Annotated in this window: 58 protein-coding genes (2 of these 58 cut by a window edge); 42 read left to right on the plus strand and 16 right to left on the minus strand. The window is 63.9% G+C overall.

The features are described from left to right. Positions 1–451, plus strand: partial view of a sensor histidine kinase gene (locus tag AWB80_RS00290; RefSeq protein WP_425266827.1) — the 3' end only. It extends 1,550 nt beyond the left edge of the window; the window shows 451 of its 2,001 coding nt (coding positions 1,551–2,001); its start codon lies off the left edge, out of view; it ends in the stop codon at positions 449–451. A 19-nt stretch (positions 452–470) separates the two neighbouring features. Beyond that, positions 471–1,805 (plus strand): sigma-54-dependent transcriptional regulator, encoded by a 1,335-nt coding sequence (locus tag AWB80_RS00295; protein WP_061172656.1) that lies wholly within the window; start codon positions 471–473, stop codon positions 1,803–1,805. 51 nt (positions 1,806–1,856) lie between these two features. On the opposite strand, the gene AWB80_RS00300 is transcribed toward AWB80_RS00295, so the two are convergent. Then, complete coding sequence (locus tag AWB80_RS00300) at positions 1,857–2,393, minus strand: peroxiredoxin family protein (protein ID WP_061172657.1); 537 nt, start codon at positions 2,391–2,393, stop codon at positions 1,857–1,859. A gap of 137 nt (positions 2,394–2,530) precedes the next feature. On the opposite strand from AWB80_RS00300, the gene AWB80_RS00305 reads away from it, so the two are divergent. Then, on the plus strand, positions 2,531–3,133 hold the full coding sequence (locus AWB80_RS00305) for a hypothetical protein (protein WP_244206348.1): 603 nt from the start codon (positions 2,531–2,533) through the stop codon (positions 3,131–3,133). 377 nt (positions 3,134–3,510) lie between these two features. On the opposite strand, the gene AWB80_RS00310 is transcribed toward AWB80_RS00305, so the two are convergent. Together AWB80_RS00310 and AWB80_RS00315 are read right to left on the minus strand one after the other, a co-directional pair. After that, positions 3,511–5,058, minus strand: a complete 1,548-nt coding sequence (locus AWB80_RS00310; protein ID WP_061172658.1) for a YifB family Mg chelatase-like AAA ATPase — start codon at positions 5,056–5,058, stop codon at positions 3,511–3,513. A 94-nt stretch (positions 5,059–5,152) separates the two neighbouring features. Further along, entirely contained in the window at positions 5,153–5,422 is a 270-nt protein-coding gene (locus tag AWB80_RS00315; protein ID WP_061172659.1) for an accessory factor UbiK family protein, read from the minus strand. Positions 5,423–5,868: 446 nt separating this feature from the next. On the opposite strand from AWB80_RS00315, the gene AWB80_RS00320 reads away from it, so the two are divergent. From AWB80_RS00320 to ptsP (AWB80_RS00350), 7 genes are all read left to right on the plus strand, one after another. Next, complete coding sequence (locus tag AWB80_RS00320) at positions 5,869–6,207, plus strand: P-II family nitrogen regulator (RefSeq protein WP_014190273.1); 339 nt, start codon at positions 5,869–5,871, stop codon at positions 6,205–6,207. 31 nt (positions 6,208–6,238) lie between these two features. Further along, positions 6,239–7,714 carry an ammonium transporter gene (locus tag AWB80_RS00325; protein ID WP_061172660.1) on the plus strand — a complete coding sequence of 492 codons (1,476 nt, stop codon included), beginning with the start codon at positions 6,239–6,241 and terminating at the stop codon, positions 7,712–7,714. Positions 7,715–8,005: 291 nt separating this feature from the next. Next, positions 8,006–9,295: a glutamate--cysteine ligase gene (gshA, locus tag AWB80_RS00330; protein ID WP_061172661.1), complete on the plus strand. Its 1,290-nt coding sequence runs from the start codon at positions 8,006–8,008 to the stop codon at positions 9,293–9,295. A gap of 62 nt (positions 9,296–9,357) precedes the next feature. Further along, positions 9,358–10,314 carry a glutathione synthase gene (gene gshB / locus AWB80_RS00335; protein ID WP_061172662.1) on the plus strand — a complete coding sequence of 319 codons (957 nt, stop codon included), beginning with the start codon at positions 9,358–9,360 and terminating at the stop codon, positions 10,312–10,314. A 282-nt stretch (positions 10,315–10,596) separates the two neighbouring features. Next, on the plus strand, positions 10,597–11,085 hold the full coding sequence (locus AWB80_RS00340) for a PTS sugar transporter subunit IIA (RefSeq protein ID WP_035497527.1): 489 nt from the start codon (positions 10,597–10,599) through the stop codon (positions 11,083–11,085). A 37-nt stretch (positions 11,086–11,122) separates the two neighbouring features. Next, positions 11,123–11,392, plus strand: coding sequence for an HPr family phosphocarrier protein (locus AWB80_RS00345; RefSeq protein ID WP_061172663.1), 270 nt, complete (start codon positions 11,123–11,125; stop codon positions 11,390–11,392). A gap of 220 nt (positions 11,393–11,612) precedes the next feature. Then, positions 11,613–13,373, plus strand: a complete 1,761-nt coding sequence (gene ptsP / locus AWB80_RS00350; protein ID WP_208635586.1) for a phosphoenolpyruvate--protein phosphotransferase — start codon at positions 11,613–11,615, stop codon at positions 13,371–13,373. Here ptsP (AWB80_RS00350) and AWB80_RS00355 read toward each other — a convergent pair. The 4 genes from AWB80_RS00355 to gpmA all read right to left on the minus strand — a co-directional run bounded on the left by AWB80_RS00355 (position 13,370) and on the right by gpmA (position 18,134). Then, positions 13,370–14,587, minus strand: coding sequence for an autotransporter strand-loop-strand O-heptosyltransferase (locus AWB80_RS00355; RefSeq protein ID WP_061172665.1), 1,218 nt, complete (start codon positions 14,585–14,587; stop codon positions 13,370–13,372). The two genes, ptsP (AWB80_RS00350) and AWB80_RS00355, sit on opposite strands and share 4 nt — an antisense overlap. 73 nt (positions 14,588–14,660) lie before the next feature. Next, the gene (locus AWB80_RS00360; RefSeq protein WP_061173062.1) at positions 14,661–15,431 is read right to left on the minus strand and encodes a HesA/MoeB/ThiF family protein; all 771 of its coding nucleotides are present in this window, start codon (positions 15,429–15,431) and stop codon (positions 14,661–14,663) included. Between the two features lie 103 nt (positions 15,432–15,534). Then, complete coding sequence (locus AWB80_RS00365) at positions 15,535–17,121, minus strand: S41 family peptidase (RefSeq protein ID WP_061172666.1); 1,587 nt, start codon at positions 17,119–17,121, stop codon at positions 15,535–15,537. A gap of 266 nt (positions 17,122–17,387) precedes the next feature. Further along, positions 17,388–18,134, minus strand: coding sequence for a 2,3-diphosphoglycerate-dependent phosphoglycerate mutase (gene gpmA / locus AWB80_RS00370; RefSeq protein ID WP_061172667.1), 747 nt, complete (start codon positions 18,132–18,134; stop codon positions 17,388–17,390). Between the two features lie 183 nt (positions 18,135–18,317). Between gpmA and AWB80_RS00375 the strand changes: the two genes are divergently transcribed. The 5 genes from AWB80_RS00375 to AWB80_RS00395 all read left to right on the plus strand — a co-directional run bounded on the left by AWB80_RS00375 (position 18,318) and on the right by AWB80_RS00395 (position 21,127). Beyond that, on the plus strand, positions 18,318–18,743 hold the full coding sequence (locus tag AWB80_RS00375; protein ID WP_061172668.1) for a rhodanese-like domain-containing protein: 426 nt from the start codon (positions 18,318–18,320) through the stop codon (positions 18,741–18,743). After that, positions 18,740–19,000, plus strand: a complete 261-nt coding sequence (gene grxC / locus AWB80_RS00380) for a glutaredoxin 3 (RefSeq protein WP_061172669.1) — start codon at positions 18,740–18,742, stop codon at positions 18,998–19,000. The genes AWB80_RS00375 and grxC overlap by 4 nt, the downstream gene beginning before the upstream one ends. Positions 19,001–19,070: 70 nt before the next feature. Continuing rightward, a complete protein-coding gene (secB, locus tag AWB80_RS00385; protein ID WP_061172670.1) occupies positions 19,071–19,541 on the plus strand; it encodes a protein-export chaperone SecB in 471 nt (156 codons plus the stop codon). Positions 19,542–19,571: 30 nt separating this feature from the next. Further along, a complete protein-coding gene (locus AWB80_RS00390; protein WP_061172671.1) occupies positions 19,572–20,570 on the plus strand; it encodes an NAD(P)H-dependent glycerol-3-phosphate dehydrogenase in 999 nt (332 codons plus the stop codon). Between the two features lie 26 nt (positions 20,571–20,596). Continuing rightward, positions 20,597–21,127 (plus strand): O-acetyl-ADP-ribose deacetylase, encoded by a 531-nt coding sequence (locus AWB80_RS00395; RefSeq protein WP_061172672.1) that lies wholly within the window; start codon positions 20,597–20,599, stop codon positions 21,125–21,127. Here the strand turns inward: AWB80_RS00395 and trmL are convergent. Together trmL and AWB80_RS00405 are read right to left on the minus strand one after the other, a co-directional pair. Next, positions 21,100–21,570: a tRNA (uridine(34)/cytosine(34)/5-carboxymethylaminomethyluridine(34)-2'-O)-methyltransferase TrmL gene (gene trmL, locus AWB80_RS00400; RefSeq protein WP_061172673.1), complete on the minus strand. Its 471-nt coding sequence runs from the start codon at positions 21,568–21,570 to the stop codon at positions 21,100–21,102. The genes AWB80_RS00395 and trmL overlap by 28 nt on opposite strands. A gap of 23 nt (positions 21,571–21,593) precedes the next feature. Next, positions 21,594–22,379, minus strand: a complete 786-nt coding sequence (locus AWB80_RS00405; RefSeq protein ID WP_061172674.1) for a ComF family protein — start codon at positions 22,377–22,379, stop codon at positions 21,594–21,596. A gap of 149 nt (positions 22,380–22,528) precedes the next feature. On the opposite strand from AWB80_RS00405, the gene AWB80_RS00410 reads away from it, so the two are divergent. From AWB80_RS00410 to AWB80_RS00445, 8 genes are all read left to right on the plus strand, one after another. Further along, positions 22,529–23,509 carry a methyltransferase domain-containing protein gene (locus AWB80_RS00410; RefSeq protein ID WP_061172675.1) on the plus strand — a complete coding sequence of 327 codons (981 nt, stop codon included), beginning with the start codon at positions 22,529–22,531 and terminating at the stop codon, positions 23,507–23,509. Positions 23,510–23,741: 232 nt separating this feature from the next. After that, positions 23,742–24,215: a DUF2244 domain-containing protein gene (locus AWB80_RS00415; RefSeq protein WP_061172676.1), complete on the plus strand. Its 474-nt coding sequence runs from the start codon at positions 23,742–23,744 to the stop codon at positions 24,213–24,215. A gap of 44 nt (positions 24,216–24,259) precedes the next feature. Beyond that, the gene (gene coxB, locus AWB80_RS00420) at positions 24,260–25,885 is read left to right on the plus strand and encodes a cytochrome c oxidase subunit II (protein WP_061172677.1); all 1,626 of its coding nucleotides are present in this window, start codon (positions 24,260–24,262) and stop codon (positions 25,883–25,885) included. 94 nt (positions 25,886–25,979) lie between these two features. Beyond that, a complete protein-coding gene (gene ctaD, locus AWB80_RS00425; RefSeq protein ID WP_061173063.1) occupies positions 25,980–27,590 on the plus strand; it encodes a cytochrome c oxidase subunit I in 1,611 nt (536 codons plus the stop codon). A 63-nt stretch (positions 27,591–27,653) separates the two neighbouring features. Next, complete coding sequence (locus AWB80_RS44295; protein ID WP_087130905.1) at positions 27,654–27,794, plus strand: cytochrome oxidase small assembly protein; 141 nt, start codon at positions 27,654–27,656, stop codon at positions 27,792–27,794. A gap of 9 nt (positions 27,795–27,803) precedes the next feature. Continuing rightward, the gene (locus AWB80_RS00435; protein ID WP_061172678.1) at positions 27,804–28,376 is read left to right on the plus strand and encodes a cytochrome c oxidase assembly protein; all 573 of its coding nucleotides are present in this window, start codon (positions 27,804–27,806) and stop codon (positions 28,374–28,376) included. 5 nt (positions 28,377–28,381) lie between these two features. Next, complete coding sequence (locus AWB80_RS00440; RefSeq protein WP_061173064.1) at positions 28,382–28,585, plus strand: DUF2970 domain-containing protein; 204 nt, start codon at positions 28,382–28,384, stop codon at positions 28,583–28,585. A gap of 85 nt (positions 28,586–28,670) precedes the next feature. Further along, positions 28,671–29,528 (plus strand): cytochrome c oxidase subunit 3, encoded by an 858-nt coding sequence (locus tag AWB80_RS00445; RefSeq protein ID WP_061172679.1) that lies wholly within the window; start codon positions 28,671–28,673, stop codon positions 29,526–29,528. A gap of 173 nt (positions 29,529–29,701) precedes the next feature. Here AWB80_RS00445 and AWB80_RS00450 read toward each other — a convergent pair whose 3' ends face one another. After that, a complete protein-coding gene (locus AWB80_RS00450; protein WP_061172680.1) occupies positions 29,702–29,911 on the minus strand; it encodes a twin transmembrane helix small protein in 210 nt (69 codons plus the stop codon). Between the two features lie 125 nt (positions 29,912–30,036). Here AWB80_RS00450 and AWB80_RS00455 point away from each other — a divergent pair, with 125 nt between their 5' ends. The 6 genes from AWB80_RS00455 to AWB80_RS00480 all read left to right on the plus strand — a co-directional run bounded on the left by AWB80_RS00455 (position 30,037) and on the right by AWB80_RS00480 (position 35,110). Then, positions 30,037–30,780 (plus strand): SURF1 family protein, encoded by a 744-nt coding sequence (locus tag AWB80_RS00455; RefSeq protein ID WP_061172681.1) that lies wholly within the window; start codon positions 30,037–30,039, stop codon positions 30,778–30,780. 57 nt (positions 30,781–30,837) lie between these two features. Then, the gene (locus tag AWB80_RS00460) at positions 30,838–31,488 is read left to right on the plus strand and encodes an SCO family protein (protein WP_061172682.1); all 651 of its coding nucleotides are present in this window, start codon (positions 30,838–30,840) and stop codon (positions 31,486–31,488) included. Between the two features lie 17 nt (positions 31,489–31,505). Next, positions 31,506–32,615, plus strand: coding sequence for a COX15/CtaA family protein (locus AWB80_RS00465; protein WP_061172683.1), 1,110 nt, complete (start codon positions 31,506–31,508; stop codon positions 32,613–32,615). A 9-nt stretch (positions 32,616–32,624) separates the two neighbouring features. Further along, positions 32,625–33,530, plus strand: a complete 906-nt coding sequence (cyoE, locus tag AWB80_RS00470; protein WP_061172684.1) for a heme o synthase — start codon at positions 32,625–32,627, stop codon at positions 33,528–33,530. After that, a complete protein-coding gene (locus AWB80_RS00475; RefSeq protein ID WP_061172685.1) occupies positions 33,527–34,117 on the plus strand; it encodes an SCO family protein in 591 nt (196 codons plus the stop codon). Before cyoE ends, AWB80_RS00475 begins: the two co-directional genes overlap by 4 nt. 180 nt (positions 34,118–34,297) lie before the next feature. Then, positions 34,298–35,110, plus strand: a complete 813-nt coding sequence (locus tag AWB80_RS00480) for a MetQ/NlpA family ABC transporter substrate-binding protein (RefSeq protein ID WP_061172686.1) — start codon at positions 34,298–34,300, stop codon at positions 35,108–35,110. Between the two features lie 60 nt (positions 35,111–35,170). Here the strand turns inward: AWB80_RS00480 and AWB80_RS00485 are convergent, their stop codons facing one another. Further along, positions 35,171–36,097: a bifunctional helix-turn-helix transcriptional regulator/GNAT family N-acetyltransferase gene (locus AWB80_RS00485; RefSeq protein WP_061172687.1), complete on the minus strand. Its 927-nt coding sequence runs from the start codon at positions 36,095–36,097 to the stop codon at positions 35,171–35,173. Between the two features lie 318 nt (positions 36,098–36,415). Between AWB80_RS00485 and AWB80_RS00490 the strand changes: the two genes are divergently transcribed. The 5 genes from AWB80_RS00490 (at position 36,416) to nagE (ending at position 43,889) form a co-directional block, all read left to right on the plus strand. Beyond that, positions 36,416–37,150, plus strand: a complete 735-nt coding sequence (locus AWB80_RS00490) for a GntR family transcriptional regulator (RefSeq protein WP_061172688.1) — start codon at positions 36,416–36,418, stop codon at positions 37,148–37,150. 164 nt (positions 37,151–37,314) lie between these two features. After that, positions 37,315–38,418, plus strand: a complete 1,104-nt coding sequence (gene nagA, locus AWB80_RS00495; RefSeq protein ID WP_061172689.1) for an N-acetylglucosamine-6-phosphate deacetylase — start codon at positions 37,315–37,317, stop codon at positions 38,416–38,418. Next, complete coding sequence (locus tag AWB80_RS00500) at positions 38,411–39,418, plus strand: SIS domain-containing protein (RefSeq protein WP_061172690.1); 1,008 nt, start codon at positions 38,411–38,413, stop codon at positions 39,416–39,418. The genes nagA and AWB80_RS00500 overlap by 8 nt, the downstream gene beginning before the upstream one ends. A gap of 12 nt (positions 39,419–39,430) precedes the next feature. Beyond that, complete coding sequence (gene ptsP / locus AWB80_RS00505) at positions 39,431–42,019, plus strand: phosphoenolpyruvate--protein phosphotransferase (protein WP_061172691.1); 2,589 nt, start codon at positions 39,431–39,433, stop codon at positions 42,017–42,019. An 85-nt stretch (positions 42,020–42,104) separates the two neighbouring features. After that, a complete protein-coding gene (gene nagE / locus AWB80_RS00510; RefSeq protein ID WP_061172692.1) occupies positions 42,105–43,889 on the plus strand; it encodes an N-acetylglucosamine-specific PTS transporter subunit IIBC in 1,785 nt (594 codons plus the stop codon). A gap of 136 nt (positions 43,890–44,025) precedes the next feature. On the opposite strand, the gene rpoH is transcribed toward nagE, so the two are convergent. Next, complete coding sequence (rpoH, locus tag AWB80_RS00515; RefSeq protein WP_061173065.1) at positions 44,026–44,961, minus strand: RNA polymerase sigma factor RpoH; 936 nt, start codon at positions 44,959–44,961, stop codon at positions 44,026–44,028. Between the two features lie 360 nt (positions 44,962–45,321). Between rpoH and AWB80_RS00520 the strand changes: the two genes are divergently transcribed. Then, a complete protein-coding gene (locus AWB80_RS00520; protein WP_061172693.1) occupies positions 45,322–45,888 on the plus strand; it encodes an acyloxyacyl hydrolase in 567 nt (188 codons plus the stop codon). A gap of 45 nt (positions 45,889–45,933) precedes the next feature. Continuing rightward, complete coding sequence (locus tag AWB80_RS00525; RefSeq protein ID WP_061172694.1) at positions 45,934–46,317, plus strand: nuclear transport factor 2 family protein; 384 nt, start codon at positions 45,934–45,936, stop codon at positions 46,315–46,317. 28 nt (positions 46,318–46,345) lie between these two features. Here AWB80_RS00525 and leuA read toward each other — a convergent pair whose 3' ends face one another. Next, positions 46,346–48,001 (minus strand): 2-isopropylmalate synthase, encoded by a 1,656-nt coding sequence (gene leuA / locus AWB80_RS00530; protein ID WP_061172695.1) that lies wholly within the window; start codon positions 47,999–48,001, stop codon positions 46,346–46,348. A 415-nt stretch (positions 48,002–48,416) separates the two neighbouring features. Next, positions 48,417–49,418: a DNA-binding protein YbiB gene (gene ybiB / locus AWB80_RS00535; protein ID WP_061172696.1), complete on the minus strand. Its 1,002-nt coding sequence runs from the start codon at positions 49,416–49,418 to the stop codon at positions 48,417–48,419. A 323-nt stretch (positions 49,419–49,741) separates the two neighbouring features. On the opposite strand from ybiB, the gene AWB80_RS00540 reads away from it, so the two are divergent. The 3 genes from AWB80_RS00540 to AWB80_RS00550 are packed head-to-tail and all read left to right on the plus strand — an operon-like array spanning position 49,742 to position 51,724. After that, on the plus strand, positions 49,742–50,440 hold the full coding sequence (locus AWB80_RS00540; protein ID WP_061173066.1) for a fumarylacetoacetate hydrolase family protein: 699 nt from the start codon (positions 49,742–49,744) through the stop codon (positions 50,438–50,440). Between the two features lie 10 nt (positions 50,441–50,450). Further along, entirely contained in the window at positions 50,451–51,095 is a 645-nt protein-coding gene (gene maiA, locus AWB80_RS00545) for a maleylacetoacetate isomerase (RefSeq protein WP_061173067.1), read from the plus strand. Next, entirely contained in the window at positions 51,092–51,724 is a 633-nt protein-coding gene (locus AWB80_RS00550; protein WP_061172697.1) for a LysE/ArgO family amino acid transporter, read from the plus strand. Before maiA ends, AWB80_RS00550 begins: the two co-directional genes overlap by 4 nt. 36 nt (positions 51,725–51,760) lie before the next feature. On the opposite strand, the gene ftsY is transcribed toward AWB80_RS00550, so the two are convergent. After that, a complete protein-coding gene (gene ftsY / locus AWB80_RS00555; RefSeq protein WP_061172698.1) occupies positions 51,761–53,074 on the minus strand; it encodes a signal recognition particle-docking protein FtsY in 1,314 nt (437 codons plus the stop codon). Positions 53,075–53,307: 233 nt separating this feature from the next. On the opposite strand from ftsY, the gene rsmD reads away from it, so the two are divergent. The 3 genes from rsmD (at position 53,308) to AWB80_RS00570 (ending at position 54,879) form a co-directional block, all read left to right on the plus strand. Then, a complete protein-coding gene (gene rsmD / locus AWB80_RS00560; RefSeq protein ID WP_061173068.1) occupies positions 53,308–53,934 on the plus strand; it encodes a 16S rRNA (guanine(966)-N(2))-methyltransferase RsmD in 627 nt (208 codons plus the stop codon). A gap of 100 nt (positions 53,935–54,034) precedes the next feature. Continuing rightward, the gene (gene coaD, locus AWB80_RS00565) at positions 54,035–54,541 is read left to right on the plus strand and encodes a pantetheine-phosphate adenylyltransferase (RefSeq protein ID WP_061172699.1); all 507 of its coding nucleotides are present in this window, start codon (positions 54,035–54,037) and stop codon (positions 54,539–54,541) included. A gap of 77 nt (positions 54,542–54,618) precedes the next feature. Next, positions 54,619–54,879, plus strand: coding sequence for a YfhL family 4Fe-4S dicluster ferredoxin (locus tag AWB80_RS00570; RefSeq protein WP_061172700.1), 261 nt, complete (start codon positions 54,619–54,621; stop codon positions 54,877–54,879). On the opposite strand, the gene hisC is transcribed toward AWB80_RS00570, so the two are convergent. Continuing rightward, positions 54,876–55,089 carry the 3' end of a histidinol-phosphate transaminase gene (hisC, locus tag AWB80_RS00575; RefSeq protein ID WP_061172701.1) on the minus strand. Its footprint extends 854 nt past the window's final position, so the window shows 214 of its 1,068 coding nt (coding positions 855–1,068); the start codon falls outside the window, past its right edge; its stop codon occupies positions 54,876–54,878. The genes AWB80_RS00570 and hisC overlap by 4 nt on opposite strands.

Consider the following 55,089-nt stretch of genomic DNA (forward strand, 5'->3'; position numbering starts at 1 on the left):
GAAGAACGTCGTGATCGATGTCGCGCCGGAACTCGCGGAAGGCAGCGCGCCGGTGTTCGTGCGCTGCGAGGATCTGCGGCTCGAACAGGTGTTCATCAATCTGATCGGCAATGCGCTCGATGCGGTCGCCTCTTGCGACAGGCCGCGCATCGTCGTGGAACTGGACGCGCGCGAGAACGCGATCGAGATCGTCGTGCGCGACAACGGCCCCGGCATTCCCGCCGACGCGCTGCCGCGCCTTTTCGAACCGTTCTTCACGACGAAGGAAATGGGGCAGGGCTTAGGGCTAGGGCTCGCGATTTCGTCGGCGATCGCGCGTGATTACGGCGGTGCGCTCAGCGCGCGCAATCGCGTCGCGCCGATTGTCGCGGACGGCCCCGAAGGCGGCACGCAAGCCGACGCGGACGGCTCGTACGGCGCAGAATTCGTATTGACGCTGCGCCGTGCGTAACACTTTGCAGAGGCAAGACATGACCACCGGTTTGCAGGTGATCTTCATCGAAGACGACGAACTCGTGCGCCGGGCGAGCGTGCAGAGCCTGCAGCTCGCGGGCTTCGACGTGACCGGTCACGGCAGCGTCGAATCGGCCGCGCGCGCGATCGACGCGAGTTTCCCCGGCGTGATCGTGAGCGATATCCGCCTGCCCGGCGCGAGCGGCCTCGATCTGCTCGCGCAATGCCGCGAGCGTGCGCCGGAAGTGCCGGTGATTCTCGTCACCGGCCACGGCGACATCTCCATGGCCGTGCAGGCGATGCGCGACGGCGCGTATGACTTCATCGAGAAGCCGTTCGCGTCCGAACGGCTGATCGAAGCGGTGCGCCGCGCGCTGGAGCGCAGAGCGCTGGTGCTTGAAAACCAGGCGCTGCGGCGCGAACTGGCGGGACAAAGCCGCATCATCGGGCGCAGTCCGTCAATCGAGCAGGTGCGGCGGCTGATCGCGAACATCGCGCCGACGGACGCCTCCGTGCTCATCAACGGCGATACCGGCGCGGGCAAGGAACTGATCGCGCGCAGCCTGCATGAAATGTCGCCGCGCCGCGACAAGCCGTTCATCGCGGTGAATTGCGGGGCGCTGCCGGAGCAGATGTTCGAATCGGAAATGTTCGGCTACGAGGCCGGCGCGTTTACCGGCGCGCAGAAAAGGCGCGTCGGCAAGCTGGAGCATGCGTCGGGCGGCACGCTCTTTCTCGATGAAATCGAAAGCATGCCGCTCTCGCTCCAGGTGAAGCTGCTGCGCGTGCTGCAGGACGGCGTGTTGGAGCGGCTCGGCTCGAACCAGCCGGTGCGCGCGAATCTGCGCGTCGTAGCGGCGGCCAAGGGCGACATGAACGAGCACGTCGCCGATGGCACGTTCCGTCGCGATCTGCTGTACCGGCTGAACGTGGTGACGATCACGCTGCCGCCGCTCAACGAGCGCCGCGAAGATGTCGTGCCGCTCTTCGAGCACTTTCTGCTCGATGCCGCCGTGCGCTACGAGCGGCCCGCGCCGCTCATCACGGATCGACAGCGCGCCGAACTGATGCAGCGCGACTGGCCCGGCAACGTGCGCGAACTGCGCAACGCGGCGGACCGCATGGTGCTCGGTATCGTCGATGACGGCGGCGCCGCGTCGCTCGATACCTCGACGCAATCGCTCAAGGAGCGCACGGAGGTGTTCGAGCGCGCGGTGATCTCAGAAGCGCTGGAGCAGTGCGGCGGCGCGGTCGCGGTGGCGGCGGATCGGCTGCAACTCGGCAAGGCGACGCTGTACGAGAAGATCAAGCGCTATGGAATCGTCGTGAAGGGCGATTCGTCGGAGCGATAAAAAAGCCCGCTGGTTTGCGCCAGCGGGCTTCGTGTCGGGTGTCGAAAGCGTTTAAGCCGAACCCAGCGCCTTGTCGAGCAACTGGTCCAGTTCCGCGAACGTCGGCTCGCCGACATAACGCTTCAAAATCTTCCCGTTCTTGTCGATGACGAAGGTCGTCGGCGTCAGTTGCACGTTCCCGAACTGCTTCGCGGCGCTGCCGTCGTCCATCGCGACCTTGAACGGCAGATTGCGCGTCTGCGCGTAATTGCTGACGTACATCGGCGCGTCGTAGTTCATCGCGACCGCGACGAATTCCAGGCCGCGGCCCTTGAACTTGTTGTACGTGTCGATCATCTGCGGCATTTCCTTCATGCAGGTCTCGCAGCTCGTCGCCCAGAAGTTGACGAGATAGACCTTGCCTTTCAGATCGCCGGACGTGGAAATTTTCTGCCCTGAAAGCAGTGTGAAGGTCGCGTCGGGCACCTTCTGCTGGCCGCCGAAGGCGAAATAGCCGGTACAGGCGATCACGCCCGCGACGAGCGCCATCACGATATAGCGCAGCGGGCTCTTGGCGCGCGTGGTTGTGTCTTGCGTGGCTTGGGACATGTGAAACCTCGAATTGCTCTCCCGCAAACGGCGGAGACTGCTGCGTATTCTAGCGCCAATTTCGGGATGGGTTCGTGACGCGCCGATAGGTTCGGCATCGCAGCGCGATAATGATGGTTTTCAAGCTGCGATCCGTCATGAAGCGAGTTTTCTCTGTGGTTCCTGTCTATTTTGGGCGCGCGGCCGCGCGCTTTCTTCCGATGATTACTTCGCCCGCGCGACTGCTGTGCGCATCTGTCGCATGCGGCGCGCTGCTCGCATGCACGCCGTCGTATGACTGGCGCACGGTGATGAACAACGACGATGGCTACGAAGTGACCTTGCCCGCGAAGCCGCGCGCCAACGAACGGAAGATCGAAATCGCCGGCCAGCCGATGACCATGCGCATGCAGACCGCCGAAGCCGGCGATGCGGTGTTCGCCGTAGGCGCCGTGGTGCTGCCGAACGCCGATCCGGCGTTGCAGCGCGCGACGCTCGACTTTCTTCAGCAAGGCCTCGCGCATAACGTGAACGCGACGCCCGACGCGCGCGCGACGCAAATCGATCTGGCGGCGGGCGGTCGAGTGCTCGGCAGTGAGATCGAAGTGAAGGGAGAAAGTGGAGACAAACGCGAAGCGCGAACGATCCATGCGCGATTCGTCGCGCGCGGTGTGCATGTCTATCAGCTTGTGATCGTGTCCGACAAGTCGCCGCCCCGGGAGCAGGCCGACCAGTTCTTCACGTCCTTCAAACTCTTTTAGAGGAAGCCTTCGAATTCTGCGAGTGCTGACTTAACAACGCCCTTAGGCCGCGTAACGAAACCGAAGTTCCTTCGTAAGTTTACGCGCTAATCCACGGATTCGTATGGACTTTTTCCACTATCCACAATGTCTGTGGATAACTGTGTGGAAAAGAGTGTGCGCTAGCGCCCAAAAGCCCAATTGATGCGGTTTACGTTACTTTGCCTGTCTTCGTGGCAAGTTAAATAATTCAATAAAATCAATGGTCTGCGAAATGAGCGCGAATCAGGGGTTTGATCGGACGAAAATGCGGCCCGGATCGCTTCAGTGTGAATAAGTCAAGTCTTGACAAGCAATTTTCCACTAGCAGGGCTCGGGCCAGTCCGCTCGGGACGGCCTCAGGCGGCTCCGAGCACGCGCCGATACTGAACTGCTTCGGCCACATGAGCGGCGTCAGGCATCTCGGCGCCGGAGAGATCGGCGATCGTCCGCACGACTTTCAGCACGCGGTAATACGCGCGCGCCGACCAGCCGAAGCGCTCGCCTGACGAGCGCAACAATGCTTCGCCAGCGGCGTCGGGACGGCAGACCTGATCGACTTCGCGGCCATCGAGCTCGCGATTGGTCTTGCCTTGACGCCGCATCTGAACGTCGCGCGCCGCCGCGACGCGCGCCGCGACCGCGGCGCTCGATTCGCCGCGCCGCGCGCCACGCGCCGACAGCTCCGCAGGCGACAGCGCCGGCAGCTCGATCTGAATATCGATGCGATCCATCAACGGCCCGGACAGCTTGCGCAGATATCGCGCGGCGACATCGGGCGAGCAGCGGCAGCGTCCGCTCGGATCGCCACGCCAGCCGCACGGACACGGATTCATCGCGGCGACGAGCTGGCACGCGGCCGGAAAGTCCGCCTGCTGCGCGGCGCGCGAGATGGTGATCTGCCCGACTTCGAGGGGCTCGCGCAGGGTTTCGAGCACTTTGCGGTCGAATTCGGGAAGTTCGTCGAGAAAGAGCACGCCGAGATGGGCGAGGGTGATTTCGCCGGGCTGCGGCGGATTGCGCCCGCCGACGAGCGCTGCCGCGCTCGACGAGTGATGCGGCGCGCGAAACGGCCTGCGCCGCCATTGCCCGGGCGTGAAGCCGATCGAACTCGCCGAAAGGATCGCGGCGGACGTGAGGGCTTCGTCATCGTTCATCGGCGGAAGCAGGCCCGGCAGGCGCGCGGCGAGCATGGACTTGCCCGCGCCGGGCGGCCCGACCATCAGCAGATGATGACCGCCCGCTGCCGCGACTTCCAGCGCGCGCCGCGCGGCGGGATGGCCGATGACATCGGCGAGATCGGCGAAAGGCGCGGTGGTGGCCGCGGGAAGGGGCGCTGCCTGCACGGGTCTGAGCCGCGCGTCGGGCACGCCGTTCAGATGCGCGCAGAGCGTCGGTAGGTCCGCTGCGCCGAATACGTCGATGCCCGGCACGAGCGCCGCCTCCGATGCACTCGCGAGCGGCACGTAGATTTCGGGGACGCGCGTGTCCGCCTCGCGCGTCGATGCGTAATGGCGGGCCGCGCCGCAGACCATCGCGAAGGCGCCGCGCATCGGGCGCAGCGCGCCGGTCAGCGAAAGCTCGCCCGCGAACTCTCGATGTTCCAGCGATTCGGCCGGGATCTGCCCGCTCGCGGCGAGTATGCCGAGCGCGATCGGCAGATCGAAGCGCCCGGACTCCTTCGGCAGATCGGCGGGCGCGAGATTGACGGTGATTCTGCGGACGGGAAAATCGAAGCCACAGTTCTGCAGCGCGGCACGCACGCGCTCGCGGCTTTCGCGGACTTCGAGATCGGGCAAGCCGACGATCGAGAACGACGGCAACCCGTTGGCGAGATGAACTTCGACGACGACTTCGGGCGCGCGCCCAGGAGCGGGCGCGCGGCTGCGTACCACGGCAAGCGACATGATTTCACCTGAAACGGCGCAATGACCGCGCCGGCAATGGAACTAGAAACTCACGGCTCGCTAGCCGAGGTATGCGGTAGGGCGGTTCTGCGCGTCAGTCCTGGACGGTGGAAGCGCCTACGCCACCCGCGAGACGCTGCTCCAGTTGCGCGACGCGCTTTTCGAGTTCCTCCAGACGGGCGCGCGTGCGCACGAGCACTTGCGTCTGCGTGTCGAATTCCTCGCGCGTCACGAGATCCAGCTTCGAGAAGCCCTGCGAAAGCATCGCCTTCATGTTTTTTTCGACGTCTTTCGCAGGCGAATTCTTGAAGAGATCGCTCATCTTCTGCTGCAGATCGTTGAAAACGTCGTTGGGCTGCTTCATCGTTTCTCCCTTCTTGCACTAAAAAAGTGCATTCATTGTTAGGTCAGTGCCCCGAATTATCGAATGTTCGAAATTGGTGCGCGCCGCCAACTGCGCCGGCACGCCTCGGAGCACCTTCGAGGCGCCGCGATTTTAGCGCTGCCGCGCCCTCGCGTTGTCCGCCCATGCCCCTTTTTGCGGGACCTTGCGACCACTCTAGCAACGAACACACCCCGGCGCCAGCGCGCGCGGCGCACGTTGGCCGTTCGGCCGACCCCTTCGGCGGAAGCTTTCCGTAAACCGCCGAATCCCGCATGAACACTCGCATGGCATACGAGTTGCATAAGTGGCGCGGACCTTTTCTGCACGCTTCTCTGAGCGGCCGGGCAGGGCGGACGTGGCGGTTAAACCCAGCGCAATCCGCTTTAGAACGCAACGAAGGATCAGCACACCACAGCGAGGCATACATGAAGCTCATTACCGCAATCATCAAGCCGTTCAAGCTGGACGAAGCGCGCGAAGCGCTGTCGGCCATCGGCGTCTCGGGCATCACGGTGACCGAGGTGAAAGGCTTCGGCCGACAGAAAGGGCATACGGAGCTCTATCGGGGCGCGGAGTACGTCGTCGACTTCCTGCCGAAAGTGAAGATCGAAGCAGCCGTTTCCGACGACATCGTCGATCAGGCGATCGAGGCCGTGGAACGCGCCGCCCGCACGGGGAAGATCGGCGACGGAAAAATCTTTGTCACGGCTATCGAGCAGGTCATCCGCATCCGCACCGGCGAGACCGGCGCCGACGCGCTCTAACAAGAAATTGGCGATAAGAGGAACCAGAAGAATGCGTAACTTTTTGATGTCACTGTTGGTGGCGGGCGCGCTGATCGGCGCGAATGTCGGCACCGCTCTCGCCCAGGATGCGTCCGCGCCGGCCGCTGCCTCGGCACCCGCGTCGTCCGAGACCGCCGCAAGTGCACCGGCTTCCGCCAACACGGCGTCGGCCTCGTCCGCCGATGCCGCATCGGCGGCAGCGGCAGCGTCTGGCGCGTCCGATGCGGCGCCGGCCGCGCCGACCGAGCCCGTCATGGTCGATTCGTCCAAGATCAGCTCGGGCGACACCGCCTGGATGCTGACCTCGGTCGCCCTCGTGCTCTTCATGACGATCCCGGGTCTCGCGCTCTTCTACGCCGGCATGGTGCGCAAGAAGAACGTGCTCGCCACGGTGATGCAGAGCTTCGCGATCTGCTGTCTTGTGACGATTCTCTGGACCGTCGTCGGCTACAGCATCGCGTTCACGCCGGGCGGTTCGTTCCTCGGCGGCTTCTCGCGCGTGTTCCTGCACGGCATGGCCTACATCAAGGGCGACAAGGCGACCACGCTCACCGTGAGCCACCTCGCCACGACCATTCCGGAGTCGGTCTACTTCGCGTTCCAGCTGACCTTCGCGATCATCACGCCCGCGCTCATCACCGGTGCGTTCGCCGATCGCATGAAGTTCTCGGCGATGCTCGTGTTCATGTCGCTGTGGTCGCTGATCGTCTACTCGCCGGTCGCGCACATGGTCTGGGAACCGACCGGCTGGCTCGCATCGGCTGGCGTGCTCGACTTCGCCGGCGGCACGGTGGTTCACATCAACGCAGGTATCGCGGGCCTGATGTGCTGTCTGGTGCTCGGCAAGCGCGTCGGCTACGGCCGCGAAGTGATGGCGCCGCACAATCTCGTGCTTTCGCTGATCGGCGCATCGATGCTGTGGGTGGGCTGGTTCGGCTTCAACGCGGGTTCGGCAGTCGCGGCTGACGGCCGCGCCGGCTTCGCGATGCTCACGACGCAGATCGCCACCGCCTTCGCCGCCTTCGGCTGGATGTTCGCGGAGTGGATCACGAAGGGCAAGCCGTCGGTGCTCGGCATCATTTCGGGCGCGGTCGCGGGTCTGGTGGCGGTGACGCCGGCATCGGGCTTCGTCGGCGTGACGGGCGCGATCGTGATCGGCATCGTCGCGGGCGTGGTCTGCTTCTGGTCGGCGACGTGGCTCAAGCACAAGTTCAACTACGACGACTCGCTCGACGCGTTCGGCGTGCACGGCGTGGGCGGGATCATCGGCGCGCTGCTGACGGGCGTGTTCGCGGTGAAGGATATCGGCGGTTTCGACGGCAGCGTGCTGGTGCAGGCGAAGGGCGTGCTCGTCACGCTGGTCTACAGCGGCGTCGTCAGCTTCGTGTTGCTGAAGGTCATCGACATGACCATGGGCCTGCGCGTCACGGAAGAACAGGAACGCGAAGGTCTCGACGTCACGCTGCACGGCGAGCACGTCGAATGAGCATTGCGCCGCAACCGGCCGCCGCGAGGCGCACCGGTTCGGCGCGACAGAACGAGCGCAGCGACTTGGCCCGCCTTCACGGCGGGCCTTTTTTTTTGGCTGTGGCGTTTTCTGCGTCTTTCGTCGGGTTTTCGTCGAACGCAGCGCGCGGCCAAGGCCGGGAAACCTTGTCAATTGGCGGTTCATACCCAATTAGGCAAAGCAATTGCTCTACAATCTTCCCCTCCCCTGTGTCGACCAGGACTGGCGCTCGCGCTGACTCTGGTCCCATGCAAAGCTCGCGAGTAATCAATGGTTCCGCACCTGGTAACGGCGTTGAATGGCCCGCTGCTCGATCTCGAGCGGAAAATCCTCGAGGCCATGCCTTCCATCGAGCGGTGGTTCCGGCTCGAATGGCAGGAGCACACGCCGCCGTTTTACTGTTCCGTCGATCTGCGCAACGCGGGGTTCAAGCTCGCGCCGGTCGACACCAATCTCTTTCCCGGCGGCTTCAACAATCTGCCGCAGGAAGTGCTGCCGCTCGCGGTGCAGGCGGCGATGGCGTCGATCGAGAAAATCTGCCCCGACGCGAAGAATCTGCTCGTCATTCCGGAGCGCCACACGCGCAACGCGTTCTATCTGGAGAACGTCGCGCGGCTCGCGCTGATCATGCGTCAGGCCGGCCTCAATATCCGCTTCGGCACGCTCGACGAGAACATCCACGGCCCCGTGACCATCGCGCTGGCGGATGGCCAGAAGATCGTGCTGGAACCGCTCGAACGCACGCCGCGGCGTCTCGGCCTGAAGAATTTCGATCCCTGCTCGATCCTGCTCAACAACGATCTCTCGGCCGGCATTCCGCCCGTGCTGGAAAATCTGCACGAACAGTATCTGCTGCCGCCGCTGCACGCGGGCTGGGCGGTGCGCCGCAAGTCGACGCATTTCTCCTGCTATGACGACGTCGCGAAGAAGTTCTCGAAGCTCGTCGAGATCGATCCGTGGATGGTAAATCCGTATTTCGCGCACGTCGAAGGCGTGGACTACGAGGCGCGGACCGGCGAGGAAGCGCTCGCCGAAGCCATCGACGGCGTGCTGAAGAAGATCGCGAAGAAGTATCGCGAGTACGGCATCAGCGAGCGTCCGTATGTCGTCATCAAGGCCGACGCCGGCACCTATGGCAAGGGCGTGATGACCGTGCACGACGCGAGTGAAGTCGCCGCGCTGACCAAGCGCGAACGCGCGAAGATGAACGACGCGAAGGAAGGCCTGCAAGTCCACGACGTGATCGTTCAGGAAGGCGTGCATACCTTCGAGCGCGTGGAGAATGCGGTCGCGGAGCCGGTGGTGTATATGATCGACCGGTATGTCGTCGGCGGTTTCTACCGCGTGCACGATTCGCGCGAGCGCGATCAGAACCTCAACGCGCCGGGCATGCATTTCGTACCGCTCGGCTTCGAGCACACCGCGTTGCCCGATACCCACGCGAAACCCGGCGCGGCCCCGCCGAACCGCTTCTACATGTATGGCGTGGTGGCGCGGCTCGGGCTGCTGGCGGCATCGGTCGAACTCGAAAAGACCGATCCGGAAGCCATTCAGGTGTGATCAAGTGTGAAATGGCGGCTTGCGGTAAGCTCGCAGGCCGCGCACCGAACTAGCGAATTCCCATGAACATCCTCTTTATCGCCGACCCGCTCGATCGCTTCAAGATCTACAAGGACACGACCTACGCGATGATGGCCGAAGCCGCGCGGCGCGGCCACGTGCTCTACGCGTGCGAGCCGCAGCATCTCGCGTGGACGGGCGCGAGCGTCGAGGCGGGCGTGCGGCGCATCGCGATCGTCGGCGACGAGGCGAACAGCGACCGCTGGCCGTGGTACGCGGCCGAGCAGGCCGAGCATCTGCCGCTCACGCATTTCGATGCCGTGCTGATGCGCAAGGACCCGCCGTTCGACCTCGAATACGTGAACTCGACCTGGCTGCTGGAAATCGCCGAACGCAACGGCGCGCGTGTCTTCAACAAGCCGCAGGCGATCCGCGATCACTCGGAGAAGCTGGCCATCGCGGAATGGCCGCAGTTCGTCACGCCGACGCTCGTCACGCGCGACGCCGCGCGTCTGCGCGCCTTCCACGCCGAACATGGCGACGTCATTCTCAAGCCGCTCGACGGCATGGGCGGCATGGGCGTGTTCCGCGTGAAGGCGGACGGCATGAATCTCGGCTCGATCGTCGAAATGCTGTCGGAAGACGGCGCGCGCACGGTGATGGCGCAGAAGTTCATCCCCGAGATCAAGGACGGCGACAAGCGCATTCTCGTGATCGGCGGGCAGCCCGTGCCGTACTCGCTCGCGCGCATTCCGCAGGGCAGCGAAGTGCGCGGCAATCTCGCGGCGGGCGGGCTCGGCCGTGCGCAGCCGCTGTCGGCGCGCGATCGTGAAATCGCCGAGACGCTCGGGCCGGTGCTGCAGGCGCGCGGTCTGTTGCTGGCCGGGCTCGATGCGATCGGCGATTATCTGACCGAAGTCAATGTCACGAGCCCGACGTGTTTCCGCGAAATCATGGATCAGACCGGCTTCGACGTCGCGGGCATGTTCATCGACGCACTCGAACGCGCGGCGCACTGAGTCTGCCGGCGCACGGAACGGACGCGGGCAGCGCGCCAAACTCACCTCGGCGGGACTGTTACAATTGATTTTCCGTCGCCTGTCGTTTTGGGGTGCGATCGCGTCTTAAAGCGCGTTTAAGCATCGAGGCGCAGGCTGGGAGTCATGGAACCGGAAGGCGGTTGATATCCGCCCGAACCGTATCCACTTTAGAGTTGTGTTCCGCGCCGCTCGCGCGCATTCGAGCGAACTGACGTTATCGTCTGACTTTTGTCGCTAAATTGTGCTGGGGCAATACCTGACATGGCTGGCATCCTGATCATCGCGCACGCACCTTTCGCCACCGCGCTACGCGAGTGCGTGGCTCATATCTACGGCGGTCTGCCGGCGCGCATCGGCGTCATCGATGTGTCGCCCGACTGCGATCCCGTCGAAGTCCGCGCGTTCGCGCGCTCGGAAATCGACCGTCTGAAGGAAGACAACGGCGCGATCGTGCTGACCGACGTATTCGGCGCGACGCCCGCGAATATCGCGGCGAGCCTGCACGACACCGACGTGCGCGTGCTCGCCGGCTGCAATCTGCCGATGCTGGTGCGCGCCGTCTGCTATCGCGCGACGCCGCTCGACACGCTCACCGAAAAGATTCTGCAGGGCGGCTCGAAGGGCATCCAGGAACTGGATTCGTCCACGCCGCTCAATCCCTGCGCCCTCGCGACGAAGGCCGCCGGCTCGCCGGACCCGGCATGCTCGGCGAGCGCCGATCTCGTCAGCGCCAAGGCCGCCAGCCACTGACGCCGCTCAATTCATCCATCTAGCGTTCCGGAGCATCATGCTGCAACAAGAAACAACAATCGTGAACAAGCTGGGGCTCCACGCACGCGCATCCGCGAAGCTCACGCAACTGGCGGGCAACTTTCAATGTGAGATCTGGATGAGCCGCAACGGCCGCCGGATCAACGCGAAAAGCATCATGGGCGTGATGATGCTGGCGGCGGGCATCGGCAGCACGGTGACGATCGAAACCGAAGGTTCCGACGAAACCGAAGCGATGCAGGCGATCCTCGCATTGATCGCCGACAAGTTTGGAGAAGGACAGTAAGCGTTTAGTCGCCGTTTCGAACGCATTAAGAGCCGCGCATCGACGCGGCTTTTTTGCGCCCGCGCCGTGGATTCGCTTGATCTCGCGCAACTGTCTTGTCCCTACCGCAACAATGTGTGGAGGGACTTGTCACGACATTCGAATTTATAATGGGCGCGCGGCTTGCGCCCGCCGAGGGGGCTTGAGCGGCCGCGGACAATCAAAACTAGAGGAGGTGCGCGTGTCGTTCACGCTGCATGGAATTCCCGTCTCACGCGGCATCGCCATCGGGCGCGCGTACCTGATCGCGCCGGCAGCGCTCGACGTAGACCATTACCTGATCGAACCCGATCAGATCGACGCGGAAATCGCCCGGTTTCACGCGGCGCAGGCGGGCGTGCTCGCCGAGCTCGAAGCGCTGCGCGAAGACCTGTCCGCCGACGCGCCCAGCGAAATGAGCGCGTTCATCAACGTCCATACGATGATCCTGAACGACGCCATGCTCGTGCAGGAGGTCATCGATCTCATCCGCACGCGCCGCTACAACGTCGAATGGGCGCTCACCGAACAACTGGAAATTCTCGGTGGCTATTTCGACGAGATCGAAGACGAATACCTGCGCGAACGCAAGGCCGACGTCGAGCAGGTCGTCGAACGTCTTCTGAAGGCGCTCGCGGGCGCGCCGACAGCCGCATCGCTCGTCGTGCACACGGCCGAGAGCAACGGTCACAACGAGATGATCGTCGTCGCGCACGACATCGCGCCGGCGGACATGCTCCAGTTCAAGACGCAGGCGTTCAAGGGTTTCGTCACCGATCTGGGCGGGCGCACGTCGCACACGGCGATCGTCGCGCGCAGTCTCGGCATTCCGGCGTCGGTGGGCGTGCAGCAGGCGAGCGCGCTGATTCGCCAGAACGATCTCATCATCGTCGACGGGGATCATGGCATAGTGATCGTCGATCCGGCGCCGATCGTCCTCGAAGAGTATTCGTACCGGCAAAGCGAGAAGGTGCTCGAACAGCGCAAGCTGCAGCGCCTGAAGTTCTCGCCGACGCAGACCCTTTGCGGCACGAAGATCGAGTTGTGCGCGAACATCGAGTTGCCGGACGACGCGCAAGTCGCCGTCGAAGCGGGCGCGATGGGCGTCGGCCTCTTCCGTACCGAATTCCTCTTCATGAACCACAAGGATCAGTTGCCGGAGGAAGAGGAGCAGTTCGAGGCGTACAAGCGCGCGGTCGAGCTGATGAACGGCAAACCGGTGACGATCCGCACGATCGACGTCGGCGCGGACAAGCCGCTCGATTCGATGAGCGGCAGCGATGGCTACGAGACCGCGCCCAATCCGGCGCTGGGTCTGCGCGCGATCCGCTGGAGCCTGTCCGAGCCGCAGATGTTCATTACGCAACTGCGTGCGATCCTGCGCGCGTCGGCGTTCGGCCCGACCAAGATCCTGATTCCGATGCTCGCGCACGCGCAGGAGATCGACCAGACGCTCGATTTGATCCGCGAAGCGAAGCGTCAGCTTGACGAAGAGGGCGTCGCGTACGACCGGCAGGTTCAGGTCGGCGCGATGATCGAGATTCCCGCGGCGGCCATCGCGGTGCGGCTGTTTCTGAGCCGGCTCGATTTCCTGTCTATCGGCACGAACGATCTGATCCAGTACACGCTCGCGATCGATCGCGCGGACAACTCCGTCGCGCATCTTTACGATCCGTTGCATCCGGCGGTGCTGAACCTGATCGCGTTCACGCTGCGCGAGGCGAAGCGCGCGGGGGTGCCGGTCTCGGTGTGCGGGGAAATGGCGGGCGACCCTGCTGTGACGCGTCTGTTGCTCGGGCTCGGGCTGACCGAATTCTCGATGCATCCGAGTCAGTTGCTCGTCGTGAAGCAGGAGATCTTGCGTTCGAATCTGAAGGCGTTCGAAAAGCCCGTCGCTGATGTGCTCGCGGCTTATGAGCCTGCCGAGTTGCAGGCGGCGTTGACTGCGTTGCAGAAGATTTAGACCAGCCCGCAATCGGCGATCAGCCTTTCCACCTGAGCGATGACCTGCTCGGGTGAGATCGCCGAGCTGCATTGAAAGCGCCCGGGTTTGTCGCGGCGGCGAGGGCACCACAGAAAGTCCCGGTCATCGAAATCGCAGGTCGTGTCGTTGAAGCAACTGTTGCACGCGTGAAAGTTGATCACGCGATACGGCGTGCGGAATTCGGTATGCGGATGAGTAAAGCCGCTGATCATCACCACCGGCGTGCCCGCCGCCCACGCGAGCCAGGACAGTCCGCTGCTCAGTCCCACGAAGAAAGCCGCGTGACGCAGCAGGTTCACGCGATCTTCGAGCGGACGATTGCCGGTGAAGTCCTCGCAGCCTTCCGGCATCGTGTTGAGGACGCCATCGGCGCCGTACTCACGATGCTGATCGATGCAAAGCACGCGATATCCCCGCGCTTTCAGATGATCGATCAACACCCGCCAGCCACGCGGGTTGTTCCAGTACTTGCACTGCGCCGTCGATTGCGTCGCGATACACACGTAGCGCTCGGCCACGGGCCGCGCCGCCTCCGCAACGACGATGTTCGGCCGCCGCTCCTTGCACGGCACGCCGAGCAGATAGGCGGCTGCGTCCTGCAGGCTGCTCATCCGCGGATCGGTTGGCTGGTGATCGCGATCGGTGTACGGCGAGAAAAAGCCGAGATAATAGGTGGCGTAGAACGGGTCATCGGTCGAACCGGAGGATTCGGGCAACATGAAGCGGATCGCCGGGTAGCCCTTCGCGAACAGCGCCTGCAGATGCGCGGGCAGCACAACGTAAACTTCGCACTGCTCCTGCAATCGGAAGGCTTCCACGGCCGGCATCCACGCGAGGGTGTCGCCGAGCGCCGTGCCGGACGGATGGATCAGGACATTGCGGCCGCGCGCGTCGTATGCGTGATGAAAAACGAGGCGCTCTCCGTCGAACACCTGCAGTTCGAAGCGCACAAAATATTTGCGCCGGCTCGTGACGATCGAATGGGCTTCGACAGGCTCGTCGAAAACCTGGCTGAAGGTGTCCAGGTCGACCATGCGAACGCGCCAGCCGTCGACGGGAACCTGCACCCGGCAGCCGTAGTTGAAGTCGTAGAGGATGCCTTCCGGTCCGGCGAGTTGCGGAAGCGAGGGCCGCACGAACGCGCCGTGCGTGAGTCCACGCTGCGTGCTTGCCGGCGAAGTGACATTGCTCAAGTGACGATCCGGTCTTTGACGGATCGGACAGCTTAAGTGGATCGTCCGAAAGGCAGATTAGGACGTGACCTAATTAGCGCGCCGCTTGCTGCAACTTCGCGTTTCCGCAGACCGGGCAATCCGGCTGCCGCGCGATCTTCATCGTGTTCCATTCCATGCGCAGCGAGTCGAGCATCATCAGCCGGCCCGCGAGGGTTTCGCCGAAGCCGCCGATCACGCGCAGCGCCTCCGCCGCCTGCATCGCGCCGATGATGCCGACGGTCGGCGCGAACACGCCCATCGTCGAGCACGCGACTTCCTCGAACGGCTGATCCGGCGGAAACACGCACGCATAGCAGGGCGAATCCGGCGCGCGGAAATCGAAGGTGCTGATCTGTCCGTCGAAGCGCAACGCCGCGCCCGACACGAGCGGCACGCCATGCGCGACGCAGGCCGCGTTGATCGCGTGGCGCGTCGCGAAGTTGTCGCTGCAATCGAGCACGACGGATGCGCGCGGCACGCTGGCGTCGAGCCATGCGGCGTCGGCGCGTACGTTGACCGCGATGACGTCGACACCGGGATTGAGCGCGTTCAAGGTCTCGCGCGCCGATTCCACCTTGAGCGTGCCGACCGCTTGCGTCATGTGCACGATCTGCCGCTGCAGATTCGTGAGATCGACGGTATCGGCGTCCACCAGCGTGATCCTGCCGACGCCTGCCGCCGCGAGATACATCGCCGCGGGCGCGCCGAGGCCGCCCGCGCCGATGATGATCGCGTGCGCGTCGAGAAAGCGCTGCTGCGCTTCGATGCCGATTTCATCGACGAGGATATGGCGGGAATAGCGGAGAAGTTGATCGTCGTTCATCGCGGAAAGAATCGGCTTGCTCGAACGAAGCATTCTAAGCGCGCAAAAGAGAAAAGGCTTCGCAACATCACGTTGCGAAGCCTTTTGCAGGACTACAGGAAGATTACTTCGACTGCTGCTGCGCGGTCGGCGACGAAGCCGGCTGCGCGCCCGACGCCGGCGCGGAACCCGGCGTGGCCGGCAACGCCGGAGGCGCCACGACCGGTGCCGAAGCCGAACGCGGCGGCTTGTTCTGCGCGAGCTTGCGTTCGCTGTACGACTTCGATTCGACGACCTGCTTGCCTTCGAGCTTGTTCAGACCCTGCTGGAGCATGAAGTCGTCCGCGCTGCCGAACTCGACCGGCTTTCGCTCGCGATCCTTGCGGCGTTGCTCGGGCGTCTTCTTGTCGTTCTGCTCTTCGAGAATGCGCAGTTGCTCCAGGCGATCCGCCTCGCGCGCCTCCTGCTCCTTCTTCTCGTTCGGGTCCTGCGTGTTGGCGAGGTGGTTCGAATAATCTACTTCGCGCGTGACGAGCGCGTCGTCCGGATCGCCGTCCGCGTATTGATCGACCGGAACGTCAGGACGCACGCCCTGGTTCTGGATCGACTTGCCGCTCGGCGTGTAGTAGTAGGCCGTCGTCAGGCGCAGCGCGGAGTCGGCGGTCATCGGGCGCACGGTCTGCACCGAGCCCTTGCCGAACGTCGTCTTGCCGACGATCAGCGCACGATGATGATCCTGCAGCGCGCCCGCGACGATCTCCGACGCCGACGCCGAGTACGCGTTGGTCAGCACGACCATCGGCACCTTCTTGAAGATTTCCGGCACGCTCTTCAGCGGATCGGAATCGAAGGACGGCAGACGGTAGTTGTCGTAGGTGTCGCGGAAAGTCTGCTTCGCGTCCGCGATCTGTCCATTGGTCGACACGACCACCGAGTTATCCGGCAGGAACGCGCCCGCGACACCGACCGCGCTTTGCAGCAGACCGCCGCCGTTGTTGCGCAGATCGAGCACGAGACCCTTCAGGTTCGGTTGCTGGCGCGCGAGATCCTGCAGCTTCGCGGCGAGATCAGGCACCGTGCGCTCCTGGAAGCTCGTGATGCGGATATAGCCGTAGCCCGGCTCCGGAACCTTCATCTTCACCGACTGCACGCGGATCACGGCGCGCGTGACGGTGAGCGGGAAGGTGCGGTCGTCGCTCTTGCGGAAGATCGTGAGCGTGACCTTGGTGCCCGGTTCGCCGCGCATCTGCTTGACCGCCTTGTCCAGCGTCATGCCGCGCACCGGCTTGTCATTGATGCGCGTGATGAGGTCGCCCGGACGGATGCCGGCGCGGAACGCGGGCGTGTCTTCGATCGGCGAAATCACCTTGATGAGCCCGTCTTCCGACGAGATTTCGATGCCGAGACCCGCGAAGCGACCCTTGGTCTGCTCCTGCAGCTCTTCGTAATCGGTCTTGTCGAGATACGACGAGTGCGGGTCGAGGCTCGACACCATGCCCTTGATGGCGGCGGTGAGGAGCTTTTTATCGTCGACCGGTTCGACGTATTCGTGCTTGATTTGCCCGAAAACTTCGGCGAAAAGCCGCAATTGTTCGAGCGGCAAGGGCGTGGAGGTGGATTGCTGTGCGGATGCGGAAATCTGCAACGTTGCGAGTACGCCGGCAGCAACGCCTGCGGCGACCAGGCCGAAATTTTTCAGGTTCTTTCGCATAAAGGGTGCGGTCGGAAGCGAATGGGCTGCATCGTAGGTGACGGGCCAGTATACCTGCTCGTCTTGATTGACGACTTAAACGCAACTTAAATGCCTGAGGCGTTGATGCCTCGCAGCGTAGGGTTGCGCACGTTTCAACGGGAATCTGTCGATGCCGCCGGCCAGCTGTCAGCCGCGCGTCATATGCGTCCAGCGCACTTTGCCGCGGTGCCATGGACGCACGAATCGGATCGCGGACCGGACCTCGCCCGGCCCGCGACGGGGCATCAGCCCGCCTTGCCCTGCTTGGCGACAGCGGCCTGCGCCGCCGCGATGGCTTCCGGATCGCCCAGGTAGTAGTGCTTGATGGGCTTCAGGTTTTCGTCGAGTTCATACACGAGCGGCACGCCGTTCGGGATGTTCAAGCCGACGATGTCCTGGTCGGAGATATTGTCCAGATACTTCACGAGCGCGCGGATCGAGTTGCCGTGCGCCGAAATCACGACCTGCTTGCCCGACTTGATGGCCGGCGCGATCGATTCGTTCCAGACCGGCAGCACGCGCGCGACGGTGTCCTTCAGGCACTCGGTCAGCGGCAACTGCTCGCGCGGCACCTTCGCGTAGCGCGGATCGTTGAAGGACGCGCGTTCGTCGTCCGGTTCGAGCGCGGGCGGCGGCGTGTCGTAGCTGCGGCGCCAGACCAGCACCTGATCGTCGCCGTACTTCTTCGCCGTTTCGGCCTTGTTGAGGCCCGCGAGCGCGCCGTAGTGGCGCTCGTTCAGACGCCACGAATGCACGACCGGGATGTACATCTGGTCCATCTCGTCCTGTACGTGCCACAGCGTGCGGATCGCGCGCTTGAGCACCGACGTGTAGGCGATGTCGAATTTATAGCCGGCTTCCTTCAGCAGCACGCCGGCCTGACGCGCCTCGCGGTTGCCCTGTTCGGTCAGGTCGACGTCTACCCAGCCGGTGAAGCGATTTTCCTTGTTCCACGTCGATTCGCCGTGGCGGATGAGCACTAGCTTGTACATGATGTCGGTCGGTCAGTTGGAAAAGCGGGTGTGCCGATCGCACCCTGTCGTCCTGCGCGTGCTGGCGGGGTGCCGCCATCGGCCGGACGGCAGAGGCCATCGCGGGAAACGGTTATTTTATAATGCCGCGATTGCCCTCATTTCCCTTTCTTCCTTTCCTACTAAATTTCGGCGGCCCTCGACGTGAAGTTTTTCACTGAATACACGAATATCGCACTTATCGTCATCGCGCTCGTTTCCGGCGCGCTGCTCCTGTGGCCCGCCATCATGCGGCGCGGGCGCGGCGGCATTTCCGCCGCCGAAGCCACCACGCTCATCAACCGGCGCAACGCCGTGGTCGTCGATCTGCGGCCGGCGGCGGAATTCGCGAAGGGCCATCTGCCTTCGGCGCGGAACATCGAACTGACGGAGCTTCCTGCAAAAATCGGCCAGATCGCGAAGAATAAGAGCAATCCGGTCGTGCTTGTATGCCAAACCGGTCAGGAATCGCAGCGCGCGAGCCGCACCGTGGCCGAGGCGGGTTACGCCGAGGTCCACGTTTTGCAGGGCGGAGTAGACGCCTGGCAAAAGGCAGGCATGCCGGTGGTGAAACAAGGAGCAGTCAAGTGAAGAAAGTCGTGATGTACAGCACGGTCGTGTGCCCGTATTGCCAGATGGCCGAACGTCTTTTAAAGTCCCGCGGGGTCGACGCGATCGAGAAGATCCTGATCGACCGTGAACCGGGCCGGCGCGAAGAAATGATGACGCGCACCGGACGGCGCACCGTGCCGCAGGTCTACATCGGCGAAACGCATGTCGGCGGCTACGACGATCTGTCCGCACTCGACCGCAAAGGCGGTCTCGTGCCGCTGCTCGAATCCGTCTGAAGATACACTTGTGGCGCGCGCCTCAACGTGAACCCCGCGCGCCGCACCTCGATTTACCTAGGAAATCACTATGTCCGACGATAACAACCAGCCGTTTTTCAACATCCAGCGCATCTACCTGAAGGACATGTCGCTCGAGCAGCCGAACTCGCCCGCGATCTTCCTCGAACAGGAAATGCCGTCGGTCGAAGTCGAAGTCGACGTGAAGGCGGACCGTCTCGCCGAAAGCGTCTTCGAAGTGCTGGTTACGGGCACCGTCACGGCGAAGGTCGCGGGCAAGGTCGCGTTTTTGATCGAAGCGAAGCAGGCAGGCATCTTCGATATCCGCAATATCCCGGCTGAACAAATCGATCCGCTCGTCGGCATCGCGTGCCCGACGATCCTGTTCCCGTACCTGCGCTCGAATATCGCGGACGCGATCACGCGCGCCGGTTTTCCGCCGATCCACCTCGCGGAAATCAACTTCCAGGCGCTGTACGAGCAGCGCATCGCCCAGCTCGCAGGCGCCCAGGAAGGCGCGGCGAACGGCGCGACGCACTAACGTTCCGACTCTGCCGGACCGGAGCCGAGCATGAAAGTAGCCGTTCTCGGCGCCGGCGCGTGGGGCACCGCACTTGCGGGCCACGTCGCGACCCGGCACGACACGAAGCTCTGGGCGCGCGACGCCGCGCTCATCGAATCCCTTTCCCGCACGCACGAAAACACGCGCTATCTCGCAGGCGTGGCGTTGCCGCACGCGCTCGAATACGAGGCGGATTTCACCGCCGCGCTCCAGCACGCAGCAGCGGACGACGCGTTGTGTGTCGTCGCGACGCCCGTTGCCGGTTTGCGCGCGCTGTGCCGTGCGATGCGGCAGGCCGGCGTCGTGCCGGCGCATATCGTCTGGCTGTGCAAAGGCTTCGAGGCGGACACGCAGTGTCTGCCCAATGAAGTCGTCGCGGCCGAATTGCCCGGGCATCGCAGCAACGGCACGCTGTCGGGCCCGAGCTTCGCGCGCGAAGTGGGGCGCGGCTTGCCGGTCGCGCTGACGGTCGCGAGCGCATCGGCGGAACTGGGCGCGCGCACCGTCGCGGCGTTCCATCACGGCGCGATGCGCATCTATACCGGCGACGACGTGATCGGCGTCGAAGTGGGCGGCGCGGTGAAGAACGTGCTCGCGATCGCAACCGGTATTTCCGATGGCCTCGGTCTCGGACTGAACGCGCGCGCGGCACTGATCACGCGCGGGCTCGCGGAAATGTCGCGGCTGGGCGTCGCGCTCGGCGGCCGCGCCGAGACGTTCACCGGGCTGACCGGGCTGGGCGACCTTATTCTCACCGCGACGGGCGATTTGTCGCGCAACCGCACCGTCGGCATGCAGCTCGCGAGCGGACGCACGCTCGACGAGATTCTCGCGGCGCTCGGCCATGTCGCGGAAGGCGTGCGTTGCGCGCGCGCGGTGCTCGGCATCGCGCAGGCGCGTGGCATCGAAGTGCCGATCACGCAGGCGGTGTGCCGCGTATTGTTCGATAACGTCGCGCCGCGCGACGCGGTTCAGGCGCTGCTCAGCCGGGACGCGAAGGCTGAGTAAGCGCGTCGTCGAATCGGAGGTGGGCGATGGTTCAGCTGGAAGCGCAAATCGTCGATATCACCACGCTCGAAGTCGATGCCATCGTCAACGCGGCAAACCAGTCGCTGCTGGGCGGCGGCGGGGTCGACGGCGCGATTCATCGCAAGGCGGGCAAAGGCCTGCTGCGCGAATGCGAAACGCTCGGCGGCTGCGAAACCGGCGATGCGAAAATTACCGGCGGCCACGGTCTGCCTACGAAGCACGTGATCCACGCGGTCGGTCCGCGCTGGAGCGGCGGCGGGAAAAACGAGCCTGAACTGCTCGCGCGTTGCTATCGGCGCTCGCTCGAACTCGCTCGGGAAGCCGGCTGCGTATCGATTGCGTTTCCCGCCATCAGTTGCGGTATCTACCATTTTCCGCCCGAGCAAGCCGTGAAGATCGCGGTGCGCACGGTCATCGAAACCCTGCCTTCGACGCCTGCCGTGCAGCGAGTCGTCTTCGCGTGCTTTCAGGACGACATGCTCGCGCTCTATCGCGCCGAGCTCGATGCTCAGGCGCCGCCTTCGAAACCCGCCTGACGCCACGCCTCGAACGTCACGATCGCCACCGTGTTCGACAGATTCAGGCTGCGGTTGCCGGGACGCATCGGCAGGCGCACGCGCTGTGCGGTCGGGAAATGCTCCAGCAACTCCGGCGCAAGGCCGCGCGTCTCCGCGCCGAACACGAACCAGTCGCCGGGCTGGAACGCGTGATCGAAGAACGGCGTCGAGCCGCGCGTCGTGAACGCGAACATGCGCGCGGCATCCGGCGCTTCCTTCGCGATGAAGGCATCCCAGTTCGCATGCACGTTCATTTCGGCGTACTCGTGATAGTCGAGGCCGGCGCGGCGCAGCTTCGCATCGTCGAGGGGAAAGCCGAGCGGCTCGATCAGATGCAGCCGCGCGCCCGTGTTCGCGCACAGGCGGATCACGTTGCCGGTGTTCGGCGGAATTTCGGGTTCGACGAGTACGACGTTGAACATGGATTGCTTGAAAAGTAGGTTGATCAATCTTTCGGCGTACGCAGCGCCACGAAATTCGTGACGCGCCGCGCGCCGGAGAGCTTGAGAGTTCGCGCGAGGGCGTCGAGCGTCGCGCCGGAAGTCATCACATCGTCGACGACGCCGACATGTTTGCCGCGCACGTCGCCCGAAATGGCGAACGCGCTCGCGACATTGCGGCGGCGCGTTTGCTGATCGAGCCGCGATTGCGCCGACGTATGCCGCACGCGAGCAACGATGGATGCATCGCCGCGCACGCTCATTCTGCGCGCAAGCGGCCGCGCGATGGCCCACGCCTGGTTGTAGCCGCGCGCCACGAGCCGCGCACGCGAAAGCGGCACCGGCACGATCACGTCCGGTACAGGCAGATCGCTGTCCTCGAACGCCGCATGCAAGTGCCGCGCGAATGTCTCGCCCGCAGCCAGCCGCGCGCGAAATTTCAGTTCGACGGCAAGTGTGTCGAGCGGCGCGCGGTAGTCGGCGAGCGCGAGGGTATCGTTGAACGCGGGCGGCGACGCGAGACACGCGGCGCAGTGCACGCGCACATCTTCGCGTTCGCGTCTCATGAGCGATGCCACCAGAGGCAACGCGCACGTCGCGCAACGCAGGCGCGGCTCGTTCCAGTACTGCGCGTCGCACGCCTCGCACAAAAGTTCTTGCGACAAATTGCCGCATAACGCGCACTGGCCCGGCAGCGCGCGACCGGCCAGCCGCTTCAGCGCCGACGCGATTGCGCGAGCGCGCGCCGCCGCGGGCGTTCGGAACGGAAGACAAAAGCGGTGGGCGTTCATGACGGCGAGATCGGAAAAATGACGGCTCGAAGCGCTAAACACGCGCAATCGTTGCGCCTCAGCGCGCGTTTATGCCTCGTATCAGCACTTCGCATGGGTTGTTTTCGAGACGACCGAGTATACTTCGCACTCTCCGCGAAAAGATCGACATGTCCCCGACACCCCCTAAAACTAGCCGTCCGGCCTATGATCCGCGCCACTTGCGCGAGATCTTCGACGGTCGCGCAGCCAGCTTCGACGAGGTCGCGTTCCTGCCGCGCGAAATCGCGCAGCGCATGCGCGAGCGGCTCGAATACATCAAGGTTGCGCCGATGCGCGTCCTCGATGCGGCGTGCGGCGTCGGTGCGGACCTGGGCGGTCTGCGGGAACGCTTTGCTGAGGCGTCGGTGACCGGTGTCGATATTTCGTCCGCGATGCTCGCGCGCGCCTGCGCCGCCGAAGCCGCGGACGCCGACAACGGCGCGGGCTGGCGTCGTTTTCTCCCGTCGACGCTCGCAAAGGCGTTCGGCGCGCGCGGCCCGCAACTCGCGCAGGCGGATTTTTCCGCGCTGCCGTTCGCGGCGGGCGCATTCGAATTGTTGTGGTCGAATCTCGCGCTGCACTGGCATGCGCGTCCCGACCTCGTTTTCCCTGAGTGGCAGCGCGTGCTGAAGGTAAATGGTCTGCTGATGTTCAGCACCTTCGGCCCCGACACCTTGCGCGAACTCAGAGCCGCGTACCGCGAAGCGGAGCGCACGCTCGGCCTCGCGCCCGAACCGCACGCGATCGATTTCGTCGACATGCACGATCTCGGCGACATGCTCGTGGAAAGCGGCTTCGAAATTCCGGTGATGGATCAGGAAGTCCTGACCATCACGTACAAGTCTCCCGAATCACTGTTCGCCGACGTGACGCGCTGGGGCGCGTATCCGTTCGAGCGCGCGTTCGAGGCGGGCCGTGCGGACGCGCGAGCCTTGCGTGGCGCGGTACACGGCGCGCTGGAAGCGCTGCGCCGCGACGACGGCACGATTCCGCTGACCTTCGAAGTGATCTACGGCCACGCATGGAAGGCGGTGCCGCGCATGACGGCCGAAGGACACGGCATCGTGCGTCTGGAAGACATCGGACGGGGCTCGAAACCGAAACGTTGAATCGGTAAAGAGGGCGGATGTTATGTCTGAAATTTGCGTGAAAAAAGCGCGCAAAAAGGTGCGTCAAAAAGGCGCAGAAGCTTGTGGCGCTTGGCTTTGCGAGGTTACGACCCTTGCTTGTGGATGCCCCTCAAGACGCCTATAATGCGTCAGTTTGTCGCCCGGGCTGACACAAATCTGGGCGAAATCCGAGCAAAAGTATGTGAATGCGTGCGGATCGATGGAGGCAGCGATGCAAGCCAGCCAGACGCTGACGGATTCCGAGCCGGTCATCAAGGACTGGCTGATGAAGCGAAACTGCTCGGTATCGCCACGTCAGTTCGTGGGCTTCTATCTGTCGCTCGCGTTGATTTCGCTGGCAATCGCAACGTCGCTGTTCCTGAACGGCGCCTGGCTGGTGCTGCCGTTCACCGGAGTCGAGTTGGCGGTCGTGGGTGTCGCGTTCGTGATTTACGCGCGCCATGCCGTCGACTACGAGCGAATCCGGTTGTATCAAAACCGGTTGTTGATCGAACAGATGAACGCCGAAGTGTTGACGCAGTTCGAGTTCAACCCGCGCTGGGTGCGGGTCGAAGCGGGCGCGACGCCGAGAGAGCCGCTCACGATCGTATCGCGCGGTCAATCGGTGAAAATCGGGCAACACCTTGCACAGCATCGTCGCAAACAATTTGCTGCCGAGTTACAGGCGTCGCTGCGACGCCTCTGAGAGGAGCCGGCAGGCGCGAGATGCCACGGGGGTCGAGGGTTTGAATGGAAAATTTGGGTAAGGATGCTATGAAAACAATCAAGCGAGCCCTCTCGGGCGTGCTGGCGGCAGGCGCACTGCTCACCGCCGGCGCTGCCCTGGCGGTCGAAAACAGTCCAGGCGGTCCCGCTGTCAACGAGATCAACTTCCAGCCGCCCGTGACGAAGATCGCCGAGGAGCTCTACGGCCTCCATATCTTCATGCTCATCATCTGTACCGTCATCTTCCTTGGCGTGTTCGGGGTGATGTTCTATTCGATGTTCATGCATCGCAAGTCGAAAGGCTTCAAGCCGGCCAACTTCCACGAAAGCACCACCGTCGAAATCATCTGGACGATCGCGCCGTTCGTCATCGTCATTCTGATGGCGCTGCCGGCGACCAAGGCCGTCGTCGCGATGAAGGACACCTCCAACGCCGATCTCACCGTCAAGGTCACCGGCTATCAGTGGAAATGGGGCTACGACTACGTGAAGGGGCCGGGCGAGGGCATCAACTTCCTCTCCACGCTCTCCACGCCGCGCAGCGAAGTAAACGGCCAGAAGCCGATCTCGACGCTGTATCTGCAGGAAGTCGACAACCCGCTCGTCGTGCCGGTCGACAAGAAGATCCGCGTGATCACCACGGCCAATGACGTCGTGCACTCGTGGTACGTCCCGGCGTTCGGCGTGAAGCAGGATGCGATTCCGGGCTTCGTGCGCGACACCTGGTTCAAGGCCGAGAAGGTGGGCACGTACCGCGGCTTCTGTACGGAACTGTGCGGCAAGGAGCACGCGTACATGCCGGTGGTCGTCGAAGTGCTGTCGGCTGACGACTACGCGAAGTGGGTCGACGCGCAAAAGAAGAAGATGGCCGCAGGCACCGACGATCCTCTCAAGACCTACACGAAGGATGAGCTGATGGCGCGCGGCCAGCAGGTCTACACGTCGAACTGCGCGGTCTGCCACCAGCCGACCGGCAAGGGCGCGGGCCAGTTCCCGGCGCTCGACGGCTCGAAGATCGCGCAGGGCTCGATCGCCGACCATCTGAATATCGTGCTGCACGGCAAGGCCGCGATGCCGCCGTGGCAAGGCGTGCTGAACGACGTCGAGATCGCATCGGTCGTCACGTTCGAGCGTAATAGCTGGAGCAATCACACGGGCGATCTGCTGCAACCGAAGCAAGTGATCGACGCCAAGGCGGGCAAGATGCCCGAGGGCGGCGGTGCTGCGGCGGCCGCACCGGCGCCCGCGGCGGCGAGCGCAGCGCCCGCGGCAGCCGAGGCGAGCGCGCCGGCCGCAGCATCGGGCGCCGATGCAGGCAGCGCGCCGCAAGCCGCCGGCCTGCCCGCCAGCATCTATTTCGAGACGGGCAAGGACACGCTGCCCGCCGACGCCAAAAGCGCGGTGGAAGCCGCCGCTGCCTACGCAAAGGCGCATCCGGACGCGAAGCTCTCTCTGTCCGGCTTCACCGATGCGACCGGCGGCGCAGACCTGAACGCCGAACTCGCCAAGAAGCGCGCGCAAGCGGTCCGCGACGCGCTGAAGGCAGCGGGCGTGCCGGAAGAGCGCATTGTGTTGAAGAAACCGGAAACCATCACCGGCGGCGCCGACAAGAAGGAAGCCCGTCGCGTGGAAATCAGTCCGGCTGCTTGACGTGCCGAGCGTGCGTCTTCCTTCGCCGCGAGGCAACGGAAGACCACGCGTCATTGCCAAGTGCCCCGAGTATTCGCTTTAGGAGATGATTGTCATGTCTAGCATCGGACACGATGTAGGCGCAGGTCACGACCACGCGCACGACCATGCGCACGAGACGCCGCATGGCTGGCGCCGGTGGCTCTTCGCCACCAACCACAAGGACATCGGTACGCTGTACCTGCTGTTCTCCTTCATCATGTTCCTCTCCGGAGGCGTGATGGCGCTCGGCATCCGTGCCGAGCTGTTCGAGCCGGGCCTGCAGATCATGCGCCCCGAGTTCTTCAATCAGCTGACCACCATGCACGGCCTCATCATGGTGTTCGGCGCGATCATGCCGGCGTTCGTCGGTTTCGCGAACTGGATGGTGCCGCTGCAGATCGGCGCATCGGACATGGCGTTCGCGCGGATGAACAACTTCAGCTTCTGGCTGCTGCCGGCCGCTGCGGTCTTGCTCGTCGGCTCGTTCTTCGCACCGGGCGGCGCCACCGCCGCGGGCTGGACGCTCTACGCGCCGCTCTCCACGCAGATGGGCCCGGGCATGGACTTCGCGATTTTCGCGGTCCACATCATGGGTGCGTCGTCGATCATGGGCGGCATCAACATCGTCGTGACGATCCTGAACATGCGCGCGCCGGGCATGACGCTCATGAAGATGCCGATGTTCGCGTGGACGTGGCTCATCACCGCGTACCTGCTGATCGCCGTGATGCCGGTTCTGGCGGGCGCGATCACGATGGTGCTGTTCGACCGCCACTTCGGCACGTCGTTCTTCAACGCGGCGGGCGGCGGCGATCCGGTGATGTACCAGCACATCTTCTGGTTCTTCGGTCACCCCGAGGTGTACATCATGATCTTGCCGGCGTTCGGGATCGTGTCGCAGGTGATTCCGGCGTTCTCGCGCAAGCCGCTGTTCGGCTATAGCTCGATGGTGTACGCAACCGCATCGATCGCGATTCTGTCGTTCATGGTGTGGGCGCACCACATGTTCGCGACCGGCATGCCGGTGACGGGCCAGTTGTTCTTCATGTACGCGACCATGCTGATCGCGGTCCCGACGGGCGTGAAGGTGTTCAACTGGGTGGCGACGATGTGGCGCGGCGCACTCTCGTTCGAAACCCCGATGCTCTTCGCAATCGGCTTCCTGTTCGTGTTCACGATGGGCGGCTTCACGGGCCTGATCCTCTCGATGGCGCCGCTCGACATCCAGATGCACGGCACCTATTACGTGGTGGCGCACTTCCACTACGTGCTGGTGGCGGGATCGCTCTTCGCGCTGTTCTCGGGCTGGTACTACTGGGCGCCGAAGTGGACGGGCTGGATGTACAACGAAATGCGCGGGAAGATCCACTTCTGGGCGTCGATGATCTTCTTCAACATCACGTTCTTCCCGATGCACTTCCTGGGTCTCGCGGGCATGCCGCGCCGCTATGCGGACTACCCGGCGCAGTTCACCGACTTCAACCAGGTCGCGACCATCGGCGCATTCGGCTTCGGCCTCGCGCAGGTCTACTTCCTGTTCGCAGTCGCGCTGCCGGCGTATCGCGGCGGCGGCGAACTCGAAAAGGCGTCCGACAAGCCGTGGGATGGCGCGGAAGGCCTCGAATGGACCGTGCCGAGCCCGGCGCCGTTCCATACGTTCGAGCATCCGCCGACGGTTGAATAAGCAGTTTGTCCGGTTCGCGGGGCTTCCCCAGGGATGTCCCGCGAACGAAAAAGTCAGGAAAGCATGGCCCCGAATCCACAAAAAAGACGCACGCCCGAGGAAATCCGCGCGGGCAACAAGCGGCTCGGTTTGATCATGATGTTGATTGCCGCCGTCTTCTTTCTGGGTATCGTCGTCAGGCAATACCTGTTGTCGCGAGGGTAGGAAAGCAACGTGTCCACTCAGCAGGAAAATTCGCACGTCGACCGGTCGTTCAACCGGTCGATGCTGATCAAGCTCTTTGTCGTGGCCGCGCTGATGTTCGGCTTCGGCTTCGCGCTCGTGCCGATGTACAAGGCGATCTGCGAGATCACCGGCATCAACAATCTCGTGCAGCGCGATGTCGGCGCGCGCGAGGCGAAGAACACGCAAGTCGACATGAGCCGCACGATCTCGATCGAATTCGATGCGAACGCGCGCGGCCCGTTGCAGTTCAAGCCGGAGCAGCACAGTCTCGACCTGCACCCCGGCGAAGTCATGACGGTGATGTACGAGGTGACCAACCAGCAGAATCGCACGGTGAACGCCCAGGCGATCCCGAGCTACGCGCCGAAGCAGGCCACCGAGTATTTCCGGAAGATCGAATGCTTCTGTTTCACGCAGCAGACGCTGGCGCCGAACGAAACCAGGCGCATGCCGGTGGTGTTCGTCGTCGATCCGAAGCTGCCGAAGGATGTGAAGACGATCACGCTGTCGTACACCTTCTTCGAGCTGAACGCGCCGAAGTCGGTGGCGAAGGGTTCGTGACGGCCATGGGCGCGGACTCGCCGAACAAGAGCGGTTTTCTCAGGCTCGTGAAGGCGGTGTTCTGGTCGTTTTTCGGCGTGCGCCGCCGCGCGGACCTGGAAAGCGATGCGGCGCAGTTGAACCCGTTGCATCTGATCGCGGCGGGCGTCATCGGCGCGGTGCTGTTCATCGTCGTGTTGCTGCTGATCGTGCGCGCAGTAGTGGGATAGACGGAAAACGCCGGGCGTGTCGTGGGTCGGACGCGCGGCGTTAAAAGAAAATTCAAGCAACTGGATCGAAGTGGAGAATTCAACAATGAGCGGTCAAAACGAGAGCCCGTACTATTTCGTGCCGCATCCGTCGCGGCATCCGGTGATGGCTGCCACCGGCTTGCTGGTCATGCTGGCGTCGCTGGCATCGTGGATCAACGGTCATTCCTTCGGGCCGGTCGGCACGTTCATCGGTCTGCTGTTCGTGTTGTTCGTGCTGTGGCACTGGTTCGGCGACGCGATCTCGGAATCCGAAGGCGGCATGTACGGCAAGCGCGTCGACGTGTCGTACCGCTGGAGCATGAGCTGGTTCATCTTCTCCGAAGTGATGTTCTTCGCGGCGTTCTTCGGCGCGCTCTTCTATGCGCGCGCCATCGCGATGCATGAACTCGGCAGCCTCGACTACAAGCTGATCTGGCCGGACTTCTCCGCCGTATGGCCGAACAACGGTCCCGCCGCGCTCGTGCCGCACTTCCGCGCGATGGTGCCGTGGCCCCTGCCGACCATCAATACCGCGCTGCTGCTGTCCTCCGGCGCGACGCTGACGGTGGCGCACCACGCGCTGCGCGAAGATCATCGCAGGAAGGCGATCATCTGGCTGGGCGCGACCGTGCTCCTCGGCATCATCTTTCTGTTCTGCCAGGGCTACGAGTATTTCCACGCGTACAACGAACTGAACCTGACGCTCTCTTCCGGCGTGTATGGCTCGACGTTCTTCCTGCTGACCGGCTTCCACGGCTTTCACGTGTTCCTGGGCGGCACGATGCTGGCCGTGGTGATGTTTCGCCTGATCCGCGGGCACTTCACGGCGGATCACCACTTCGCCTTCGAAGGTGCGGCGTGGTACTGGCACTTCGTCGACGTCGTGTGGCTGGGGCTGTACGTCGTCGTCTACTGGCTGTAAGCGGATTGACCAGGCGGACGAGCGCGATGCGCCGTCCGTGGTCCGAGAGCAAAGAAGCAGTGACCAACACGCCGCCCTCGATGTTTCAAGGGGCGGCGTGTTCGTTTCAGGGACGTCGAACGGCCTGCCGCGCCGCGACAATTCGTCTCGTAGGGAAGAACCCGCGCGGCGGGTTATCGTCCGAGCGGAATGCCCGTCGATTGAATCCAGCCCATCCAGTGCGCGAACAGGATGAAGAGGAAGAGGGAAATGGACAGCCCGACGCGCGCGGCGAGCGACCACACCATCCGCTTCGTCCTGCCCCGGTCGGTCATCATGAAGTAGAGCGCCGAACCCAGGCTGCCGATGATAAGGATGAATGCGATAGCAACGATGATGTGCATGAAACCAGCCAGCGTGTTTGCTCAGGAACCGCAGTGAGCAAGTTTGATTTGAACCATCTCATTATCTCACTCGATGGATCGCGCCGTGCAGCGCCGAAACGCATGCCGACAGTAAGGGTCGCGGCATGAAGATTCGTTTCTGGCCCGCGCTCGTCATCCTGATCGTCGTCGCCGTGACCGTGCGTCTCGGCTTCTGGCAGCGCGATCGCGCGCATCAGAAGGAAGCGCTCAATGCGCAGATCGTGGCGTTCGAGAACGCGCCCGCGCGGGAAATCGGCGTGGAGCCGCTGCCGCTCAAGTCGATCGAATTTCATCGCGTGGAAGCGCGGGGCGAGTTCCTGCCGGAGCGGGTCGTGTATCTGGACAATCGTCCGTATAACGACCAGCCAGGCTTTTATGTCGTGATGCCGCTTAAACTCGAGGGCGGCGGCTACGTGCTCGTGAATCGCGGATGGCTGCCGCGCAACATGGCGGACCGTACGGGCATCGAGCCGTATGAGACGCCGAAGGGTGTCGTCGAGGTGAAAGGCATCGCGCGGGCGAACGCGTCGCAGGCGTTCGAACTGGGCAGCGGCGGATCGGCGGCGCACAAGGAGATCCGGCAGAACCTGGATATCCGGTCGTACTCCGCCGAAACCGGGCTCGCATTTCAGCCGTTCGTGATTCAGCAGACGAACGACACCGGCGACAAGCTCGTGCGCGACTGGCCCGCGCCGACGCTCGGCGTCGATCGCAATTACGGCTACATGTTCCAGTGGTGGGGCATGGCGGCCGCGGCCATCGCGTTCGGCCTGTATGCCGCGCGCCGCGCCGCGAAGAAGGGCGAAGATCGCGAAGATCGCGACGACGAAGCCGAACACCACGCCTGATACACCGACGCGCGCACGCCGCGCGCGATCGAACAGAACCGGGACACGTTTTTACCGATGCAATCACAACGCTCCACCGCCGCCGACAAGACTGGCACGCGGCAACGAACCGCCTCGAAAGGCTCCTGGATCAGCGGACGCTGGATGCTGCTGCTGCTCGCGCTCGTCTGCGCTGCGCCGGTGATCGCGTCGTACCTGATGTACTACGTCTTCAAGCCGGCGGGCGGCACGTCGAGCTACGGCGCGCTGATCGACCCGCAACGCCCGATTCCCGCGCAACTCGCCGTCACCGACGAGAAAGGGCAGAGCCTGCCGCTCAAGTCGCTCGAAGGCAAGTGGCTGATGGTCATCGTCAACGGCAGCGATTGCGACGAACAGTGCGCGACGCGTCTCTACTTCATGCGCCAGGTGCGCGCGTTGCAGTCGGGCGAGCGCGAGCGCGTAGTGAACGTCTGGCTGCGCACCGATGACAAGCCGGTCGCCGACGTCATCAAGACCGCGTATCCGCAGCCCGACACCCGCATGCTCGTCGCCGACGAGAAGGCGATCGCCGCGTGGCTGCCCGTCGACGACGGCACGAAACTCACGGATCACATCTTTCTCGTCGATCCGAACGGCAATCTGATGATGCGTTTCCCGAAGAATCCCGATCCGAAGAAGATCAACGCGGATGTGGCGAAGCTTCTGAAGTGGTCGCGCATTGGCTGAAGGCAGGGTAGAAACACATGTTCTTATTGCAACTCGGTCTGATCGGCATCTGCATCGCGCTGCTGCCGATGTCATACGTCTGGGTCAAGGCCGATGACGACAAATTCAGGAAACTCGTCTGGCTGACGACCTTTCTGACGCTCGATCTCATCATGTTCGGCGGCTTCACGCGCCTGACCGATTCCGGCCTCGGCTGCCCGGACTGGCCGGGTTGCTACGGCACGTCGTCGCCGTTCATCGCGCACGCGCAGATCACCGCCGCCTATCAGGCGATGCCGACCGGCCCCGTCAGCCTGATGAAGGCGTGGATCGAGATGCTGCACCGCTATTTCGCGATGGCGATCGGCGTGCTGATCATCGCGCAGGTGATCATCGCGTGGACCGCGCGTGTGAAGAAGCGTCCGCTGCATGTGTCGCCGTGGTGGCCGACCGGCATACTGCTGCTCATCCTGCTGCAAGGCGCGTTCGGCGCGTGGACCGTCACGCTGAAGCTGCAACCCGTGATCGTCACCACGCACCTGCTGCTCGGGCTTGCGTTGCTCGGCGTGCTCGGCTGGCTCGCCGCGCGCATGACGCCGATTCCATCGCTGGACTCCGCCGCCGCGCGCTGGATGCCCGCCGCGGTGTTCGGCTTGCTGCTGCTCGTCGTGCAGATCGCGCTCGGCGGCTGGGTCAGCACGAACTACGCGGTGCTGGCGTGCACGGACTTCCCGCTGTGCAACGGCCAATGGGTTCCGCCGATGAACTTCGAACACGGCTTCCACCTGTGGCGCGCGCTCGGCATGACCGGCGACGGCGACGTGATCTCGCAGGACGCGCTCGTCGCGATCCACTGGACGCATCGAACGTTCGCGGTCGCAGTCGTCCTGTATCTGCTCTGGCTCGCCTCGCGGCTGCGACGATTCGAATCGCTGCGAAGACCCGCAAACGGGGTATTGTTGATGATCGTGATCCAGTTCCTGACGGGCATGTCCAACATCGTGCTGCAATGGCCGCTGCCGGTCGCCGTGGCGCACAACGGCGGGGCCGCGATCCTGTTGCTGCTACTCGTTATGCTAAACTTTCGAATCTCTTCCAGCCGTCCCGGCCGCGCCGCAGTTCCTGCGCGCGACGTCGTTTCAGCGTGACTCCACATCATGGATAGCACGACACTACATTCCCCACTCGGCAGCCGCGTCTCGCAATACATTGCGCTGACCAAGCCGCGCGTCACGCAGCTCGCCGTGTTCTGCGCCGTCATCGGCATGTTCCTGTCCACGCCCGGCATGGTGCCGTGGGACAAACTGATCGGCGGCGCTGTCGGCATCTGGCTGCTGGCCGGCGCCGCATTTGCAATCAATTGTCTCGTCGAGCAGAAAGTCGACGCGAAGATGCGCCGCACCGCGTGGCGTCCATCGGCTCGCGGGCAGATCACGCCGGTGCAAATCCTGACGTTTTCGGCCGTGCTCGGCGGCATCGGCATGTGGACGCTCTACACGTTCACCAATCCGCTCACGATGTGGCTCACCATCGCCACGTTCGTCGGCTATGCGGTCATCTACACGCTGCTGCTCAAGCCTTATACGCCGCAGAACATCGTGATCGGCGGCGCGTCCGGCGCGATGCCGCCCGCGCTCGGCTGGGCCGCCGTGACCGGCACCGTGCCCGGCGACGCGTGGATTCTCGTGCTGATCATCTTCGTGTGGACGCCGCCGCATTTCTGGGCGCTCGCGCTGTATCGCCGCAAGGACTACGAAAACGCGGGCCTGCCGATGCTGCCGATCACGCATGGCGAGAAGTACACGCTGCTCAACATCTTCCTCTACACGCTCGTGCTGTTCGCGGTCACGCTGATGCCGTATATCTCCGGCATGAGCGGCGTGGTGTATCTCGCGTGCGCGATTGCGCTCGGCGCAGGCTTTATCGGCTATGCGTGGAAGATGTATCGTGATTACTCCGACGCGCTCGCGCGCAGGACCTTCCGCTATTCGATCGTGTATCTGTCGCTGCTGTTCGGTGCGCTGCTCGTCGATCATTACGTGCGTACGGTGATCGGCGCATGATGGTCCATATTCGTCGTTTCTTCGCGCTGCTTGTTTTCGCGGCGCTGCTTTCCGCGTGCGAGAAAGCGCCCGATTTCAAGAATCTCGACATCACCGGCAACAAGCAGTTCGGCAGCGATTTCTCCTTGCCCGATACGCACGGCAAGACGCGCACGCTCGCCGATTTCAAGGGCAAGGCCGTGGTGCTGTTCTTTGGCTATACGCATTGCCCGGATGTCTGCCCGACGACGCTCGCCGAACTCTCACAGGCCATGCGGCAACTCGGCGACAAGTCGAAGGACGTGCAGGTGCTGATGGTCACAGTCGATCCGGCGCGCGATACGCCCGAGCTGCTCGGCCAATACGTGGCGGCGTTCAACTCGTCCTATGTCGGTTTGCGGCCGGCGAACGATGCGCAGCTCGCGCAACTCGCCAAGGACTTTCGCGTGTACTACGCGAAATCGCAGGGCAAGACGCCCGACGATTACACGATGGATCACACTGCCGCGAGCTACGTGTTCGACAAGGACGGCAAGCTGCGTCTGTTCGCCCGCGACGGGCAGGGCGTGGAGCCGTGGGTTCACGACCTGAAGCTGTTGATCGACTGATTGTTAAAGTGGCCCGTGCGGGCCACTTTTTTATTCAGGCGTCCGCAGGTGATATTCACATGAGCATTCTGTATTTCACCCCGCACCAAAGCTGTGCCAACATCCAGCACCCGGTCGACTCGCGCGCCGGAGGCGAATCACGCAATCCCAGCACGAACGCATCATCGAAACAGGAACACCATGCAGCGCAGAAATTTGCTCAAAGCCGTTACCGCCGCCGTGGCATCCGCCGCGCTCTTCACGAGCCTCGCCGCTCACGCCGATGACAAAGTCATCAAGGTCGGCACCATCGGCGGCCCCGACGCGCAGATCTGGCAAGTCGTGCAGAAGGTCGCGAAGCGCGACGGCCTCAACGTGAAGGTGATCGAATTCAACGATTACGTTCAGCCGAACGCGGCGCTCGACGCCGGCGATCTCGACGCGAACAGCTTTCAGCATCAGCCGTATCTCGATAGCCAGGTCAAGCAGCGCGGCTACAAGATCGTGAATGCCGGTCTCACGTATATCTCGCCGCTCGGCGTCTATTCGAAGAAGCTGAAGTCGCTGAAGGATCTGCAGCAAGGCGCGAAGGTCGCAGTGCCGAACGATCCTTCGAACGAGAATCGCGCGCTTCTGCTGTTGCAATCGCAGGGCGTGATCAAGCTGAAGGCGGGCGCTGGCACGAACGGCAACAACGCGACGGCGCTCGACGTGGCAGAGAACCCGAAGAAGATCAAAATTGTCGAACTCGATGCCGCGCAATTGCCCCGCACGCTCGCCGATGTCGATGCCGCCGCGATCAACACGAACTTCGCGCTCGCGGCAGGACTGCAACCGGGCAAAGACGCGATCGCGCTCGAAGACGTGCATAGCCCGTACGCGAACCTGATCGCGGTTCGCGCGAAGGACAAGGATCAGCCTTGGGTGAAGAAGCTGGTCGCGGCTTACCAGTCCGACGATGTGCGCCAGTTCCTCAAGAGCGAATTCAAGGGCTCGGTCGTGCCTTCGTTCTGAGATCGACTGCTTCGAGTTTCAGTAACGGCGTCCCGCGGGACGCCGTTTTTTTATCGCCACTCAGTCGACCAGAACCTGCTGTAGCTCGCGCTGCCATACGATGCCCGTTGGCCCCTCCTGCACGGGCGTGAAACCGGTTCGGAGGAATAGCGCGCAAAGGTCTTCCTGAGGTTCGGCCAGGCGGCAGATAACTTGCTCGTAGCGCGCACCGTGCGCGAAGTTCGTGCATGCCGCGACGAGTTGCTCGCCCAGTCCGCGCCGGCGCGCGCCCGGCTCGACGAACAGCAGCTCGATGCGCGCCTGAGTTTTGGACTCCGCAGCAAGTATCGCCGCGCCGACGCGCGTGGTGTTGGCGTGCTCCGCCACCCAGCAGGCGATGCGAGGGGTATTCGCCTGCATGTCGGCAAGGAAACGCGATACCGATTTCGCCGCGTGCGCTTCGCTGAAAAGCTTCGACTTTTCGCCGGAATAGAGATGTACGTGGCGTTCGATCATCCAGCCGAAGTCTCCGCCGCGCGGCACGCGCAGCCGCGTTTCGCCCTCGCTGTAGGTTGGCGAGAGCAGTCGCTCGACATCCGCCATGGCCATGCATAGATGATCGATCTCGGCGGGAGTCAGCCGCTTGAGCAGCGAGGCCGTTTCCACCGAAACGTGGAGGTCGAGCGCGTCAACCTGGGCTTTCGCTTCGGGGGTGATCCGCAACAGATGCGCGCGGCCGTCCGATTCGTTCTTTCGCCGCACCACGAGGCCGAGCTTCTGGAAGTTGTTGATCAATCTGCTCAGATAGCCCGTGTCCAACCCCAGGTTGCGCGACAGGTCCGCGGCCGTGGTGGCGCGCCCCTGCGCCAGCTCATGGAGAATCCGCACTTCGGTCAATGAAAAGTTGCTTTTATGCAGCCGTTCGTGAAGCGCGCCAGTATGGCGTGCGTAGAAACGATTGAAGCGGCGCACCGCTTCGACGGCCCGGCTCGGATCAGGACAACCCATCGCTTAAGTCTCTCTCAGTTTTGTTGAAATTGATTGTGAATCCGAATTAATGAAAACATTGTGCCAAAGAAGCACGACCGTGCGAATACGAAAATGCCCGAAAAATGGGTAAAAAGGCAATGAAGGAGCCAATTCGTCAACTGGGCTGCCATTCGGGTAAGTCCCGATAGCGGAAATGTTCCGCCCAGTTCTGCTAAACATATTTTAACTCATTGATTTAAATAGAATTTTGACGTTTGGCCTAAGGGTCTGCGTTAGCGTTGACTGGTATTATGTTGGTTATATAATGGGCTCCAATTCAGCAAACGAGACGGCCCGATGGAGCATGGCTGGCAGGATTTGACGCCCGACGCGGGTAGCGATACACCGCTTTATCTCCAGTTGGCGTCGCGTCTTGCCACGGCGATCCACGCCGGCAACTGGACGGCCGGCGAGGCGCTGCCCTCGGAGCGCACGCTGTCGGAGCGTGTCGGGGTGTCGCGCATCACGGCGAGAAAGGCCATCGCGCTGCTCGTCGAGCAAGGCTTGATCCGGCGTGTGCGCGGTGCGGGCAGTTTCATCACGCCGCGCGTCGAAGATCCGCTTTCCCGGCTCACCGGTTTCACCAGAAAGATGGAGCAACGCGGTTTCAGGCCGGATTCGATCTGGCTCGATCGCGGACTGCGAGCAGCGAATCGCGATGAAACGGTGCGTCTGGGCCTGTTGCCAGGCGCGGCCGTTGCGAGCCTGCGACGGCTGCGGCGCGCGGACGGCATCGTGATGGCGGTCGAGCAATCGACGCTGCCGGTGGCCGTCGTGCCGGACCCGCTTGCCATTGGCGCTTCGCTGTATCGGTATCTGGAGGAGCGTGGGTCGTCCGTGGTGCGCGCGCTGCAGCACTTCCGCGCGGTGAATGCGGGCGCGGAAGTCGCGCGGCTGATGGGCGTGGCGCCGCGCGCGGCGCTCCTCGTGATCACGCGGATCGGCTATTCGACGGACCAGCGCGCGATCGAATTGACGGATACCTACTGCCGCGACGACTACTACGACTTCGTCGCGGAGTTGCACAGATAAGCGTCGGCACAGACGCGCAGCACCCGAGACGCATCAAAAGAGCAAACAAGAGAACGAGAGGACCCAAGGAAGCCGTTCGCTTATTTCGCGACGAAAGCCTGCTCGCAGCACGGCGCGGACGGCACTGAACCTCATCCATGCATCGCGTACTTCCAGAGAAACTCATGCTGAAAGGAAACATACTCACGACCGACGGCTGGATCCACGGCTCGGTCCGCTTCGAGAACGGCCGTGTGACGGCGCTCGAAGGCCATATCGCCGATCCGCTCGCCAACGACGCGCCGTACATCCTGCCGGGCTTCATCGACCTGCACGTGCACGGCGGCGGCGGGCGCGACATCATGGAAGGCGGCGATGCGGCGGACACCGTCGCGCGCCAGCACGCGCAGCACGGCACCACGAGCCTGCTCGCCACCACCATGACCGCGCCGCGCGACGAACTCATGGAAGTCGTCGCGGGCCTGGGCGAACAGGCGAAACACCGTGCCGCCGGCGGCGCGCGCATGCTGGGCGTGCATCTGGAAGGTCCGTACATCAATCCGGGCAAACTGGGCGCGCAGCCCGACGCGGCCGCTGTCGCGGTGCGCGATGAAGTGCTGAAATACCTCGAACTCGCGCCGATTCGCGTCGTGACGATTGCGCCGGAAATCTCCGGCCATCTCGACATCATTTCCGAACTGGCCGCGCGCGGCGTGCGCGTGCAGCTAGGCCATTCGCTCGGCACCTACGACGACGCCGTCAACGCGCTCAAGCACGGCGCGCGCGGTTTCACGCATCTGTTCAACGCGATGTCGCCGCTGCATCACCGCGACCCCGGCATGGTCGGCGCGGCGCTCGCGCACGCGGAATACGCCGAACTCATTCCCGATCTGCTGCACGTGCATCCGGGCGCCATCCGCGCCGCGATGCGCGCGATCCCGCGTCTGTATGTCGTGACCGACAGCACGTCGGCGGCCGGCATGCCCGACGGCGAATATCGCCTGGGCAGCCAGCATGTCACCAAATGCATGGGCGGCGTGCGTCTCGCGGACGGCACGCTCGCCGGCAGCACGCTGACCATGGATCAGGCGCTGCGCAATCTCGTGTCGCTGGGCATTCCGCTCGCGGACGTCTCGAATCGCCTGTCGCGTTTCCCCGCCGACTATCTCGGACTCGAAGACCGCGGCCGCATCGCGCGCGGCGCGTGGGCCGACCTCGTCGTGCTCGACCGGGAACACGCGCTGACCGCCACGTATGTCGAAGGAGAATCAATTGTCGAATATGCTTAATGAAGCGCTGGAGTCCGCCGACGTCGTCGCGGCCCAGCTCGCCGATACCTCGTCTATCGAAGCGCTCGCGGTCAAGCTCGCCGAGCAGCCGCGCCATGTCGCGCTGACGGTCGCGCGCGGCAGCTCGGACCACGCCGCCAGTTATTTCGCCAGCCTCGCGATGAGCCGCATCGGCATTCCGGTTGCGTCGCTGCCGATGTCGGTCGCCACGCTCCAGCAGGCGCCGTTGCGTGTCTCCGGACAACTCGCGGTCGCGTTCTCGCAATCGGGCAAGAGTCCCGATCTCGTCGGCACGATGCAGGCGCTGCGCGACGCGGGCGCGTTCACCGTCGCGGCCGTCAACGTCACCGGTTCGCCGCTCGAAAGCGCGTGCGAATACTTCCTGCCGCTGCTCGCCGGCCCTGAATTGTCGGTGGCCGCGACCAAGAGCTATATCGCGATGCTGTCGCTGTCGGCCATCGTGATCGCGCACGTTCAGCGCGACGTCGAATTGCTCAACGCGCTCAAGTCGCTGCCGGACGCGTTGCGCGCCGCGGGCAAGCTCGACTGGACGCGCGCCGTGAACGAGCTGAAGGACGTCGATCGCATGATCGTGATCGGCCGTGGCCTCGGCCTCGCCATCGCGCAGGAAGCCGCGCTCAAGCTGAAGGAAACCTCGGGCATCCAGGCCGAAGCGTTCTCCAGCGCGGAAGTGCGTCACGGTCCGATGGAAATCATCGACAAGGACTATCCGCTGCTCGTGTTCGCGCCGCGCGGGCCGGAGCAGGCGGGGCTGATCCAGCTTGCCGCCGACATGCGCGCTCGTGGCGCGCGCGTACTGCTCGCCGCGCCGAACGACGTCGCGGACGCGGAGCTGCCGCTCGTCGCCACCGATCACCCGGCGCTCGATCCGATCGCCACGATTCTTTCCTTCTATGTGATGGCCGCGGGTCTGGCCGCCGCGCGCGGGCGTAATCCCGACGCGCCGCGCCACCTGAACAAGGTCACCGAAACCCATTGAGTGAGCTAGCCGATGCGCCGTGCCGAGGAGTCACTGTTGAACCATTCCATCGATAACCCGAACGAGGTCGTGTTGCTTGCGCCGTTCACCGGTCCCGTCGTGCCGTTGGCCGACGTGCCGGACCCCGTGTTCGCCGAAGGCATGTTCGGCGACGGCATCGGCATCGATCCGCTCGATAACGTGCTCGTCTCGCCCTGCGACGGCACGATCACGCATCTCGCCCGCACGCATCACGCGGTGACGCTGCGCACGAAAGAGGGCGCGGAGATCCTCGTGCATATCGGCATCGACACGGTCGGGCTGGGCGGCAAGGGTTTCGCGCCGATGATCGAACAAGGCGCAACCGTGCGCGCGGGCCAGCCGCTCATCGAGTTCGATGCGGATTTCGTCGCGCAACACGCGCCGAGCCTCGTCTCGGTGATCGCGGTCGCCAACGGCGATGCGTTCGATGTCGTCGAGCGCGCCGGGCGCGGCATGCTGAACGCGGGCGCCCGCTTGCTGGTCTTGCGCGCGAAGCAAGGCGAGAAGGCGGAAACCGCGCGCTCCGGCGCGCTCGTCACGGAAGAAGCGCGCCGCAGCCTGACGCTCGCGCATGCGGGCGGTCTGCACGCGCGTCCGGCGGCGCGGGCGCGCGAAGCCGCGCGCGGTTTCGACGCCAAGGTCGAAGTGCGCTACGAAGGCAGGAAGGCGCCGGTGGAGAGCGTGGTCGGCCTGCTCGGGCTCGGTGCGGGCGAGGGCTCGACCATCGAACTGGTCGGTATCGGCCCTCAGGCGCAACAGGCCGTCGAAGCCGTCGCCGCCGAATTGTTGCGCGCGGCGCTGGGCGAAGTCGAAGAGACGCCCGCGCGCGCGAAGTCGCCTGCGCCGGTCGCGAAGGCGGCCGCTGCGGGCGAGCCGCTGCCGCCGAATACGCTGGCGGGCGTGTGCGCGGCGCCGGGCATCGCGGTCGGCAAGCTGGTGCGCTGGGACGATCAGGACATCGTGCCGCCGGAACAAGCGAGCGGCCAGTCGGCGGCGGAAAGCCGTGCGCTGGATAAAGCGATCGCGCAGGTCGATGCCGATCTCGACGAAACCGTGCGCACCGCGTCGCAACGCGGCGCGGTCGGCGAAGCGGGCATTTTCGCGGTGCATCGCGTGCTGCTCGAAGACCCGACGCTCATCGACGCCGCGCGCGATCTGATCAGCCTCGGCAAGAGCGCGGGCTTCGCGTGGCGCGAGGCGATCCGCGCGCAGATCGCGTTGCTGTCGAACGTGCAGGACGAGCTGCTCGCCGAACGCGCGGCCGATCTGCGCGACATCGAAAAGCGCGTGTTGCGCGCGCTCGGTCTCACGAACACGGCGGCGCGCGAATTGCCGCAGGAAACCGTGCTCGCGGCCACCGAGTTCACGCCGTCCGATCTGTCGTCGATCGACCGCACGCGCGTCACCGCGCTCGTGATGGCGCGCGGCGGCGCGACCTCGCACGCGGCGATCATCGCGCGGCAGGTCGGCATTCCGGCGCTCGTCGCCATCGGCGATGCGCTGCACGCGATTCCCGAAGGCACGCAAGTGGTCGTGGACGCGTCCGCGGGCCGCATCGAACATGCGCCGACGCAACTCGACGTCGAACGGGCGCGCGCCGAACGCGAGCGGCTCGCGAACGTGCGTGAGGCGAATCGCAAGATGTCGCAGGAAGCGTCATCGACGAAGGACGGACGCCCTATCGAAGTGGCCGCGAACATCGCCACGCTCGACGACGCGAAAGCCGCCGTCGAAAACGGCGCCGACGCGGTCGGCCTGCTGCGCACCGAACTGCTGTTCATCCATCGCCAGTCGGCGCCGACGGTCGAGGAGCACGCGCAAAGCTATCAGGGCATCGTCGATGCATTGCAGGGCCGCACCGCGATTATCCGCACGCTCGATGTCGGCGCGGACAAGGAAGTCGACTATCTGACGCTGCCGCCTGAAGAAAACCCGGCGCTCGGCCTTCGCGGCATCCGTCTCGCGCAAGTGCGCCCCGATCTGCTCGACGACCAGTTGCGCGGCCTGCTCGCCGTGAAGCCGCTCGGCACGGTGCGCATCCTTCTGCCGATGGTGACCGATGCCGGCGAACTGCAGCGTCTGCGCGCGCGCATCGACGAACTGGCGCGCGAAGCGGGCCGCACCGAGCCGATCGAAGTGGGCGTGATGATCGAAGTGCCCTCGGCGGCGCTGCTCGCCGATCAACTCGCGAAGTACGCGGATTTCCTCTCGATCGGCACCAACGACCTCACGCAGTACACGCTCGCGATGGACCGCTGCCAGCCCGATCTCGCCGCGCAGTCCGACGGCCTGCATCCCGCCGTGCTGCGTCTCATCAAGGTGGCCGTGCAGGGCGCGGAAAAGCACGGCAAGTGGGTCGGCGTGTGCGGCGCGCTCGGCGGCGATCCGGTCGCGGCGCCGTTGCTCGTCGGTCTCGGCGTGACCGAATTGTCGGTCGATCCGGGTTCCGTGCCCGGCATCAAGGCGCGCGTGCGCAATCTCGATTACCAACTGTGCCGTCAGCGCGCCGAGGACTGCCTCGCGCTCGAATCGGCGCAGGCAGTAAGAGCGGCAAGCCGCGAAATCTGGCCGCAGGACTGAACGTCCGTCCTTCTGACAGATTCGCGGAGCCTTTTTCGCAATCCCCCAAGCAGTAACGACAAGACTTATATTTTTGGAGAACCCGATGGACGCCAACCCGTTTGCAAAGATGCAGCGACTAGGCCGCGCGCTGATGCTGCCGATCGCCGTACTTCCGGTGGCCGGCCTGCTTCTGCGTCTCGGCCAGCCTGATGTCTTCAACATCAAGATGATCGCCGACGCCGGCGATGCGATCTTCACCAACCTGCCGCTGCTGTTCGCCATCGGCGTGGCGGTGGGCTTCGCGAAGGACAACAACGGCACGGCGGGTCTCGCCGGCGCGATCGGCTATCTGATCGAAGTGGCGGTGATGAAGGACATCAACGACAAGCTCAACATGGGCGTGCTGTCGGGGATCATCGCCGGGGTGATCGCGGGTTACATGTACAACCGCTTCAAGGACATCAAGCTGCCCGAATACCTGGCGTTCTTCGGCGGCAAGCGCTTCGTGCCGATCATCACGGGCGTCACGTGTCTGATACTCGGCATCGTGCTCGGCTACATATGGCAGCCGGTGCAGGCGGGCATCGACACGGCGGGCAACTGGCTGACGACCGCCGGCGCGCTCGGCACCTTCGTGTTCGGCGTGCTGAACCGCATCCTGCTCGTGACGGGTCTGCATCACATCATCAACTCGCTCGCATGGTTCGTGTTCGGCTCGTTCACGCCGCCGGGCGGCGGCGCGGTGGTGCATGGCGACCTGCATCGCTTCTTCGCGGGCGATCCGACCGCAGGCGGCTTCATGACCGGCTTCTTCCCGATCATGATGTTCGGCCTTCCGGCCGCGTGTCTCGCGATGTTCCATGAAGCGCCGAAGGATCGCCGCGCGATCGTCGGCGGCCTGCTGTTCTCGATGGCGCTGACCGCGTTCCTCACGGGCGTGACCGAGCCGATCGAATACAGCTTCATGTTCCTGGCTCCCGTGCTCTACGCGATCCACGCGGTGCTGACGGGCCTGTCGCTCGCGATCTGCTCGGCGCTCGGCGTCCATCTCGGCTTCACGTTCTCGGCGGGCGCGATCGACTACGTGCTGAACTACGGTCTGTCGCAGCGCGGCTGGATGGCGATTCCGATCGGCATCGTCTATTTCGTCATCTACTACGGCCTGTTCCGCTTCTTCATCCGCAAGTTCAACATGGCGACGCCGGGCCGCGAACCGGCCACGACCGACGCAGAAACCGATGTCGCAACCACGGTCGATGGCGGTCTGATTCCGCCGGTTCCGGGCGCGGCGGCTGTGTCGAACACGCGTGCGGGGAAGTACATCGCGGCGCTCGGCGGCGCGTCCAACCTGACGCTCGTCGATGCCTGCACGACTCGTCTGCGTCTGTCGGTGGTGGATTCGGAGAAAGTGTCGGAACCGCAGTTGAAGGGCATCGGCGCGCGCGGCGTGCTCAAGCGCGGCGCGACCAACGTGCAGGTGATCATCGGGCCGGAAGCCGATCTGATCGCCGATGAAATCCGCACCGAGCTGGAACATTCGTCGACGCGTGGCGCGACGCCGGCATCGTCGACGCCGGCGCAACCGGTGGCAGCGGCGAGCGCCGACCAGACGCCCGGCCCGCTCGATCCGGACCCGTTCCGCTGGCTCGCTGTCTTCGGCGGCGCGACCAACATCGCATCGCTCGACGCGGTTGCGCAGACGCGCCTGCGCGTGGTCGTGCGCGATCCGTCGGCGGTGGATCGTCAACGTCTGTCGTCGCTGGATGTCGCGTGGGTGTCGGCTGATACTTTCCACATCGTCGTGGGCACGGCGGCGCAGCGTTATGCGACGCAACTGTCCACGCGTCTGTCGGGCAACGGCGGCGGCGCAGCACCGATGCCGGCGTGATGCGGTAATCGATGGTTGAAAACAAACGGCACCTTCGGGTGCCGTTTGTTTTTTCAGAGCAAGGCAGGCGCAAAGAAAAAGCCCGCCGTCTCATCGACGGCGGGCTTCGCAACTTCTGCTACGGCACAGTCAGGTATTACGCATAGTCGTGCAGCGCGGAGCGCATTTTCTTCATCGCGCTCGCTTCGATCTGGCGGATGCGTTCTGCCGATACGCCGAACTCGTCGGCCAGTTCATGCAGCGTCTTGCCGCCCGAGCCGTCGTCCTGCACGTCGAGCCAGCGCGCCTTGATGATGCGGCGGCTGCGCTCATCGAGCGATTCCAGCGCGTCGGCGAGGCCGTCGCTTTGCAGCTTGTCGAACTGGCGCGCGGCGATGACGTTCGTCGGCTCGTTGTGCGAGTCGGCGAGATAGGCGATCGGCGCGAACGCTTCCTCGCCGTCGTCGATCTGGCCTTCGAGCGCGATATCGCCGCCCGACAGGCGCGTTTCCATCTCCGCGACTTCCTCGCGCTTCACGTTCAACTCATTCGCGAGGCCGTCGATCTCATCCGGCGTGAACGCCGAATGGCTCGTCTTGTGGCTGCGCAGGTTGAAGAACAGTTTGCGCTGCGCCTTGGTTGTTGCGACCTTCACCATGCGCCAGTTGCGCAGGATGTACTCGTGGATCTCGGCCTTGATCCAGTGCATCGCGTACGACACGAGGCGCACGTTTTGCTCCGGGTCGAAGCGCTTCACGGCCTTCATCAGACCGATGTTGCCTTCCTGGATCAGGTCCGCATGCGGCAGGCCGTAGCCAAGGTAGTTGCGGGCAATCGACACGACGAGGCGCAAGTGCGAAAGCACGAGCTGGCGCGCGGCGTTCAGGTTGCCCTGCTCGCGGAATTCGGTGGCGTACTGACGTTCCTCTGCTTGCGAAAGCATCGGAATGCGGTTCACTGCTTGTATGTAGGAATCGATGTTGCCGATCTGGCCGGTCAGCATCGACGACTGTGCGTACGTCAGCGCGCCTGCCGAAGATGCCTTGGCAGGTGCCGAGCTCAGAACATTCGGAAGGGTCATCGCATTGGTCACGCTCATTAGCTCCTTTTCAACAATTCACTCGCCGCTTAACGACGGCAAGTCAGACACGATATTAGCACTCCGGTTCAGCGAGTGCTAAGTGTTAGAGGGCAAGAGAGTGTGTGAGTTCCCACAAAAGCTATCGAATTTGCAAGATCAATAGGACGGACTGTTGCAAAAAAATAGGGAAATTATACCGATGTACGCTTCGTTTTCGAATCGATTACCGCTTTTGTGCGGCGCGGCGAAAGAAAATTCAACAGAATAGGGCGTGTCGTTACGCTTTCTGCACATCTCGAAAAACGTCTCTAGAATTCGCCAGACAACGCGGTTAATGAAACACGCCCGTCATCCGAGGAAAATGGGGTGCTCATGCATAAAAACAAGACTTCGTGGTTTCGTCCAATTTGCCGTCTTGCAGTCTGCGCCGCGTTCGGCCTCGCGTCGGCTGCGGCGCACGCGGACCGGTTCGGCGTTCAGGTTGCTGGCGGTGTGGCCAACCACGACATCAAGAAACTCGATCTCGGTGTCGCCTGGGACCCGGGCCTCACCTGGTGGGAAATCGGCGGATTCCACTTCACGCTCATCGGCGAAGGGCACGTCTCCTACTGGCATACGACCGAGGACAACGCCGTCCATCCGAGCATCTGGGAAGTCGGCCTTACGCCGGTCGTGCGCTTCGTGAAGAGTTCGGGCTATTTCCGGCCGTTCATCGAGGCGGGCGTAGGCGTGCGGCTGCTTTCGCATGCGCGCATCACGCAGGATTTCACCGTGTCGACAGCCTTCCAGTTTGCCGACATGGTCGGCGTCGGGATGATTTTCGGCGAGAAGCAGAGCTATCAGGCGGGCTTCCGATTCCAGCATCTGTCGAACGCAGGTATCAAAGAGCCGAATCCTGGTATAAATTTCAGCCAGCTATATCTGCAATACAACTTCTGACGGGGCGCCGGCGTATCGGTTCCTCGACACAAGGGGAATGGACAGATGCCGGCAAAAACCATTGAGGCGATTCGCGCCCTCGAGCGTGACCGTTTCCGTGCGATGGTCGAGAGCGACGGCCCCGCGCTGGATGCGTTGCTGGCTGAAAACGTCAGCTACGTCCACACGAACGGCAAGCGGGAGACCAAGCGCCAGTTCATCGACGCCATCACCGCTGGCCGCCGCCGCTATCGCCAGATCGAGATTCAGTCGCAGGACGTGCTGCCCGCGGGGCGCGATACGTGTCTCGTGTCCGGGCGCGCGCTGATCGAGATGGAATCGAAGAACGGCGCGCTGCTTTTTCCGATTGCCTATACGGCCGTGCACGTCCAAACCGAAGGGCAGTGGCAGTTGCTCGCCCTGCAGGCGACGCGCGTCGCGCTGGAATAGCGCAGCGCGCGCCGCCTTGCGCTGAGGCTTACACCGCCTCCATCGCCTCGTCCTGCCGATCCTCCTGCACGACGCGCTTCGAACGGTTCACCGTGCTCACGACCGCATCGGCGACCGCGAGCGCCGGATTTGCATGCACCGCGACGCCGAAGCGCGTCTGGCCGTCGCCGACTCGGCAGCCGACGAACGCGGCCGTGTCGCCGCTCGCCGTGACGGCGGTTTCGAACCAGTTCACGCTCGCGTCCACGCCGAGCGCTGCCGCGACCGTCTGCGCCCAGGCATCGCCGCTCGGCGCGCTTGCCGCTGGCGCGATCACGATGCGCTTTCCGAACACCGACAGGGTCGAAGCGTCGATACGCGAAACCGGCCCGCCCGCGTCGAAATATTCGCGCTTGAAGAGGTTGCAGATCGCTTCGCCGCTGATTTCCGCGCCGGATGTGTCCGTGACGGTCTGCACAGCGTGGCTGAATTCGATCTGCACGCGGCGCGGCGGCGTGAAACCGAGCCCGCGCTCGAGCAGATAGGTGGAGCCGCCCTTGCCGGACTGGCTGTTCACGCGGATCACGGCATCGTAGCTGCGGCCGAGATCGGCCGGATCGATCGGCAGATACGGCACTTCCCACACCGTGCCCGGCACGCGCTGCGCGAAGCCTTTGCGGATCGCGTCCTGATGCGAACCCGAAAACGCGGTGAAGACGAGATCGCCGGCGTAAGGATGGCGCGGATGCACCGGAATCTGATTGCAGCGCTCGACGACGCGGCGCACGGCGTCGATATCGGAGAAATCGAGCTCGGGATCGATGCCTTGCGTGTAGAGATTCATGGCGAGCGTGACGAGATCGACGTTGCCGGTGCGCTCGCCGTTGCCGAACAGACACCCTTCGATGCGGTCCGCGCCCGCGAGCAGCGCCATTTCCGCCGCCGCGACCGCCGTGCCGCGATCGTTATGCGGATGCACCGACAGCACGATGCTGTCGCGATAACCCATGTTGCGGTCCATCCATTCGATCTGGTCGGCGAAGACGTTCGGCATCGCGGCTTCGACGGTCGCGGGCAGATTCACGATCATTTTGTGATCGGGCGTCGGACGCCAGGTTTGCGCGACCGCGTCGCACACTTCGCGGGCGAACGAAAGCTCGGTCATGCTGAAGGTTTCGGGCGAGTACTGATAGATCCAGTGCGTGTCCGGCCGCGCCGCCGCGCATTCCCTGATGAGGCGCGTGCCTTCGACCGCAAGCGCCTTCACTTCGTCCTTCGACTGGTTGAACACGATCTTGCGAAACGACGGCGCGATCGCGTTATACAGGTGCACGATCACCTTGCTCGCGCCCTCGACCGCTTCGAAGGTGCGCTCGATCAGTTCGCGGCGCGACTGCACGAGCACTTCGATGGTCACGTCGTCCGGGATGCGCTTTTCGTCGATCAGTTTGCGCACGAAATCGAAATCGGTCTGCGATGCCGAGGGGAATCCCACCTCGATTTCCTTGAACCCGATCTTCACCAGCATCTCGAAGAATTCGAGCTTCGCGGCGATGCTCATCGGCTCGATGAGCGACTGGTTGCCGTCGCGCAGATCGGTGCTCATCCAGATGGGCGCCTTTTCGATCGTGCGGTTCGGCCAGCGGCGGCCATTCAGACGGACTTGCGGAAACGGGCGGTATTTCTCGGCGGGGTTCGGCATCATGATCGTCGATCTCTCTTCGGACAGTTTGCGTAGCGCCTGCGAGAGAGGCCGTGTCCGGCGGCTGGCCGGGCGTGACGGAATGCACGTAAGACGAAGCCGCGCGCGCGTGTCCCGGGATCACCAGCGATGGTGACGCCTGTGACCAACGTGAACGTGCGCGAAGCAGCGTGCATTTGACCCTCGCGTTTCCGTATCGCGGGATGCGCGAACGAAAAGCTGACGACTACAGTGGTAAGAAAAGGAACTACAGGAGACTGCTGGCAGGACCACGCGCCTTGCGACGCGCGGCGCTACGTCTGGCGAGTTACGCTAGACGTAGCGATAGGGGCCGCGCTAGGCGGCCCGAAATAATTCGGAGGGAGGGGAACTGGGTGAAGCTCATGCGCTCGACTTTAAACCAGCGTTGAATACCGTGTCAAATGGGGTTTGTCGGGTTTGTCTGATCAGGGACGGGTTTGCGCGCCACCTTGGCGATCACTTCGACCTGACGCGCGACCGCGGGCGGCACCGGCACGTCGCCGCGCAACACGCATTCGATCCAGCGCGCGGTGGTCGCCGCATCGAGCGTTTCGGGTAGATCGACCTGCGGCGCGTGCGGCTGCGAGTGCTCCGGCGCGATCAGCGTCTCCATGCGGCCGTCGTGGAACCAGTCGACCTGCACCTGGCGGCGCGTATCGGCGACGGCCTCGCCTTCCGTGCCGCGCGCGAGCAGCGCGCCGCCCGCTGCCGCGTCCGGATGCTCCGTGAACAGCGCAGTGAGGCTCTCGCGATATTCCGGATGCGTATAGTTGACGAGCCGCAGGCCCGGCTCCGCGAACGGCTGGAGGATTTTCACCAGCGTGTGCGTGGAATTGCGCACGCCCATGCGGCGCCTGAGCGCGAGCAGCCGCGCGAGCTTCGGCGCGAGCACCGTGGTCGGCGCGAAGGCGAGGCGGCGCGAGGCGAGACTATCCTCGATTTCATCGTGCGAAGCCGCGTGCGCGATACCCAGTTCCGCGAAAATCTCGGCGCTCGTGACGCGGCCCGGATCGTCGGTGACGCCATGCACCAGCACCGGCACGCCCTCGCGCGCGAGCAGATGCGATAGCAGCGGCACGAGGTTGGGCGTCTTGCGTGCGCCGTTGTAGCTCGGAATCGACACGGGCCGGGCGTGTTCGCGCCCGTCCTGAACATGCAGCGGTTCGAACGAGCGATGCGCGGCGGACAGCATCGCGGCGAGTTCCGCAGCGGTTTCGCCCTTCACGCGGTAGGCGAGCAGCACCGCGCCGAGTTCGAGTTCGGGGACGCGGTCCTCGAGCATCGCTTCGTAGAGTGCGTAGGTGTCGTCGTGCGAAAGTGCGCGCGCGCCGTTCGGCCCGCGGCCGATTTCCTTGATGTAGCGTGCGCAGGCGAAAGGTAGGGAAGCGGAGTCGGTCATGGAGAGAGGCGCGGATCGGGCGCTCAATTTCATCATCCGAGCGATGCCGCCGCGCTTTTTAAGGTGCAGGAAGCTTATTGAGTACCGCATTTGACGGGCGCTGGCAAGGTACGCCAGTCGAACGTTTCGCGCGCAGGACGATGAAATCGAAGCGTCGCCCGATCCGGCGAAGGCTTGCCGAAAGCTCGCAAAGCCGCGCCCGCCAAGCCTCACGGGCTTCGCCACGATCTTCGCGCGCACGTTAAACTTCCCTTTCTCGCTGGCCGCAAGGGCCAGCGCATTCGTCCATGAATCTGCAAATCAAACAGCAACTGGAGAGCGGGATGACCTACGTGTTTCCTCCGGCGCCGGCAGCAGCGGTGCCCGTCGATGGTTCGAATGAGCAGTTTCCGGTACGGCGCATCTACTGCGTCGGCCGCAACTACGAAGCCCACGCGCGCGAAATGGGCCACGATCCGGACCGCGAGCCGCCGTTCTTCTTCAGCAAGCCCGCCGATGCAGTGCTCTACGTCGCGCCCGGCGCAACGGGAGAATTCCCGTATCCGTCGCAGACGAAGAACCTGCACTTCGAGATGGAACTGGTCGCCGCGATCGGCAAGCAGGGCAAGGACATCTCCGCCGATCAAGCGCTCGACTACGTCTACGGCTACGCGCTCGGCCTCGACATGACGCGCCGCGATCTGCAAGCCGAAGCGAAGAAGCTCGGCCGTCCGTGGGACACCGCGAAAGGCTTCGACCGTTCCGCGCCGATCGGCCCGATCCATCCCGTTTCGAAGGTCGGGCATCTGGAAAAGAGCGCGATCTGGCTGACGGTCAACGGCGAGCAAAAGCAGCGCTCGGACATCTCGCAACTGATCTGGTCGGTGGGCGAGACGGTCGCGTATCTGTCGACGCTCTTCGAGCTGTTTCCCGGCGATCTCATCTTCACCGGCACGCCGGAAGGCGTCGGCGCCGTCGTGAAGGGCGATCTGCTCGAGGGCGGCGTCGATGGCATCGGCGAATTCTCCGTGCGCGTCGTCTGAGTGCATGAACATGAAGCTCTATAGCTATTTCCGCAGCTCGGCGGCGTATCGCGTGCGCATCGCGCTGAATCTGAAGGGCCTCGACTACGAGTACGAGGCGGTTCATCTGCTGGGCGACGGCGGCCAGCAACTGAAGCCCGAGTACCGCGCGGTGAATCCGGACGGCATCGTGCCCGCGCTGGTCGATGACGGCGACATACTCACGCAGTCGCTCGCGATCATCGAGTATCTGGAGGAGACGCATCCCGAGCCGCCGCTCTTGCCGAAGCGTCCGTCAGATCGCGCGTTCGTGCGCTCGGTCGCGATGCAGGTCGCGTGCGAAATCCATCCGCTCGACAATCTGCGCGTGCTCAAGTACCTGAAGCATCAGGTCAAGGTGCCGGATGAAGCCAAGGACGCGTGGTACCGGCATTGGGTCGAGACCGGCTTTGCGTCGCTCGAAAAGCGCCTCGCCGCCGATCCGCGCGTCGGTGCGCTGACCTTCGGCGATACGCCGACCGTCGCCGATCTGTGCATCGTGCCGCAGGTTTTCAACGCGCGGCGCTTCGGCATCGACGTGAGCCCCTATCCGACGCTCGCGCGCATCGCCGATCACGCCTGCACGCTCGACGCGTTCGCACGGGCCGCTCCGGCGCAACAGCCGGACGCCGAATGACGGCAGCGGTTTCTGCCGGAGCGCTGTCGAGTTATTTGTCGGGTGCCGGGCTGGGCGCGAGCCTGATCGTCGCGATCGGCGCGCAGAACGCGTTCGTGTTGCGGCAGGGGTTGAAGCGCAGTCACGTGGGCGTGGTCGTGTCGATCTGCGCCCTCATCGACGTGCTGTTGATCGCGCTGGGCGTCGGCGGAATGGGCGCGCTCATCGCGCGTGCGCCCGTTCTGCTCGACGTGATTCGCTGGGCGGGCGCGATCTTCGTGTTTCTGTACGGATTGCGCGCGTTTCTCGCGGCATGGCGCGGGCCGGGACATCTGAACGCGTCGGACGGCGATTCGCAGACGGCGATCGGCGCGGCGTCCACGGTTCTCGCGCTGTCGCTGCTCAATCCGCACGTCTATCTCGATACCGTGGTGCTGCTCGGCGGCATCGGCGCGCAACGCGGCTGGCCGGCAAACGCGTGGTTCGCGGCGGGCGCGATGTGCGCGTCGGTCGCCTGGTTCACCACGCTCGGCTACGGCGCGCGCCTCCTGGAACCGTGGTTCGAGAAGGACGTGTCGTGGCGCGTGCTCGATGTGATCGTCGGCTGCGTGATGTGGTGGATCGCGGCGTCGCTGATACTCGCGCGATGAAAAAAAAGGGCGTCCACGCGGACGCCCTTTTCAGGTTCAGCCGAGCAGTGCGTCGGCGAATTCCTCGGCGCTGAAAGGTTGCAGATCCTCGACCTTCTCGCCCACGCCGATGAAATACACCGGCACCGGCCGCTGTCGCGCGATCGCGGCGAGAATGCCGCCTTTCGCGGTGCCGTCGAGCTTCGTGACGACGAGACCCGTCAGGCCGAGCGCATCGTCGAACGCCTTGACCTGCGCGAGCGCGTTCTGACCCGTGTTGGCGTCGATCACGAGCAGCACTTCGTGCGGCGCGTCGGGCATTGCTTTCGCGATCACGCGGCGCACCTTGCGCAGTTCTTCCATCAAATGCAACTGCGTCGGCAGGCGGCCGGCGGTGTCGGCCATCATCACGTCGATCTTGCGCGCACGCGCCGCGCCGACGGCGTCGTAAATCACGGCGGCGGCGTCGCCGCTTTCCTGCGCGATCACGGTCACGTTGTTGCGCTCGCCCCAGACCGTCAACTGTTCGCGCGCGGCGGCGCGGAAGGTGTCGCCGGCGGCGAGCAGCACCGACTGGTCGAAACGCTGCAGATGCTTCGCCAGCTTGCCGATGCTGGTCGTCTTGCCGGCCCCGTTCACGCCCGCGATCATCATCACGAGCGGTTGCGCGCGGCCGAGCATCAACGATTTTTCGAGCGGGCGCAGCAGGTCGACGAGCAATTCACGCAGCGCGGCCTTCACCTGCGATGCGTCGGTCAGACGCTCCGAGCGCACTTTCTCACGCAGCGATTCGAGCAGGAATTCGGTGGCATCGACTCCGGCGTCGGACATCAGCAGCGCGGTTTCGAGTTCTTCGTACAGGTCTTCATCGATCTTCGCGCTGACGAAAATGCCGGTCAGGTTGGTGCTCGTCTTCGACAGACCGTGACGCAGGCGCGAGAGCCACGACTTCTTCGCGACCGCATCGAGCGTGGGCGGCGGCACGATTTCCTCGCTCGCCTGATCCGTTTCCGGACCGCGCGCCCATTGCGACTGCGTGCGGCCTTGCCAGTATTCCTTCGAATCGCCGGCCGGAAGCTGGACGTGCGCTGTGGAAACCGGCGCAACGGGTTGCGCAGCCTTCGGTGCGACCGGTTCCGCAGCCTTCGGTGCGACGGGTTCCGCAGCCTTCGGTGCGACCGGTTCCGCAGCCTTCGGTGCGACCGGTTCCGCAGGCAGCGCCTCTTCCTGCGGCGCTTCGGCGGCCAGCGCCTGCCGTTCCAGCTCGGCGTCGGAGAGGTCGTCGTTCCCGTCCGCCGCGACGATGTCTTCCTGAGGCGTATCGAGCGGCGCGTCAGCCGGCTTTTTGAATTTCTTGAAGAAGCTGAACATGGATGTGTGGCGATGATGCGCGCGTGATCGGTGGCCTCGTGCGCGCTATTGAGCCGCTTTGCGCGAGGCCGGCGCGAAAGGGTAGAAGCCGCATATTTTATCAGGCGAAGCCGCGCCCGCCCGTGCGGCGCCCGGCATGGCGCGCGCGTGTGGTAACGTTGGCTTTCATTGCTCGTGCCGGCCTGTCGTCAAGCAAAAATACGCCCGGCGCGCTCGACTCCAACCATCCTCTTATGCCTCGCTCGTCCGTTACCCGTTCCGTCCTGCCCAGCCACACGCCCTCGCGCGGAGGCAAACCGCACACGATCCGCATCATCGGCGGAGACTGGAAGCGCACGCCGCTGCCCGTGCTCGATCTCGATGGCCTCAGGCCCACGCCGGATCGCGTGCGCGAAACGCTCTTCAACTGGCTCGGCCAGGATCTCTCAGGACAGACGTGTCTCGACATGTTCGCGGGCAGCGGTGCGCTCGGTTTCGAGGCGGCGTCGCGAGGCGCTGCGCGCGTGCTGATGGTCGAGCGCAGCGCGAAAGCGGCCGCGCAGATCAGGGCGAATCAGACGAAACTCGGCGCGCGCAACATCGAAATCGCGGAAGCGGATGCGCTGCGGCTCGCCGCCAGCCTCACGCCCGGCTCGTTCGACGTGATCTTTCTGGACCCGCCGTTCGGCGATCAGGCGTTGCTCTTGCGCGCGCTCGCGCTGGCGGCGCCGCTCGTCGCGCCCGATGGGGCCATCTACGTCGAATGCGGCGATCCGCTGGATCTGGCGGGCATCGACGCGCTCGCGGGCTGGAGCGTCGTACGCGATGGCAAGGCGGGCGCCGTTCGCTATCATTTGCTGCGCCGCGAAAATGAGGAATAATGCGCGTTCCCCAATTTGGGACAGCCAGTCTTGATGGGAATGAGGCAGAGTGGGGCGTCGCAGCCACGCGACCCAATGTAAATAGAAGAGGAGAAAGCTCATGGTTGTCGCCGTGTATCCGGGTACGTTCGACCCGCTCACTCGTGGGCATGAAGACATTGTCCGGCGCGCATCGAGCATTTTCGATCAGCTCGTCGTGGGCGTCGCGGACAGCCGCGCGAAGAAGCCGTTTTTCTCGCTGCAGGAGCGGCTGGATATTGCGCACGATGTGCTCGGGCATTACCCGAACGTGCAGGTGAGCAGTTTCACCGGGCTACTCAAGGACTTCGTGCGCAAGAACAACGCGCGCGTGATCGTGCGCGGATTGCGCGCCGTTTCCGATTTCGAGTATGAGTTTCAGATGGCGGGGATGAACCGTTACCTATTGCCCGACGTCGAGACGATGTTCATGACGCCGTCCGACCAGTATCAGTTCATCTCGGGCACGATCGTGCGCGAGATCGCGCAACTCGGCGGCGACGTGAGCAAGTTCGTGTTCCCGTCGGTGGAAAAGCGGCTGATCGACAAAGTCGGTAATCTGTCGCAGATGGACCCTGCGGCGCCGTGAAGCGCCCGGCCCGCGCGTCATCAGAAATGGCGCGCGGGCGTCATGCCGGTCGAGATACCGGCGCAAGAGAGTGAAGCATGTCTTTGATCATTACCGACGAGTGCATCAACTGCGACGTTTGCGAGCCCGAGTGCCCGAACGACGCCATTTCGATGGGTCCTGATATCTACGTGATCGACCCGAACAAATGCACGGAATGCGTCGGCCATTTCGACGAGCCTCAGTGCCAGCAAGTGTGCCCGGTGGAGTGCATTCCGCGCGATCCGGCGCACGTCGAAACGCCCGGGCAGTTGATGGCCAAATACCAAGCGCTGATGGCGGCGAAGGGCAATTCCTAGGCGACGATCTCCGTCAGCGCGGCGACGAGCGCATCGCATTCCGCGGGCGTGCCGATCGAAATGCGCAGATGCTGATCGATGCGCGGCAGCCTGAAGTGACGCACAAAAATCTCTTTCGCCTTGAGCGTGGTGGCGAGCGTGGCGGCATCGTGCGCGGGATGCTTCGCAAACACGAAGTTCGCCGCGGACGGCACGACCTCGAAACCGAGC

Origin of the sequence: Caballeronia pedi (assembly GCF_001544915.2) — a bacterium.
GTDB classification, from domain to species: Bacteria; Pseudomonadota; Gammaproteobacteria; order Burkholderiales; family Burkholderiaceae; genus Caballeronia; species Caballeronia pedi.

Excerpts from the sequence above, each read along its gene's own strand:
- ptsP (WP_061172691.1), top strand. The coding sequence starts at position 39,431 with ATGCGCCGTGCCGAGGAGTCACTGTTGAACCATTCCATCGATAACCCG.
- AWB80_RS00465 (WP_061172683.1), top strand. The coding sequence starts at position 31,506 with ATGTTCTTATTGCAACTCGGTCTGATCGGCATCTGCATCGCGCTGCTG.
- AWB80_RS00540 (WP_061173066.1), top strand. The coding sequence starts at position 49,742 with ATGACCTACGTGTTTCCTCCGGCGCCGGCAGCAGCGGTGCCCGTCGAT.
- gshA (WP_061172661.1), top strand. The coding sequence starts at position 8,006 with ATGGTTCCGCACCTGGTAACGGCGTTGAATGGCCCGCTGCTCGATCTC.
- AWB80_RS00320 (WP_014190273.1), top strand. The coding sequence starts at position 5,869 with ATGAAGCTCATTACCGCAATCATCAAGCCGTTCAAGCTGGACGAAGCG.
- AWB80_RS00525 (WP_061172694.1), top strand. The coding sequence starts at position 45,934 with ATGCCGGCAAAAACCATTGAGGCGATTCGCGCCCTCGAGCGTGACCGT.
- AWB80_RS00550 (WP_061172697.1), top strand. The coding sequence starts at position 51,092 with ATGACGGCAGCGGTTTCTGCCGGAGCGCTGTCGAGTTATTTGTCGGGT.
- trmL (WP_061172673.1), bottom strand. The coding sequence starts at position 21,570 with ATGTTCAACGTCGTACTCGTCGAACCCGAAATTCCGCCGAACACCGGC.
- AWB80_RS00410 (WP_061172675.1), top strand. The coding sequence starts at position 22,529 with ATGTCCCCGACACCCCCTAAAACTAGCCGTCCGGCCTATGATCCGCGC.
- AWB80_RS00450 (WP_061172680.1), bottom strand. The coding sequence starts at position 29,911 with ATGCACATCATCGTTGCTATCGCATTCATCCTTATCATCGGCAGCCTG.
- AWB80_RS00440 (WP_061173064.1), top strand. The coding sequence starts at position 28,382 with ATGGGCGCGGACTCGCCGAACAAGAGCGGTTTTCTCAGGCTCGTGAAG.
- AWB80_RS00360 (WP_061173062.1), bottom strand. The coding sequence starts at position 15,431 with ATGAACGACGATCAACTTCTCCGCTATTCCCGCCATATCCTCGTCGAT.
- AWB80_RS00405 (WP_061172674.1), bottom strand. The coding sequence starts at position 22,379 with ATGAACGCCCACCGCTTTTGTCTTCCGTTCCGAACGCCCGCGGCGGCG.
- leuA (WP_061172695.1), bottom strand. The coding sequence starts at position 48,001 with ATGATGCCGAACCCCGCCGAGAAATACCGCCCGTTTCCGCAAGTCCGT.
- AWB80_RS00310 (WP_061172658.1), bottom strand. The coding sequence starts at position 5,058 with ATGTCGCTTGCCGTGGTACGCAGCCGCGCGCCCGCTCCTGGGCGCGCG.
- AWB80_RS00365 (WP_061172666.1), bottom strand. The coding sequence starts at position 17,121 with ATGCGAAAGAACCTGAAAAATTTCGGCCTGGTCGCCGCAGGCGTTGCT.
- ctaD (WP_061173063.1), top strand. The coding sequence starts at position 25,980 with ATGTCTAGCATCGGACACGATGTAGGCGCAGGTCACGACCACGCGCAC.
- AWB80_RS00485 (WP_061172687.1), bottom strand. The coding sequence starts at position 36,097 with ATGGGTTGTCCTGATCCGAGCCGGGCCGTCGAAGCGGTGCGCCGCTTC.
- coaD (WP_061172699.1), top strand. The coding sequence starts at position 54,035 with ATGGTTGTCGCCGTGTATCCGGGTACGTTCGACCCGCTCACTCGTGGG.
- AWB80_RS00520 (WP_061172693.1), top strand. The coding sequence starts at position 45,322 with ATGCATAAAAACAAGACTTCGTGGTTTCGTCCAATTTGCCGTCTTGCA.
- AWB80_RS00570 (WP_061172700.1), top strand. The coding sequence starts at position 54,619 with ATGTCTTTGATCATTACCGACGAGTGCATCAACTGCGACGTTTGCGAG.
- secB (WP_061172670.1), top strand. The coding sequence starts at position 19,071 with ATGTCCGACGATAACAACCAGCCGTTTTTCAACATCCAGCGCATCTAC.
- AWB80_RS00455 (WP_061172681.1), top strand. The coding sequence starts at position 30,037 with ATGAAGATTCGTTTCTGGCCCGCGCTCGTCATCCTGATCGTCGTCGCC.
- AWB80_RS00490 (WP_061172688.1), top strand. The coding sequence starts at position 36,416 with ATGGAGCATGGCTGGCAGGATTTGACGCCCGACGCGGGTAGCGATACA.
- AWB80_RS00345 (WP_061172663.1), top strand. The coding sequence starts at position 11,123 with ATGCTGCAACAAGAAACAACAATCGTGAACAAGCTGGGGCTCCACGCA.
- gshB (WP_061172662.1), top strand. The coding sequence starts at position 9,358 with ATGAACATCCTCTTTATCGCCGACCCGCTCGATCGCTTCAAGATCTAC.
- nagE (WP_061172692.1), top strand. The coding sequence starts at position 42,105 with ATGGACGCCAACCCGTTTGCAAAGATGCAGCGACTAGGCCGCGCGCTG.
- ybiB (WP_061172696.1), bottom strand. The coding sequence starts at position 49,418 with ATGACCGACTCCGCTTCCCTACCTTTCGCCTGCGCACGCTACATCAAG.
- AWB80_RS00415 (WP_061172676.1), top strand. The coding sequence starts at position 23,742 with ATGCAAGCCAGCCAGACGCTGACGGATTCCGAGCCGGTCATCAAGGAC.
- coxB (WP_061172677.1), top strand. The coding sequence starts at position 24,260 with ATGGAAAATTTGGGTAAGGATGCTATGAAAACAATCAAGCGAGCCCTC.
- AWB80_RS00460 (WP_061172682.1), top strand. The coding sequence starts at position 30,838 with ATGCAATCACAACGCTCCACCGCCGCCGACAAGACTGGCACGCGGCAA.
- AWB80_RS00340 (WP_035497527.1), top strand. The coding sequence starts at position 10,597 with ATGGCTGGCATCCTGATCATCGCGCACGCACCTTTCGCCACCGCGCTA.
- AWB80_RS00325 (WP_061172660.1), top strand. The coding sequence starts at position 6,239 with ATGCGTAACTTTTTGATGTCACTGTTGGTGGCGGGCGCGCTGATCGGC.
- nagA (WP_061172689.1), top strand. The coding sequence starts at position 37,315 with ATGCTGAAAGGAAACATACTCACGACCGACGGCTGGATCCACGGCTCG.
- AWB80_RS00315 (WP_061172659.1), bottom strand. The coding sequence starts at position 5,422 with ATGAAGCAGCCCAACGACGTTTTCAACGATCTGCAGCAGAAGATGAGC.
- AWB80_RS00295 (WP_061172656.1), top strand. The coding sequence starts at position 471 with ATGACCACCGGTTTGCAGGTGATCTTCATCGAAGACGACGAACTCGTG.
- AWB80_RS00395 (WP_061172672.1), top strand. The coding sequence starts at position 20,597 with ATGGTTCAGCTGGAAGCGCAAATCGTCGATATCACCACGCTCGAAGTC.
- AWB80_RS00475 (WP_061172685.1), top strand. The coding sequence starts at position 33,527 with ATGATGGTCCATATTCGTCGTTTCTTCGCGCTGCTTGTTTTCGCGGCG.
- AWB80_RS00300 (WP_061172657.1), bottom strand. The coding sequence starts at position 2,393 with ATGTCCCAAGCCACGCAAGACACAACCACGCGCGCCAAGAGCCCGCTG.
- AWB80_RS00305 (WP_244206348.1), top strand. The coding sequence starts at position 2,531 with ATGAAGCGAGTTTTCTCTGTGGTTCCTGTCTATTTTGGGCGCGCGGCC.
- AWB80_RS00500 (WP_061172690.1), top strand. The coding sequence starts at position 38,411 with ATGCTTAATGAAGCGCTGGAGTCCGCCGACGTCGTCGCGGCCCAGCTC.
- maiA (WP_061173067.1), top strand. The coding sequence starts at position 50,451 with ATGAAGCTCTATAGCTATTTCCGCAGCTCGGCGGCGTATCGCGTGCGC.
- rsmD (WP_061173068.1), top strand. The coding sequence starts at position 53,308 with ATGCCTCGCTCGTCCGTTACCCGTTCCGTCCTGCCCAGCCACACGCCC.
- AWB80_RS44295 (WP_087130905.1), top strand. The coding sequence starts at position 27,654 with ATGGCCCCGAATCCACAAAAAAGACGCACGCCCGAGGAAATCCGCGCG.
- ftsY (WP_061172698.1), bottom strand. The coding sequence starts at position 53,074 with ATGTTCAGCTTCTTCAAGAAATTCAAAAAGCCGGCTGACGCGCCGCTC.
- AWB80_RS00480 (WP_061172686.1), top strand. The coding sequence starts at position 34,298 with ATGCAGCGCAGAAATTTGCTCAAAGCCGTTACCGCCGCCGTGGCATCC.
- gpmA (WP_061172667.1), bottom strand. The coding sequence starts at position 18,134 with ATGTACAAGCTAGTGCTCATCCGCCACGGCGAATCGACGTGGAACAAG.
- cyoE (WP_061172684.1), top strand. The coding sequence starts at position 32,625 with ATGGATAGCACGACACTACATTCCCCACTCGGCAGCCGCGTCTCGCAA.
- AWB80_RS00445 (WP_061172679.1), top strand. The coding sequence starts at position 28,671 with ATGAGCGGTCAAAACGAGAGCCCGTACTATTTCGTGCCGCATCCGTCG.
- AWB80_RS00390 (WP_061172671.1), top strand. The coding sequence starts at position 19,572 with ATGAAAGTAGCCGTTCTCGGCGCCGGCGCGTGGGGCACCGCACTTGCG.